The 57,671-nt window shown below is 46.7% G+C and carries 46 protein-coding genes, 7 tRNA genes and 1 pseudogene (2 of these 54 cut by a window edge); 28 read left to right on the top strand and 26 right to left on the bottom strand.

The features are described 5' to 3' along the window. The 3 genes in view from flgL to fliW are tightly spaced (at most 12 nt apart) and all read left to right on the top strand, a layout consistent with a single transcriptional unit that may run on beyond the window. Nucleotides 1-140, top strand: the 3' end of a protein-coding gene (flgL, locus tag HRM2_RS18230; protein WP_015905499.1) for a flagellar hook-associated protein FlgL. It extends 1,939 nt beyond the left edge of the window; the window shows 140 of its 2,079 coding nt (coding positions 1,940-2,079); the start codon falls outside the window, past its left edge; it ends in the stop codon at nt 138-140. Between the two features lie 10 nt (nt 141-150). Beyond that, the gene (csrA, locus tag HRM2_RS18225; protein WP_015905498.1) at nt 151-396 is read left to right on the top strand and encodes a carbon storage regulator CsrA; all 246 of its coding nucleotides are present in this window, start codon (nt 151-153) and stop codon (nt 394-396) included. A gap of 12 nt (nt 397-408) precedes the next feature. Continuing rightward, nucleotides 409-837: a flagellar assembly protein FliW gene (gene fliW, locus HRM2_RS18220; RefSeq protein ID WP_015905497.1), complete on the top strand. Its 429-nt coding sequence runs from the start codon at nt 409-411 to the stop codon at nt 835-837. Nucleotides 838-843: 6 nt separating this feature from the next. Here fliW and HRM2_RS25485 read toward each other — a convergent pair whose 3' ends face one another. The 5 genes from HRM2_RS25485 to HRM2_RS18195 form a co-directional block, all read right to left on the bottom strand. Next, a complete protein-coding gene (locus tag HRM2_RS25485) occupies nt 844-1,245 on the bottom strand; it encodes a flagellar protein FlaG (RefSeq protein ID WP_015905496.1) in 402 nt (133 codons plus the stop codon). Nucleotides 1,246-1,275: 30 nt separating this feature from the next. Then, nucleotides 1,276-1,668: a hypothetical protein gene (locus tag HRM2_RS18210; RefSeq protein WP_015905495.1), complete on the bottom strand. Its 393-nt coding sequence runs from the start codon at nt 1,666-1,668 to the stop codon at nt 1,276-1,278. A 19-nt stretch (nt 1,669-1,687) separates the two neighbouring features. Beyond that, nucleotides 1,688-2,113: a flagellar export chaperone FliS gene (gene fliS, locus HRM2_RS18205; RefSeq protein WP_015905494.1), complete on the bottom strand. Its 426-nt coding sequence runs from the start codon at nt 2,111-2,113 to the stop codon at nt 1,688-1,690. A 13-nt stretch (nt 2,114-2,126) separates the two neighbouring features. After that, on the bottom strand, nt 2,127-3,860 hold the full coding sequence (fliD, locus tag HRM2_RS25480) for a flagellar filament capping protein FliD (protein WP_015905493.1): 1,734 nt from the start codon (nt 3,858-3,860) through the stop codon (nt 2,127-2,129). A 171-nt stretch (nt 3,861-4,031) separates the two neighbouring features. Further along, the gene (locus HRM2_RS18195; RefSeq protein WP_015905492.1) at nt 4,032-6,410 is read right to left on the bottom strand and encodes a flagellin N-terminal helical domain-containing protein; all 2,379 of its coding nucleotides are present in this window, start codon (nt 6,408-6,410) and stop codon (nt 4,032-4,034) included. A gap of 337 nt (nt 6,411-6,747) precedes the next feature. Between HRM2_RS18195 and HRM2_RS18190 the strand changes: the two genes are divergently transcribed. Then, nucleotides 6,748-9,642 carry a 6-hydroxymethylpterin diphosphokinase MptE-like protein gene (locus tag HRM2_RS18190; RefSeq protein ID WP_187149276.1) on the top strand — a complete coding sequence of 965 codons (2,895 nt, stop codon included), beginning with the start codon at nt 6,748-6,750 and terminating at the stop codon, nt 9,640-9,642. A 195-nt stretch (nt 9,643-9,837) separates the two neighbouring features. Here HRM2_RS18190 and HRM2_RS27410 read toward each other — a convergent pair. The 3 genes and pseudogenes from HRM2_RS27410 to HRM2_RS18175 all read right to left on the bottom strand — a co-directional run. Continuing rightward, nucleotides 9,838-10,116 (bottom strand): annotated as a pseudogene (locus tag HRM2_RS27410) (DegT/DnrJ/EryC1/StrS family aminotransferase); the annotation flags it as partial. A 217-nt stretch (nt 10,117-10,333) separates the two neighbouring features. Continuing rightward, nucleotides 10,334-11,029: a pseudaminic acid cytidylyltransferase gene (pseF, locus tag HRM2_RS18180; RefSeq protein ID WP_015905489.1), complete on the bottom strand. Its 696-nt coding sequence runs from the start codon at nt 11,027-11,029 to the stop codon at nt 10,334-10,336. Between the two features lie 196 nt (nt 11,030-11,225). Next, a complete protein-coding gene (locus HRM2_RS18175) occupies nt 11,226-11,951 on the bottom strand; it encodes an imidazole glycerol phosphate synthase cyclase subunit (RefSeq protein ID WP_015905488.1) in 726 nt (241 codons plus the stop codon). Between the two features lie 255 nt (nt 11,952-12,206). Between HRM2_RS18175 and HRM2_RS27775 the strand changes: the two genes are divergently transcribed. The 3 genes from HRM2_RS27775 to HRM2_RS18160 all read left to right on the top strand — a co-directional run bounded on the left by HRM2_RS27775 (nt 12,207) and on the right by HRM2_RS18160 (nt 14,816). Further along, nucleotides 12,207-12,677: a hypothetical protein gene (locus HRM2_RS27775; RefSeq protein ID WP_015905196.1), complete on the top strand. Its 471-nt coding sequence runs from the start codon at nt 12,207-12,209 to the stop codon at nt 12,675-12,677. Between the two features lie 85 nt (nt 12,678-12,762). After that, nucleotides 12,763-13,971: an IS481 family transposase gene (locus tag HRM2_RS18165; RefSeq protein ID WP_015905197.1), complete on the top strand. Its 1,209-nt coding sequence runs from the start codon at nt 12,763-12,765 to the stop codon at nt 13,969-13,971. 2 nt (nt 13,972-13,973) lie between these two features. Then, nucleotides 13,974-14,816, top strand: a complete 843-nt coding sequence (locus HRM2_RS18160) for an ExeA family protein (protein WP_015905198.1) — start codon at nt 13,974-13,976, stop codon at nt 14,814-14,816. Nucleotides 14,817-15,014: 198 nt separating this feature from the next. Here HRM2_RS18160 and hisH read toward each other — a convergent pair whose 3' ends face one another. The 9 genes from hisH to pseB form a co-directional block, all read right to left on the bottom strand. Then, nucleotides 15,015-15,644 carry an imidazole glycerol phosphate synthase subunit HisH gene (hisH, locus tag HRM2_RS18155; RefSeq protein ID WP_015905486.1) on the bottom strand — a complete coding sequence of 210 codons (630 nt, stop codon included), beginning with the start codon at nt 15,642-15,644 and terminating at the stop codon, nt 15,015-15,017. A 198-nt stretch (nt 15,645-15,842) separates the two neighbouring features. After that, nucleotides 15,843-17,363: a hypothetical protein gene (locus tag HRM2_RS18150; RefSeq protein WP_015905485.1), complete on the bottom strand. Its 1,521-nt coding sequence runs from the start codon at nt 17,361-17,363 to the stop codon at nt 15,843-15,845. 298 nt (nt 17,364-17,661) lie between these two features. Next, entirely contained in the window at nt 17,662-18,672 is a 1,011-nt protein-coding gene (locus HRM2_RS18145) for an N-acetyl sugar amidotransferase (RefSeq protein ID WP_015905484.1), read from the bottom strand. Then, nucleotides 18,669-19,625, bottom strand: coding sequence for a class I SAM-dependent methyltransferase (locus tag HRM2_RS18140; protein ID WP_015905483.1), 957 nt, complete (start codon nt 19,623-19,625; stop codon nt 18,669-18,671). The genes HRM2_RS18145 and HRM2_RS18140 overlap by 4 nt, the downstream gene beginning before the upstream one ends. A gap of 50 nt (nt 19,626-19,675) precedes the next feature. Then, complete coding sequence (locus HRM2_RS18135; protein WP_015905482.1) at nt 19,676-20,908, bottom strand: YncE family protein; 1,233 nt, start codon at nt 20,906-20,908, stop codon at nt 19,676-19,678. Between the two features lie 541 nt (nt 20,909-21,449). Beyond that, a complete protein-coding gene (pseI, locus tag HRM2_RS18130) occupies nt 21,450-22,499 on the bottom strand; it encodes a pseudaminic acid synthase (RefSeq protein ID WP_015905481.1) in 1,050 nt (349 codons plus the stop codon). A 4-nt stretch (nt 22,500-22,503) separates the two neighbouring features. Beyond that, complete coding sequence (gene pseG / locus HRM2_RS18125; RefSeq protein ID WP_015905480.1) at nt 22,504-24,033, bottom strand: UDP-2,4-diacetamido-2,4,6-trideoxy-beta-L-altropyranose hydrolase; 1,530 nt, start codon at nt 24,031-24,033, stop codon at nt 22,504-22,506. Next, nucleotides 24,030-25,190: a UDP-4-amino-4,6-dideoxy-N-acetyl-beta-L-altrosamine transaminase gene (gene pseC, locus HRM2_RS18120; RefSeq protein ID WP_015905479.1), complete on the bottom strand. Its 1,161-nt coding sequence runs from the start codon at nt 25,188-25,190 to the stop codon at nt 24,030-24,032. The genes pseG and pseC overlap by 4 nt, the downstream gene beginning before the upstream one ends. Continuing rightward, complete coding sequence (gene pseB / locus HRM2_RS18115) at nt 25,187-26,188, bottom strand: UDP-N-acetylglucosamine 4,6-dehydratase (inverting) (protein WP_015905478.1); 1,002 nt, start codon at nt 26,186-26,188, stop codon at nt 25,187-25,189. The genes pseC and pseB overlap by 4 nt, the downstream gene beginning before the upstream one ends. 768 nt (nt 26,189-26,956) lie before the next feature. Here pseB and HRM2_RS18110 point away from each other — a divergent pair. The 8 genes from HRM2_RS18110 (at nt 26,957) to HRM2_RS18075 (ending at nt 34,770) form a co-directional block, all read left to right on the top strand. Next, complete coding sequence (locus HRM2_RS18110) at nt 26,957-27,775, top strand: OmpA/MotB family protein (protein WP_015905476.1); 819 nt, start codon at nt 26,957-26,959, stop codon at nt 27,773-27,775. After that, on the top strand, nt 27,768-28,664 hold the full coding sequence (locus HRM2_RS18105; RefSeq protein WP_015905475.1) for a motility protein A: 897 nt from the start codon (nt 27,768-27,770) through the stop codon (nt 28,662-28,664). The genes HRM2_RS18110 and HRM2_RS18105 overlap by 8 nt, the downstream gene beginning before the upstream one ends. Before the next feature lie 100 nt (nt 28,665-28,764). Further along, nucleotides 28,765-30,132, top strand: coding sequence for a Trk system potassium transporter TrkA (trkA, locus tag HRM2_RS18100; RefSeq protein WP_015905474.1), 1,368 nt, complete (start codon nt 28,765-28,767; stop codon nt 30,130-30,132). Further along, nucleotides 30,133-31,581 (top strand): TrkH family potassium uptake protein, encoded by a 1,449-nt coding sequence (locus HRM2_RS18095; protein ID WP_015905473.1) that lies wholly within the window; start codon nt 30,133-30,135, stop codon nt 31,579-31,581. Between the two features lie 64 nt (nt 31,582-31,645). Then, a tRNA-Lys gene (locus HRM2_RS18090) sits at nt 31,646-31,721 on the top strand. Nucleotides 31,722-31,739: 18 nt separating this feature from the next. Further along, nucleotides 31,740-31,817 (top strand) — tRNA-Glu (locus HRM2_RS18085). Nucleotides 31,818-31,930: 113 nt separating this feature from the next. Continuing rightward, on the top strand, nt 31,931-33,409 hold the full coding sequence (gene der / locus HRM2_RS18080) for a ribosome biogenesis GTPase Der (RefSeq protein WP_015905472.1): 1,479 nt from the start codon (nt 31,931-31,933) through the stop codon (nt 33,407-33,409). A gap of 11 nt (nt 33,410-33,420) precedes the next feature. Further along, nucleotides 33,421-34,770, top strand: coding sequence for a replication-associated recombination protein A (locus HRM2_RS18075; RefSeq protein WP_041274098.1), 1,350 nt, complete (start codon nt 33,421-33,423; stop codon nt 34,768-34,770). A gap of 805 nt (nt 34,771-35,575) precedes the next feature. Here HRM2_RS18075 and HRM2_RS18070 read toward each other — a convergent pair. Then, the gene (locus HRM2_RS18070) at nt 35,576-36,352 is read right to left on the bottom strand and encodes an NRDE family protein (RefSeq protein WP_015905470.1); all 777 of its coding nucleotides are present in this window, start codon (nt 36,350-36,352) and stop codon (nt 35,576-35,578) included. Nucleotides 36,353-36,482: 130 nt separating this feature from the next. On the opposite strand from HRM2_RS18070, the gene HRM2_RS18065 reads away from it, so the two are divergent. The 8 genes from HRM2_RS18065 to HRM2_RS18035 all read left to right on the top strand — a co-directional run bounded on the left by HRM2_RS18065 (nt 36,483) and on the right by HRM2_RS18035 (nt 45,238). Beyond that, nucleotides 36,483-37,760: a thiolase family protein gene (locus HRM2_RS18065; protein ID WP_015905469.1), complete on the top strand. Its 1,278-nt coding sequence runs from the start codon at nt 36,483-36,485 to the stop codon at nt 37,758-37,760. Between the two features lie 253 nt (nt 37,761-38,013). Then, a complete protein-coding gene (locus HRM2_RS27170) occupies nt 38,014-38,169 on the top strand; it encodes a hypothetical protein (protein ID WP_187149275.1) in 156 nt (51 codons plus the stop codon). A gap of 4 nt (nt 38,170-38,173) precedes the next feature. Then, complete coding sequence (locus tag HRM2_RS18060; protein WP_015905468.1) at nt 38,174-39,334, top strand: AI-2E family transporter; 1,161 nt, start codon at nt 38,174-38,176, stop codon at nt 39,332-39,334. Then, nucleotides 39,328-41,940: a DNA gyrase subunit A gene (gyrA, locus tag HRM2_RS18055; RefSeq protein ID WP_015905467.1), complete on the top strand. Its 2,613-nt coding sequence runs from the start codon at nt 39,328-39,330 to the stop codon at nt 41,938-41,940. The genes HRM2_RS18060 and gyrA overlap by 7 nt, the downstream gene beginning before the upstream one ends. Continuing rightward, complete coding sequence (radC, locus tag HRM2_RS18050; protein ID WP_015905466.1) at nt 41,852-42,691, top strand: RadC family protein; 840 nt, start codon at nt 41,852-41,854, stop codon at nt 42,689-42,691. The genes gyrA and radC overlap by 89 nt, the downstream gene beginning before the upstream one ends. Further along, the gene (locus tag HRM2_RS18045) at nt 42,684-42,941 is read left to right on the top strand and encodes a hypothetical protein (protein WP_041273363.1); all 258 of its coding nucleotides are present in this window, start codon (nt 42,684-42,686) and stop codon (nt 42,939-42,941) included. Before radC ends, HRM2_RS18045 begins: the two co-directional genes overlap by 8 nt. Nucleotides 42,942-42,977: 36 nt before the next feature. After that, nucleotides 42,978-44,153 (top strand): phosphoglycerate kinase, encoded by a 1,176-nt coding sequence (locus tag HRM2_RS18040; protein ID WP_015905464.1) that lies wholly within the window; start codon nt 42,978-42,980, stop codon nt 44,151-44,153. Between the two features lie 17 nt (nt 44,154-44,170). Further along, the gene (locus tag HRM2_RS18035; RefSeq protein ID WP_015905463.1) at nt 44,171-45,238 is read left to right on the top strand and encodes a hypothetical protein; all 1,068 of its coding nucleotides are present in this window, start codon (nt 44,171-44,173) and stop codon (nt 45,236-45,238) included. Here HRM2_RS18035 and HRM2_RS18030 read toward each other — a convergent pair. From HRM2_RS18030 to HRM2_RS17995, 8 genes are all read right to left on the bottom strand, one after another. Beyond that, nucleotides 45,235-46,923 (bottom strand): response regulator, encoded by a 1,689-nt coding sequence (locus tag HRM2_RS18030; protein ID WP_015905462.1) that lies wholly within the window; start codon nt 46,921-46,923, stop codon nt 45,235-45,237. The genes HRM2_RS18035 and HRM2_RS18030 overlap by 4 nt on opposite strands. Nucleotides 46,924-46,948: 25 nt before the next feature. Further along, nucleotides 46,949-47,785 (bottom strand): CheR family methyltransferase, encoded by an 837-nt coding sequence (locus tag HRM2_RS18025; RefSeq protein ID WP_015905461.1) that lies wholly within the window; start codon nt 47,783-47,785, stop codon nt 46,949-46,951. A 13-nt stretch (nt 47,786-47,798) separates the two neighbouring features. Continuing rightward, nucleotides 47,799-48,899 carry a protein-glutamate methylesterase/protein-glutamine glutaminase gene (locus HRM2_RS18020; RefSeq protein ID WP_015905460.1) on the bottom strand — a complete coding sequence of 367 codons (1,101 nt, stop codon included), beginning with the start codon at nt 48,897-48,899 and terminating at the stop codon, nt 47,799-47,801. Continuing rightward, complete coding sequence (locus HRM2_RS18015; RefSeq protein ID WP_015905459.1) at nt 48,900-49,349, bottom strand: chemotaxis protein CheW; 450 nt, start codon at nt 49,347-49,349, stop codon at nt 48,900-48,902. It lies immediately after the preceding gene. A 52-nt stretch (nt 49,350-49,401) separates the two neighbouring features. Beyond that, nucleotides 49,402-52,593 carry a hybrid sensor histidine kinase/response regulator gene (locus HRM2_RS18010; RefSeq protein ID WP_015905458.1) on the bottom strand — a complete coding sequence of 1,064 codons (3,192 nt, stop codon included), beginning with the start codon at nt 52,591-52,593 and terminating at the stop codon, nt 49,402-49,404. 86 nt (nt 52,594-52,679) lie between these two features. Then, nucleotides 52,680-53,927, bottom strand: a complete 1,248-nt coding sequence (locus tag HRM2_RS18005) for a peptidase U32 family protein (RefSeq protein ID WP_015905457.1) — start codon at nt 53,925-53,927, stop codon at nt 52,680-52,682. Between the two features lie 117 nt (nt 53,928-54,044). Further along, nucleotides 54,045-54,119 (bottom strand) — tRNA-Arg (locus HRM2_RS18000). Nucleotides 54,120-54,124: 5 nt separating this feature from the next. Then, nucleotides 54,125-55,864 carry a lytic transglycosylase domain-containing protein gene (locus HRM2_RS17995; RefSeq protein ID WP_232364070.1) on the bottom strand — a complete coding sequence of 580 codons (1,740 nt, stop codon included), beginning with the start codon at nt 55,862-55,864 and terminating at the stop codon, nt 54,125-54,127. 369 nt (nt 55,865-56,233) lie between these two features. Between HRM2_RS17995 and HRM2_RS17990 the strand changes: the two genes are divergently transcribed. The 5 genes from HRM2_RS17990 to tuf form a co-directional block, all read left to right on the top strand. Then, nucleotides 56,234-56,309 (top strand) — tRNA-Thr (locus HRM2_RS17990). Nucleotides 56,310-56,318: 9 nt separating this feature from the next. Beyond that, a tRNA-Tyr gene (locus tag HRM2_RS17985) sits at nt 56,319-56,403 on the top strand. Between the two features lie 109 nt (nt 56,404-56,512). Further along, nucleotides 56,513-56,588 (top strand) — tRNA-Gly (locus HRM2_RS17980). Nucleotides 56,589-56,636: 48 nt separating this feature from the next. After that, nucleotides 56,637-56,713: transfer RNA gene (locus tag HRM2_RS17975), tRNA-Thr, on the top strand. Between the two features lie 27 nt (nt 56,714-56,740). Beyond that, nucleotides 56,741-57,671, top strand: partial view of an elongation factor Tu gene (gene tuf, locus HRM2_RS17970; protein WP_015905455.1) — the 5' portion only. It continues 263 nt past the right edge of the window; the window shows 931 of its 1,194 coding nt (coding positions 1-931); the start codon lies at nt 56,741-56,743; the stop codon falls past the right edge of the window.

Below are 57,671 nucleotides of genomic sequence, written 5' to 3'. Positions count from 1 at the left end.
TTACAGAGAGGCGTTCCATGGTTGAGGACGCTGACATTGTCCAGTCAGTGATGGATCTGAAGGCCATTGAGACAGCCTATGAAGCAGCACTTGCCTCAACTTCCAAGATCATGAGCATCAGTCTGGTTGATTACATGTAATGGAGTGTTTATGCTTGTTCTTACACGGAAGGTTGGGGAGAGTATCAGGATATCCGATGATATCGTTGTCAAAGTCATTGATATCGGCAAAAACAGGATTCGCATCGGCATTGATGCGCCGTCGACCGTTTCCGTGTTAAGGAACGAGGTGTACGAAGAGATTCACCAGGAAAATATCCTTTCGTCACGGGGAAGCGTTACCGACTTGGCTAAGGCTGCCACCCTTTGGGCCAGAAAGAGTAAAAAAGAGGAATAAATAAGGATCAGGATGCTGGAAATTGAGACTCGCAAATTTGGCAGGATAGAGGTTGACGAGGCAAAAATAGTGGTAATGCCCGACGGGATGCTCGGCTTTGAAAGCTACAAACGCTATGTGCTGATCCAGGAAAAAATTATGGAGCCGTTCAAGCTCTACCAGGCAGTGGACAATCCTGACCTGGCTTTTTTTGTCATTGACCCTTTTCTTGTGATAGAAGATTACGCCATTGACCAGCACAGGGTTCTCAAGGCAGCGTCCTGGCGCAGGGATGATGACATTTCCTACCTGGCCGTGGTTACCATTCCCGCCCACAGGCCCGATCAGATGACCGTCAATCTCATGGGGCCCATTGCCATAAACAACGCAAAGAAAGAAAGCTATCAGCTCATCCTCGAAAACAGCGGGTATCCCCTCAAGCATTCACTGTTTCCGGGATAACAGCCCTTACACACTTTCGCTTAAAAGAAGCCCGGTCATTTCATCCATTTTTTCCCTCAGTTTCAGAATGTCTTCGTTGGGAATCTGGCGGATGACCCCATTGTTCTTTTTGTCAATGACCTTGATGACCACAGAGTCACTTTTTTCGTCCACCTGGAAGGTCAGGGAGGTCTGGAGCATGTCTGTAAGTTCGTAAAGGTTCTCGACAATATCGCTGGCCTCTTCCTTGGAGACAACGTCTTTAGCCGTTTTGTCAAACTTGCTGATACTGTTTGATTTTCCAACGATTTTGAGTTGCCCTGATTCGTTGGTCGGCTCAGTGCCGTTACGTTTGACATTGCCCGTGTAGAGGGATGAAGGTGGGGAGATCGTATTGGTATCTGTCGTTGCAGTATTGCTTGTGTTCATTTTGTCCTCTTTTCCAGTGACAGGATTGGTTTATCCGGTATATTCCATGGAAGTTCCAGGTCGGTTTGGTGACCCCTGGTATCCCCTTAATGTCCTTCTGCCCTTCTGAATGGTCGTCATTTTTATTGAAAGTTCATCTCGACGGTCTTTGATCATTTGCGTCAGGATTTTGTCTCTTTCAAGAATTCTTGCAACCTGGTGTCTGCACCCTTCAAATGCCGGGTGCCTCAAGGCTTTGACTTTCCCTGAAATTGCAGATAACTCATTCCTGAGATTTTCAAAGGCCTGGTTCCTTTCAAAGGCTATCTCTTTTATCCGGTTCTTTTCAAGGATGGCCGCACCATTGCCAAGGATAAGCATCTGACGTTCCTGGAGACTTTCTAAGTGGTTTAATCTTTGTTCTAATCTTTTGGGTGCGCTCATCTTACAGACCTTTTATGGGTTATGCATACTCGATATTTTTGACCAGGGCTATCTTTTTTTTAGGTTGCCCACCGCCCATGACGTCATTTTCCCAGATATCCTTTAGCCGCTGGATGTATTTTAATGCCGTATCCAGGGTCGCTGGGTTTTTAGTTATATTCACCTTGGGAAGTTCCATAAGTATTGATGTGTAAAGGCCCTTTAAAAAAAGAATTTCATCGGGCTGGTTGTCCCCAGGAATGCAGGCGTTCAGTTCTGAGATGATGGCTATGGCCCTGCCAAGGTTCTCGCCCCGTTTGGGGATGTCTTTTTCCAAAAGAGCACTCTTTGTCAGGTTGAGCCTTCTGATGGCTTCCTTATAAAGGAGAAGGGTGAGCTGTGCCGGTTCCATACATTCATGTGTCTGGGATTGCTGATAGGTTTGATATGCCATGTTTGCGTTCATTAAAGACCTCCTGTTAACTATCTGTATCTGATTCAAATATTTGTGTTAAATAATCCGATTGTGCTGTCATCTGTTGCATGAAAATATCAAGTTGGACAAACTGATTGGCCATGATCTCATACCGTTTATCAAGCCTTGCTGTATCGTCTGCTATTTCTGTGGTGATTCGATCTATCCGGTCCTGGGCCGCATCTGTCTCAGTTGGGATAAGACCGTCAGAACCTGTATATGCCCTCAGTTTTTCATTTAAAAGGTCTGCAAATCCAGTGGTTTCAGATTCAAGGTCACCGATAAAAAAGGTCTGAACCTCTCGGGCATTTGCTGAAAGCATGGCGTCCAGAACTGTTTCGTCAATACTGAAGACTCCGTCTTCGTCAATTTCAAGCCCAAGGTCAAACAGGTTTGTTATGGAACTTCCCGTGGTAATAGCGTTGCCCATGAATGTTAAAAGCTCGTCATCGATCCGGTTGACGGCATTTTCCCCAAACAATACCCCTTTTGTCTGGGTGTCGCTGTCATAGGTGTTGTTGGAATCTATCTCTGTCTTCAGGGTGTTCAGGGACTCCACCAGTTCCTGGATGGCTGTTTTGACATCTCCAAGATCTTCTGTGGCGCTGATGGTGCTGGTCCCGGTTTCTGTCATGTTAAGGGAAATTCCCTGGATGACATCGGTTATGGCGGTGTTTGACTGCCTCTGGTAGGCGATGGCGTCAACCGTGAACCTTGCATTTAAATTGGAATCATGGAGTCTGTAGGTGTCTGTTTCCTTGTTAAAACCCAGATCCGTGGCAGCTGAAGAGTTTTCCCAATCCATGTTCAGTTCATAAAGGTCTGACCCGTTCGCTTCAATGGTGAATTTTTTTTCAATGGTGTCAAAGGATACCGTGTAGTCAATGGCATTGCCCCCCGATAGGGATGCGGCCTCCATGGCTGTTTCCACAGCAGCGGCAAGATCTTCCGGAGCGTATCCCTCAATTTCGGGAATGGTGGCTGTGAGGGCAGCGCCAAGGGTGCCGTCGACAAGTCTTTCCCTGAAGACGATTTCATTGTTGGCACCTGTAATGTCCATGGTGTCGGCAACGGCTGCGTCGCTTGTGGGGGGTGTATGGAACGCCCCGCCGGATTCGGTGAGTTCAAGGCCTGAAAGCTGGCTGTCAATGAATATTCTGTTATCCTCACCGGTATTGTCACTGGTGAGAACCAGGCGATAGGGCTCATCTCCCACGCCTGTGTCGGCAATGGATGCGGTTACGCCTGGATTGGCATCGCTTTCGTTGATCAGGTCCGCAAGTCCCTGGAGGGTTGTTCCGGCGGGGATTTCAATGGAAACAGATGACCCTGTTTCCCCCATTCTAAAGGAAAAGGTGCCGTCGGCCACAGCCACGGAGTCTGTTTTTTCAGAAATCCCTTCTGAGTTCCACGAACTGTGGGAGGCAAGGGCTGTCACCTCCATCGAGTGGGACATTGTTTTGGCACCCGAAACTGATGTGGCTGTCACGGCGTTACCCGAGGCAGTGATTTCTCTGTTCAGAAAGTTGGACCCCAGGGAGAGATCCAGGGCCGTTGATTTCATGGAGAGAAGGGTTGAATTCAGCTGGTTGAATTCCTGGACTTTCTCTTTAATACCGGTTTGTTCGGTTTCCTGGTTGGTGATGGTCGTTTGATCCACGGCCCTTAAATCGTCAAGAATTCCCTGGAGGTCAAGGCCTGAACCAATACCTAATGTTGATATACTGCCTGAACTCATCTTAAATCCTCCTGGATGCTGAAGTGGTATTTAAATATAAGATACTCTTCGGCAGTTGAACCTGTAAACTTAAACCTGAAATGCCCTGGAGAATAATTTCCAGGGCATTCCGATTGAAAGGTTGCCCTTATTGATTAGAGCGGAGCAACCTTTGGGTTATGGGTTACGGGTTTACTGGAGCAGGCTCATCACCGTCTGGGAGGACGAGTTGGCCTGGGCCATTGCATAGGCCCCGGACTGGGCCAGTATCTGCAGCTTTGAAAAGGTCTGTGACTCTGCTGCAAAATCCACGTCCCGGATGGAGGACTCAGCTGCATTAACATTGATCTGGGTCACGCTGATGTTGGAGATGGTTGATGTGAGCTGGTTCTGGGTGGAACCCAGGTCAGACCGGATTTTGTCATAGTCTTTCAGTGCCGAGTCAGCCACGGCAATGGCAATCTGCGCCCCCTCCTGGCTGGTGACATCGATATCGCTGAGTCGGGTCACCTCGGAGTCTTCAATGGAGATGTCTGAAGCGGTTCCACCTCCGGCATTGGCAATGACGCTAGTGTCCGCCAGTTTTGTGCCCTTGGCAACGGTCATCTCGTTAAAGAGAGTATTCGTACCCTTTGTTGCGATATCTTGCTCAAGGGTGCTGCCTGCCTTAACGGTACCACCTGTTGATGTTGTGATATCATTGGTCAGATAGGTCCCCTTGGCAATGGTTGACCCGGATGCAATGATTGAACCTGCAGCCATTGTGGTGTCGCCAAGCAATTCGGTCTCACCGTCTATGTCGAGATCACCTCCAATTGTTGATCCAACTGCAAGTTCTGATGCTGTTATTAGGGTCGAACCGTTCGCCAGTTCCATGTCCTGGGTGAAATTACCTGACGTAATTGCTGTACCTTCAAAAGTTGTACCTAGGGTTGAACCGGCTTTTAGCGTAGAGCCCGATATGAGTGTTGAATCCTTCTTAAGGACCATATCCTGGGTCAATGTTGAAGTTCCGGAGGTCATAATGTCGTTGCTTAGTGTGGAGCCTTTAGCCATACTCGAACCCGCGTCAAGAATGGAGCCTGTCTTTGCTGTCATATCTCCCAATAGGGTTACGTCCCCAACAAGTTCAGACTCTGATGAGAGGGTGGAACCTGCTGATATTACACCACCACTTGTAGTTATGTTCGTTGAAAGCACGGTGCCTGCAGCTAATTTTGTGCCACTTTTTAAGGTGCTGCCCTTTGCGAGAAGGGAGTCTTCGGTTAAGGTTTCACCGGAGAGAATGTTGATTGTTCCCCCAAAGGTTGTACCTGCCGCTATGGTTGAGCCATCTTTGATTTTAGAACCCGCTTTCAGGGTCGAATCCACTTCCGTTGTCTCACCCGATTTGGTTGTAATATCAAATCCAATTTTGGTTCCAGTGGCAAGTGTACTACCGTCTATGAGAGTAGAGCCTTTTGCAACAACCATCTTAGATGTATTGTTTAAGTCGTCATTCAGTTTAAATTCAGCATTTGTCAATGCGCCGCTGTCGGAATCTGTGATGGATAGAGAATTGGAACCGGACTGTGTGATCTTCAGTTCACCGAAGGTTGACATGTTAGAAGCGTCCTTGCCCATGACAGCACCTAAATCTCCGTCAACCTTGATGGCTCTGCCGTCGGCAGAGTTCAGGGTGAGAATTCCCTGACTTACTGCAGCGCTAACACCTGTCTGATCCGATTTTTGGTTGATGGCTGCTGCAAGCTTTCCATCACTGTCATTGGTTGAAACAGAAATAGAACCCATGTCGATGCCGTTGATCTTAAAGTCATCTCCAATCTCTCCGGCTTGGATTGAACCATTGGAAGTTGACTGCACAACGGCCTGGGCGCTGATTCCCGTTGCATCTGACTGGGTGTTGATAACTTTGGCAAGCGCGCCGATGCCGTTCTCAGCAGAGTTGTTGTATTGCATGTCCACAGCCTGGAGCAAGAAATCTTTGTCCTGCTCGTTACTGTGGATATTAAGCGCAAGGGTTCCAGAATCGTTAACACTTAAATCCGCCGTTGTTACATGGCCGGTTTTTGTAGTTTCAGCTGATCCGATGCTGATACCCACCGTTTCACGGGTGGATGCTCCCACCTGGAAACTCTTGTTTGTAAACTCACCGGAAAGGAGCTTTTTACCGTTAAAAGATGTGGAAGATGCCAGCAGGTCAACCTCTTCCAGCAGTTTATCAATGTCGTTTTGGATGATTTTTCTTGATTCAAAGGTCTGACCATCCTGGGCTGCCTGGATGGATTTGGTCTTGATGGTATTTACGATGTTGATGGCCTCATCAAGTGCGCCATCTGCCGTCTGGACAATGTTTATACCATCATTGGCATTTCTTATGGCCTGGCCAAGGCCTAATCCCTGGGATTTTAACGAGTCAGCAATTGCCATGCCGGAAGCGTCATCAGCTGCCTTGTTGATTCTGAGACCGGTTGAGAGCCTTCCAAGGGATGCGCTCAGTGCGCTATCGGTCTTTTTCATGTTCATGTGTGCTGAAAGTGCTGAAATGTTGGTGTTAATTGTAAGTGCCATTGTTAATTATCCTCCATGAATAGTTTTTGCGGGCCTCAGTGCCCTGTCGGTCTTTCATTTTTTTAGCTTTCTGTTCTGTTTGGTCCTGATTCCTTACTTTAGATATGCGATCTTAATTGTTTGCTTTTTTGTGTTTTCACCTCCCTTGTGTCCGATTAAACATATGCAGCAAAATTAAACTACAGATCGTCATGTCTAAGTCAAACTTTAGGAAATTCTCTGTTTTTTTTAGGCCTGGTTATACCTTTGGTTCTTTGATGGGGTCTACCAGGGGCGGAATCCCGATAGGGGTTGCTTTTTTTTTTGTCCATGTTCTATGATACGATTAATAATCAGCTTGAATAAATTCATTATGGAGAAAGGACCTATGGGAGCGATTGAAAATCTTTGTTTTGAAAAGAACGTAGCCCTTTTGAAAAAAAATCATACGCTTGCATGGGAAAAAGTATGTGAAGCTAAGGATGATGTCCCTGATTCGACAGCGCTTGTTTTTGCTGGTAACAATAAACCTAATTTGAAAATAAAATTGCCTGGGAATAAATCCATATTTATCCATGATAGGAATGATCCAGGCAGGGAATCTGACGCTTTTCTTTCAATGGTTCCTGAAAAATCCACGGGTGTGGTGCTGATACTGGGAATGGGACTTGGATATTTAGCCCGTGCGATTGCCCAGCAGCGCAAAAAAATTCAGCATATTATTATTTTTGAGTTGAACATTGAATTTTTTATCCATGCGTTAAAGAATATGGATCTTGTGGAACTCCTTGAGGATAAACGGGTGGGGTTTTCCCTTGGTGAACCAGAGGATGTTTCAGACATCCTTAAACCTGCAAACCGGGCATTCATGCTTGAAAACATTCACACCTCCAAGCTCATTCCCTGTTTCCAGGTAAACAATTCCTATGACACGTTGGCTACGTCGGTTTTCGAATACGTCAGTGAATACAACATGGAAGGGGCGACCAAGACAAAACATGGGCAGTCGTTTTTTGAGAACAGGATAAAGCATCTGACTTCGATTCACCATGATCGCCTGCTTGAAGATCTGACCGATAAATTCAAGGGGGTTCCGGCTTTGATAATTGCTGCTGGTCCGTCCCTTGATAAAAATATTGACCAGATTGGTAAAGCTGTAGGTAAATCGGTCATTTTCTCAGTGGATACAGCACTTCCTTCTCTTCTTAAGCATGGGATAAAGCCTGATTTTGTAACTTCCATAGATTACAAATCGGCTACCTATGAAAAGATTGCCGGTGTGACATCTGACCCTTTGTGTCAAGGGATCAACCTGATATGCGCGTCCTGGGTCACCCCTGTTGTTCCTAAAACTTTTCCTGGAAAAAATGTTTTCTGGGCCTTTACCAACAGCGCCCTTGAAAATTGGATTAATGTTTCCCTTGGCGGAAAAATAGCGGTTGATGGCGCAGGAACTGTGGCCCACATGAATCTTATCTCAGCAAAGATAATGGGATGTGATCCTGTGATTTTTGTGGGGCAGGACCTGGCCTTTTCAGAAAACAGGGATCATTCTTCTAATGTGGTGCTCACCAATAAAGAATCCATGGAGAGAATGCTCAACGACGGGCAGGATATTTTATGGGTGAAAGGGGTGAATGGCCCTGATGTTCCCACAACAAGAGCATTTCTTTCCTATAAACTTGCCTTTGAACGAATGATAGCACATTTTGACGGTGAAGTTATTAATTCCACAGAAGGTGGCGCCGTGATTGAGGGAACCCAGGAGTTGACCCTTGCCGCTTCCATTGACAGGTTTTGCAACGACCGGGTAGAGGTCGGTGATTCTTATGGTCAGAGGCGCTTTAATTTGGGTCAATCCATTAAATCAATCCTGACTAAACTCATAAAACTTGAAAAGACAATAACTAAAGCAGATAGATTGGCAGTCTCCATTTTAAAGGATTTGGCTGGATTTGAAAAAAATCGGGAAAGCTCGACTTGTTTGTCAACGCTTCCTTTGAAGTTGCAAAAAAAAATAATCGAACTGGATTCATGTCATCACAAAGCGGACAAAAATCCTTTGTGGTCGTTGTTTGATGATATGACCATGGAGGGTATGAGGCAGGATGAACGGGAAAAAAATGAACTTGAAATCCTTGAGGCTATTCCTGGAAAATATTTGGAGTGGCTCTCAAAGAGTATAGTGCGAACTGACAGGGTAAATAAACTCAGGATTAAAAATTTAGGCAAATTTAAAAAGCAGTTAAACGCATTGATCAACTACCACAGTAATGAAAAAGCGCTGTTGGACAGGATGGAGGGAACTAAATTCGAGCGGCCAAAGGTTCTTGAATTGGCGAATCTTTATTATCAGTCTGAAAATTATGTATTGCTGGAAAGGTTGCTGGTAAAATATGATTTTAAGATGGAGGGTGCTGCAGTAAATTATTATTCTGGGATCATTGCATTGTATCGTGGTGAGTATGGGAAAGCTGAGCGTAGTTTTCAATTATCCATTGAATCTGATGAATCCTATGAAATAAAGATTTTTGATAAACGCTACGAGATGGCTGATCATTATGTTGAGATGGCAGGTTTAAAAAAAGGGTCTATTCCTCCAGGGGGCTACAATCAAGTTATCAGATATTTGTTATTAAAGGGTTTGAAGTGTTGTCCCACACATGGAAAACTCCGGGATGCGTTTGGAAAAATGGCTGAAAATGATTTGCAGACAGTCATGCTTAATATCGAAACCTCTGACAAAGCAACACTACAGAAAAACAAGGGACTTCTTGAAAATTGGATTGGAATTGTAACCAGAGAAAAAGAACTTCAAAAATGCATTGGAAAAAATATTTTATCAGAGTTCTATTGGCTTTACGGCAATCTTTTGTTGGAAAGTGGAGATTCGACTCAGGCGTTGGATTGCTATCAAAAGGCATTATCCCTTTTTCCTGATAATCCTGATCTTCATATTGCTGTTACGGATGCCTGTTTTGCACTTGGTGATTTTGATTCTGGTTTGGAATCCCTAAAAAAAGCTGTGGATATAGATAAAAATTGTGCTGTGTATTGGAAGAATATGGGCGATAGTCTTCAGGCTCAAAAAGATTACAATAATGCTATTATGGCATATGAACAGTATTTTATGGCTTTGCCCAAACAAGTTGAAGTCTTGAAAAATATAGGAGATTGTCATAAAAAACTTGGAAACCTTGATGCGGCCTATGAAGCATACCAGCAGTTTAAAAAAATTATTTTGGACAAATAACTTGGGTCTACTCATTTTGTACGCCGATTCCTTTCTTTCGACCTTGAAGGAAAGGTCATTCTTTTTGGGCTTTCTCAATCGATTTTTTGTCTTTTGGGTGTTACATCATCAATGCTTATATTTACAGCTTGACCCGGTTCTTCAAAGATGACTGGATTACTCAGATGATTTGAGTAATTATAGACAAAAGATCTTTCAGAAAGGGCCTCCTGGATCTTTTCCGTGGAGATCGATAGCAGACATAAAGGAACTGTTTATGATATGACGATTTTTTGTTCTTCCAATTATTCTCACCTGATAGATCCAGACCCCGGCAAAGATCGGTATTGCATTATACACAAGTGGTGCCACTGCTGAGGCTGACATGGTGTATGGTGATACAATCATTTCTTCACCGGGCTTGATACCGGTTGCACCCATGGCACAGGATAGACCTGAGGTTGCAGAATTGACGGTGATGGCATATTTTACATTGAAGTACTGCCCACTCTTTTTACAAGGTCAGAGTTTCCGGTCCACCATAAAAATCTTCATAGTGGCAGGCAAGAAATTTTGGCAGAATTCCGGAATCGAGAACATGTTTCACGGCTTTTTTTCTTCATTTCCTATTGTATTGTACCTGAGGAAAGGGTCCTGTCTAACAGGGACTCCGCCATTTATTACAAGTTTCGTTGTCCCCCTCTATTATGATTCATCGTTTGCTCATTTGAAGTGCATTGTACATATGTTCCGCAGTTTCCCAATCTTCTGTCGTGTCAATATCCTGTACCCGATAACGAGGCAGAATAACCGGGAGAGCATCTTCAGTGTAAAGTTCTTTTTGTTTCAGGAATGTTTTGCATTCAAGCCAGTAAAATTGCCCTGCGTCATGGTATGCCTCTGGGAGATCGTTTGACCTTGTCAACTCATGTTCAGGATAAAACATTTGAAGATTGCCGGTCTGGTTAATCTTCAAGGCTCTGAATATGGTAAATGGGAATGTTGTTACTGAAAATACTGACGATACCTTTTTCCCTGATATCAGTTCAAATCCTTCTTTTATATACTCATGGGTGCAAAAGGGGGCTGTGGCATAAATACAACAGATATAATCCGGGATGATATTTTTCTTTGACAGTTTGTTCAAAGCATGGAGAAGGACAGGCGCTGTTGGTGTATGATCGTCGGATATTTCTTCGGGGCGCATGAAAGGAATTTCAGCACCATATTTTTGGGCAACATCGGCAATTCTTTCCGAATCCGTGGACACAATAATTTTGTCAAAAACTCCAGACGCTTTTGCAGCCTCAATGGAATAGGCAATGATTGGTTTGCCTGCAAAGCTTTTAATATTTTTGTCCGGGATGCGTTTGCTGCCACCCCGTGCTGGGATAATTGCTATATTCATATCTTTCCCTCGACCGGGATGTTAGAATTGTGGTTCGTTCCTCACACAATCTATCCTTGTTTGTTAAAAGATAGTGACAAGGTGCGGTTTATAGAGCGCTTACACATCACTGACCAAATATAGACTATGAGTTTACTAAAATTACCGAAGCCTTAAGAAATAAGAAAAAATGATTTACTACCTCACCGCTATTTTTTCATATACATAATCTTACAGGGATGTTAAATTTATATAGTTCCTTTTTTATCTCTGCCGGAGTATATTGTGAAAAATGAAAAATATATGCAGCCGCTAGGGCATCAGCACCGCCCTGAATTGCATCAACTCCATGTTTAGGTTTTCCCATTCCACCATTAATAATTAATGGTATTTGTAATTTTTCTTTGAATAGACTTAAAAGTTCCAAATCATAACCTTTTTGTGTACCTTCATTGTCAACTGATGTTAAAAGAATCTCTCCGGCACCCATTGATTCGTATTCTTTTGCTAACGTCAATGGGTCTATATCTATCAAACCTTTTTTTTTATTATATACGACGTATTGGCCATTAATATTTTTTACATCTATTGAGCAGACAATACATTGAGTACCAAAAATTTTAGCTGCTTCTCTGATAAAATGCTGATTTTCAATTGCCTTTGAATTGATTGATATTTTATCTGCTCCTGCTTTTAAAACTTTATAAATAGCATCTGTATTGTCTATCCCTCCGCCAATAGTCAACGGCATAAAACATTCATCAGCCATATCAGAAATGATTTCAGTATTAATTTCTTCATTTTTAAGGCTAGCATCAATATCTAACACAATTAATTCATCAACATTTCTAGCATTATAGACTCTAACTGTTGTTGTAGGATGCCCGATAGTCCTATATGAATCAAATTGAATGCTTTTAACAAGCTGCCAGTCTTTTAGCAATACACTGTAGATTCTTCCTTTTCAATCCCCCTATAATACCCAAAAATCCCACATACATTTACAAATTATGAGTAAATGAGTGTCCTTCAAAATGAGACTGTTTTTTGTCTGATGACAGGAAGGGGGTAGACAGCAGGATCCGCCCATGCCTTGTGATCCTCCTCCCCCCCTTTTTGGGGGGGATAAGAGGGGGGGATTGTGGTATAAATAAAATTCGCCAAAATAATATAAACCCACAACCCCACCCCCCTGCTTATGGAAAACATAATAGTAAGAAATGACGCATCTGCCAAGAAAAATAATCAAGTTTGCTGTTGCCATTGCTCTGGAACTTTAGTGGTTCGCAATGGAACATATCCCAGAAATCATCCCGTAAATAATGTTGAAATCAGAGTCCAACGGTATCTGTGCAAAACCCCAGAATGCCCGTGGCAAAGTTTTTCGATCCTGCCGGAATTTGTTTTGCCTGTGATCCGCCATGTGTATGGGACCCTGTTATCCTGCCATGCCATGGTTAAAAAAGGTATGCCCCAGGCTGAGATTGCCAGGAAACTGGGTGTTGAAAGAGGCATTGCAAAACGGCTTAAGCTTTTTTGCCGTAAATTTATGGCATGGTTTGTTCGAGAAAAAACAATTACGAACTGGGGAACGAATCCGCTTGGCTTCTGGCCGGATTTCACCAGGGATTTTTCCCAAAGTTTTTACCCTGACAGGTGGGTAAAATAGCCGTCAACACAAAACATACATTTTTTAATTACAGTCGTTTATGTTGATATGGCCACATGATTAACCCTTAATTAAGGAGGTGGCCATGGCGACACCTGATCTTGCTGAACTTGCTGTATGGAGATACGGCATTATCAGCAGACTTCTCCACCGAAATGGAGATGAAGAAACCCTTGAAGAAGCATTAATCCGGCTTTCATCTGTACAATATCGAAAGCTGGACGGGCATTTTGTGTCCTACTCTCCCGATACTTTAAAAAAATGGTTTTATCGTTACCGTAATGGAGGGCTTCCGGCACTGAACAATTCCCCCAGGAAAGATATCGGGACCCATGGAACGATTCCCCAAACAATTGTAGACCGGCTGTTTAAGCTGAGAGAAGAACATCCAAGATGGACCCTTTCTCGTATGCTGGACCAACTGGTTCAGGAAAATCTGTGGGATAAAAAATCTCCAGCCCGTTCAACCCTATACCGGTTTGCGCAAACGGCTAATCTAAAGCGGGATCCCCATCTGGCAGCCCATGTACCTGCACGGCCTTTTGCATATTCGTTCTTTGGTCAACTTTGGATGGCAGATTTCCTACATGGCCCTAAAATCCGTGAGAAAGGCAAAAAACGTAAGACGTATCTGCATGCAATCATAGATGATGCCACCCGGTATATCGTTCATGCCGGTTTTTTTACCGCTGAAAGTACTGAAGTCATGATGGCTGAACTTATGGCCTCAGTCCGCACCCATGGTAAACCTATCAGATTCTATACGGATAACGGGGCCTGCTACGCCAGCAAGCACCTTAAATTCGTCTGTGCCAATCTTGGTATACACCTAATCCATACTCCCCCTGGAAAACCAAGGGGCCGAGGTAAAGTTGAACGTTTTTTTAGATCGGTCCGGGATCAGTTCCTTGACGGGAAAAAAGCCCCGGCCAAAACCCTTGACGGCCTGAACAAAGCATTTAGAGAATGGGTGGCGTCATACCATAAGCGAATCCACAGCTCTCTTGGCATATCTCCACTCCAAAAAAGACTCAGCCATCAAAGTGCCTGCAAGGCGCTTCCGGAAACAGTAGAAATAGAGCCGCTGTTCAGAATGAAACGCCGTTGCAAGGTGTACCTGAACAATACCATCCGCCTTAAAAGGCGGATTTATGAGGTTATCGACGCTTTACCCGGGCAGCGAGTAGACGTGTGGTTCATGCCATGGAACCTTGATATGGTCTGGTACGGGCCTGAACTGAAACCGGCCAAACCGGTTGACCCGATCTCAAATGCCAATAGAATAAGGAGGTAGCCATGCTATCAAAAACAATGGACGTCACAACACCTTTGCCCATGGGCGATTTTTTTGGATGGAAACGACATCCCTTTGCAGATACCTATATTCAACGTCAACTGTGGATGTCTGATGATGACAAGCGAAAATCGGAAACCATCAGGCGCTTGCTTCACCATGGAAAGAGCACTGCTTTATATGGCCCTTCCGGTTCCGGCAAGACAACCCTCATTCATGGATTAATATCAGATCTTGACAAGAATGTTTATTTGCCTGTTCTGCTGCCCTATGCCGGCCATCCAAGAAACGGCCTCACAAAGGTTCTTGCACAGGCCCTGGGCGTTGATATTAAAGGCCGGGGAACACCATTGATCACAAGGATACAGCAGCATATTGAAGCATTATCCGGCAGCACAAATCCACGCCATCCTGTCTTGATCATTGATGATGCACAACGGGTTGAACCTGATTCCTTATGGGATTTGTGTTCACTTTTGTTCAGAACAGCCAAACAGACAGTCGCTGCATCGCTTGTTTTGGTGGGAGATGAAAATCTCGCCAGGCAGCTTGAACTATACGTCATGCTTCCCATCCGGTCCCGCCTTACCGGTATCATGAAGATCAACACAATGAATGAGTACGAAACACGGCTGTTTATCCTCAGCCGTCTGAAAAATGCTGAGGCTCCAGAAGATTTATTTACGGAGGATGCTATTGATTTAATCGCCGCTTATACCAGGGGAAATCGCAGAGGGGTAATGAATACCGCCACCGTCGCTCTGGAAGAAGCATATTACCATAATGAGAAAAACGTAACGGCCGAGATTCTTTACAACTCGGACTGGTTCAACGAATCTGAGTGAAACGGAAGCGCCTGTGAGGGGACTCCAGCGCCAGGGATAGCTCAGTGCGGTAGACTGCTGTCTACATGATAAAAGCCGGAAGGAAACCCCTTCCGGCTTTCCTATTGATGAAAAAGTTCTTTGTAGCAAATCTTGGGATTTTTAAGAGATTAATGCTTAGGAATCTACAACACAAGGTATCAATCTATGTTTTAACATTTATTCATCATTTTTTAAATTTGCAAAATTCTTTAACATCTCGAAACCAAATTTTTGGCTTTTTTCAGGATGGAATTGACATCCATAAATATTATCCCTATTCACTGATGATGTAAAATCAATCCCATAATTTGTTTGGCTTAAAGTATCTTTTATATCAGGTCTAAAATGGTATGAGTGTACAAAATAAAAATCAGTTTGATCTGGAATGTTTTGAAAAAGAAAGTTTTTACGGGTGTAGAATATATTATTCCAACCGACATGGGGAACTTTTAAGTCTTTAACATTAAATTTTACGACATCCCCTTCAATCCAATTCAACCCTGGTGTTTCTTCTGTTTCATAACTTTTAGTTCCAAGGAGTTGCATCCCCAAGCATATTCCAAGAAAAAATTTCTTATTTTCCAGGACAGCTTCTTCTAATGGATCAATTAACTTTAATTCTTTTAATTTCTCCATTCCTTCATTAAAAGCACCAACCCCTGGCAATACAATTTTATCAGCACTTTTAATCTCCCGATGGTCATTTGTAATGATGGCAATTACACCAATTTTTTGGAAAGCCTTTTCAACAGATCTTAAATTACCCATGTGGTAGTTAATAATAGCGATTTTCTTATCTGACGACATATTCTTCTTTCCTGATCAATGAACCATCAATATCTTTTAAAAAGTGCCCTTCATCATCTCTCTTAAAGATTTTTTTATTGGTAAATGAATCAATAATTCCTTGGAACTCTGTTCTTTTAAATCCCGTATATTCTAAATATTTTTTAATCGCCTTTTTAGTTTCTTATCTCTGATTTTCTTGTTTTTATGGCAAAAAAATCATGCTGTTTCATCATAACTCTTTGCTAATTCAGGAATTATTACCATGGTTTTCAATTTCATTCCCATGGTGATTACCTGACTGCCAAATCGTGTCAAATAGTATTTGTAAGTGTGGGCTATTTTTTTAATCATACCGTGAGTATGCAATCTTTTTAAAATTCTTGAAATTTGGCTGCTTGAGTAAGATCCAAGCTTTAATCGAATATTTCTGTTTTGAAATCCACTGATTGTAAATTCTCCAGATATTAATGAGTGTAATATCTTCATGTCATCCTCACTGAAGAAATTGAATCCTCTAAACGGCCGATCATTCTTGACAACGGTCTTTGAAACTTTTTTTAGTTTTTTAATCCCAGCACTTGGATCAACAATATCTGAGATGAATTTAAGGAACCGATTGTTGGCATTAAACAGTATTCTGGTTAAAGGCCCCAGGCTATATAAACCTTTCTTCAGAGGTGCCAATTTCATTGAAGTTGTTCCATCACGATGTTCTACCTCACGGTAGTGTTTAAAGAAAGAGACATTATTTGTGGTCGTTTCTATTCTGAGAATAATGCCGTATTTATCATACATTTTTATCGAATTTGCACCCATTTTGAATTTGACGCATGTTCCCTCTATCCTTGTCGAAAAGTTATTACCCACCTCATCTTGATATAATGGATGGAGCTTTTTTCCAAGAAAAGTAGCTATATTTTCGGGTTTAACAGAGTGAATAGCAGTTCTAGTTAAATTTTCATAAATCAGTTTTAAGTCTTCCTGACGTTTAAAAACAATGTCTGTCGCATACTCGACCTGCATAATACTCCAATGGTAACTCAAGGGGAAATGCTTGACAGCCGGACAATAAAGGCTTGCAAATCCATCGAGTTTCTCATGAATGTGCTTTATGTTTAGATCGTTACTTAATTTTTGAGCAGATTCAAATGACTCCGTTTGAAAAATTGCATTGTCCCGTATTACACTTTGAATACCTTCTTTTCTCATGGCAGAATTGAGGGCATTATGCCCATTGAAATATATTTGTAATCTAAACGGGCACCATGTAGGGACCCGGATATAGCAAAGCCCCAAATCTTCATCGATCAAATAAAAATAATAATGTAAACATTTTCCCTGGGTTCCTTTCAGGTAGGTTTTCCCAGTTTTTTTATTATGCCAGGGTCTATAGGAAGGACAAGCCTCCATAGCGGAAAGGATATGAACAAGGCCAGGATGATCACCACGTTCATTAATGACCTTTTCAATTATTTTTTCTTTGCGAACGTTTCTTTTGCGAACAAATTCAATTTCAAGGCCATTCTTTGAAGCAACGTCTTCAGCATTGTTTCGAATTTCGTCTTTAAAAGGGGCTGCAAATTTTGGATAATCAAAAATTCTGATTTTCTTCATGTAGAGATAACTTGTCATCCCAGCAGCAAAGCAGATTCCAGGAATTGTACCTTGAATAATAATGCGGTCATAACAGTGCAAAACGCCAGATATTTGATCGGAATATCTTTCAGTCAGTAACATAATTAACCTCCTTTAACATCTGCATATTTTGGAAATTATTATACTACGTATTTGGAATCATAGAAACTTTTTGAACCTGCGAGGTTAGTTTTCTGACTGGAACCATAAATTTTAAAATACGACAGCAGAGGTGAACGGAAACAGGTATCTCCCGAAGCGGGTTAAATGGCAGCGGTCAGCATGGACGCTGAAAGAGCTGCCATTTCCCTCGCAGCAGCCCATGGACGGGCTGCGAGAATGAGCGTAGGGTATACCTGTTTTCGTTCACCGGACTTATACTATTTTCATATGAATAAGGTTAACCGCACTGGCCAACCCTTTTTGGTTCTGGCTCGTCCAGGTTAGGAGGTATACCATCATACTTGTTTATTAATCGTACACCTTCTTCTCGACTTATATAACCAAGCCTAATATCCAGGCAAGCATTATCAGTAGCCCTGCCAAAACCAAATTTCAGATACTTTAAATAATCATGCAAATGATTACTGTAACAATCCAAATTTTCAAAGTTCTCATAGGTTGTTTCTACAGGCCTATTAGCCGGTGAAAAACCATGAGCAATAGATTTTTTTAAAATTTTTCTTAAATCCCATTTAAAATAATAACCCAGGAATAATCCGGTCACCCCGACCCTTTTTATATCTTTTTCCTCAGGATAAAAATATAATGATAGATCTCTTTTTGTTATCCCATCAACACCAATCATATCTGAGATCCGATTACCCAGCAGTCCACCAAATTCTTCCAACCATTGTCTGTCTAAAATATTTCGATTTTTACTTGCAGCCGGTCCACCATACTCTATTTGAGGACTTTCTCCCCAGATAATTAGAGGGATATTAAATTTTATAGCAAAATGTGGAACCACTGTAAAAATTCCCAGATGATTTTGCCATTCAGAATCTCCAACTCTTTTTATCGCTTCTTTTGCCAGTTTTTTATATACTACAGGATTCCTTTTTACATGAATTAAATCGATGCCTAATCCATTCAAATTATCCAGATTCTTTCTTCCTATCGTTGTGGGGATGGTTGGCTCAAAACAAATACATAGGGGGTTTAATCCCAATTCTAAAACTTTAATTACGATATATGTTGAATCTTTTCCTCCACTTACACCTATCACACAATCATAATCAGGATGTTTTTTATGTGAGTTAACAATAGATAAAAATTCTTTTTCTCTTTTTCCCCAATCAATTTTATTGTTTTTCATCTCTTGAGACCGACAGGCATCACAAACGCCTTCGTTATCAAAATGAAGATCAGGTTTAGTATCAGGCATTACACATTTTTTACAAAATTTCATTTTAACTCTCCTAAAACTACTTGCAATTTATATCCCAACAACTTTATATTTAATTCATTCTCATCTATTAAATTAGGGATGTTAGTCTTATTCTCTGTATTTCCCAGGTAAGGATCTTCGTAGTTGAGATAATTGTTGATCACTCCAATTTCCGGTATAACTGTTTGTATATCCAGCACACGCAAACCACATCTCTTTGCAAGCAATTTTATCGTATTAACACCATATAAATTAACGTGTTCCAAACCATCAAACATATTGCACTTTTTTTGTAATATCTTGGCAGCTAATGAATCAGAGTTTGGAATTTGTAAAAATATCACTCCATTTTTCATAAGCAGTTTTTTCATCATATTTAGATAAAATTTTCCATTTTTTATATGCTCGAATACATCCCATAAAGTTATTGCATTAAATTTTTTATCAAATTTTGTATTCTCTATAAGACTATTATACACAGAATGTCCTTTCATCTGAGCCATTTTGAATTCCCGGACATTTAACTCAATACCATTGGTTTTCCAACCTCTATTTTTTGATAAATCCAAAAACACACCTGATGAACAACCAATATCAAGAATATTTCCTGGCGGACATATTTTCTCTATACTATTCAATCCATGATTATATATCTTCTCATAAAAAGAGTCACCGCTTTCAACTATCTGGGCTTGAACCGAATGATTCTTTTCATAATAATCATTTAATGCATCATCTGTGAAAACAGGATTAAGATACACCATGGAACAATTCAAACATTTGACATAAGATCCGCCTTCTTTAAAAAAAATATTTAAGTAATTATCTTGACTGCATACCGGGCATTTCCTATATTCAACAAATTCATCCCTGAATAATCCATTTTGATTATCAATATATTTTTTATGATTAGAGATGCTTGCGTCCCACAACTTCATTCTTTTTTTATGCAGTTCTTTCACTGTTTGATTCATATTTTTTCCTAAAACATAGTATGCTTACCATTCATATATAAGTTATGATTCTAAATGACACATAAAGATCTCACTTGTCTTAATTTAGGAATTGAAAAGAATTTTGCAGCTTTTGTGTCTTCATCAAACAGATAAAAACCAGCAGACATACCAATATTTTTTCGAATACCTTTCAGCCTATCGAAATAACGTGTTTCACTTTGACCGATATAATAATACGCACCATCAAAAGCAAGCCCCCTGATGAAACCAAAAAATTCTCCAACAATATTCTTATCGGTCTTGTAAAAATGACCTCTCATACTGTCAAGAACGCAAATATCAGCATCAAAAAAACAGACTGAATGGGGGAGCCAGAGGTCATTCATCAACACATGCCTTTCCTTAGGATTATCAATGGAAATCTGTAACACACCCCCATCAAAAACACCTTCCCGGGATGAACCTGTTTGAGAAAACAAAGACACATACAAATAGTCACCATTTACAAAAATATCATTTATCCAGTGTCCGGGTTTTTTTGCAGCAGTCATTTTTCCGGAAAACAAAATATCAAATTCTATCTTTTTGGTTTTTGCATTAAAAACGGAAATAAAATCTCTTCCGGTTCGTGCCAGAAACACAAGGTCTCGTTTAGGGCAAAAAGCTACTCCATGGGGTTTGTCACCCTTTTCGACGCCAAAAGAATCCTTTAATTCAAAGTCTTTTGAAACTTCACATATTCCTCTTATTTCATCCACTATATAATAGCTCTTTCCGGTATCTACGATTTGATGGAAGGTTCCATCCAAAACTTTCTTGCACTCATGCGATTGTATATCATAGGTAAATAACCCGCCGCCCACATCATTAGAATTATCTAACTGGGAATATATTTTATGGTCCGGTGAACTTAAAAGTATTCTTGCTTTATGTGTATTGATATCCGTGATAACCTTTAAATTGTTTAATGCAGGAGTAATACAAAAATTATCCCCAGGAGTTAAGCCATATTCAATAAGTTGAGGATATATGGACTCATAAGCACTGCTGGATATAATCACATAACGGCTTTTAACGTTTTCTTTTAAAATTTTCGGAGATTTTATTTTCGCACCTATATACTCTGCTCCCTGCCATGTTTTACTATTATCAACAAAAGAAAATTCTTTGATAAGGGTGTTGCGTAGTGTCTTACCTGTCCAATCATCTGATACTCCGAAAAAGACCACTTCTTTACCTTGGATGGCTTTATTTAAACCCTGCCATGTTGTCCAGGCCTTTTCACTAATGTTGATATCCATTCTCTCCTCCTTGCATCCATACTTCTATAAAATTTCGTTAAATTCATTTTTTTATATTAATACTTATGACTATATCTTAATTATTGTCGACAGCTAAATTAAAATTATTAAATTGATCACCTATTGTTAGTTTCATTAGCGCTTCATTTTTTAAAATCCATATCTTTTAACTGTTTAGGCGCTTTTTCGGCGGCTTCAAACTTTCCAAGCTTTCTATGATCGGTTGGTACCCAGTGGAATCACCCGCTCCGGTTGTTAAAATCTTTCGGATATCTCCGCTTTGGCCTTGTTTGCTCAATGGTTCTCACAATGATTTTGCCTATCCTCTCCTCGAAGGTGTCATATGCGGGCAGATCCAGGCTGGTTGAAAACAGGTTCCGTTGCAATTTATCCGGAGAGTATCCGCCGGTAAGGAGAGTTTTGTCGTTGTTGTATATGAATAACCATGGGGAAGGCACTATTTGTTTCTGCCTGATTGGTAGTCGAACCGCCAAGCAATACTCCCAAGGCCTGAAATGGCTGCGCGAAATATTTGCTTCATTTATCTGACAATCTTCCAGGAAAGAGGTGTTCCTTTTGAAATTTCTGATGATGCTGTTCGGCCGAGTATTTTTTCGATATAACGTGTATGAAGGCCAAATCCAGGACGAATTGAGCGTACATTTTCGGGAGTGAATTTGTCACCAGTCTTCATATCCTGAACAACAAAGAGTGATCTCCTAAAGCTTCGGCTCTTTTTCTCTTTTTCGGTTCTTCCATACCGGACATGTCCGATGGCTTTCTCTGTTGTTCTTATGGCGTCAACCATGGTTTTGAATTCATCGGGTTCAAGTGAAAAAGCACTGTCCGGGCCTTGTTCAGAGCGGCTCAGGGTAAGGTGTTTTTCAACAATACAGGCTCCCAAGGCTACTGCTGCCACAGGAACTGCAATTCCCATGGTATGATCTGAAACTCCGCACGGAACACCAAAGGCTCGGCCCAGATGGGGGATTGTCTTTAGATCCATTTCCTCTGGAAGGGCAGGGTAGGCGCTTGTGCATTTTAGAAGGGCAATATTGTCGTTTCCAGCTTCACGAATGGTGTATACTGCCTCGTCTATCTCCGCCAGTGTGGCCATGCCTGTCGACATGATGATTGGTTTTCCTGTTTGTGCTATTTTTCTCAATAGCGGCAGGTCAACAATTTCAAAGGATGCAACTTTAAAGGCCGGAATATCCATATTGGAAAGGAAATCAACCGCAGTTTCATCAAAAGGGGTGGAAAAAAAATCGAGCCCCATATCCTCTGCTATTGCTTTAAGCCTGGGGTGCCACTCCCATGGTGTATATGCTTCTTTATAGAGGTTATAAAGGTTCTTTCCTTTCCAGAGAGAACCCTTTATTTTAAATTCATCCCTGTCGCAATCTATGGTTAGGGTATCTGGAGTATAGGTCTGTAACTTTATGGCATCGGCACCGGTTCTTTCTGCAGCTTTTATTATATTGACTGCCTTATCAAAATTCTGGTTATGGTTTGCCGACATTTCCGCTATAATATAAACAGGTTTTTGGGTGCCGATGTATTTGTCCTTGATTTTGATTAAAGGCTTCATGCTTTTATTCTATCCCTTTAAATGTCATAGTAATGGCTGGAATTTTATTGATTTTAATCTGTTTTTGTTCTTTGAAACCGGCATTTTTGAAAGATGTTATGGAACTCAGGTTATCTATCTTTATCTGGGCAATAATTGAATTTACAGGCCTCAGAAAAAATAGTCTTTTGCATGATTGTTCAATCAAATATGTGCCCAGACCTTGTCCCCTCAATTTTGCATCAATACAAATGGAAATAATGGCTGAATCTTTTTTTATCTCAAAACGTACCTGTCCGGCTGATTCTCCGTTGCTGTGATTTGCAATAAAGTGAATTGTATCAGTGCTTTTGAGCTTTCTGTCAAACCATGCCTTGTGCTCTTCCCAAGAAATCAAGGATGAGCTAAACGAAGCGTTGCGTACTACAGGGTCATTTGACCAAAGAAAAACTTGGTGACAATCATCCAGAGTTACGGATCTTAATTTTAAGCCTAAAAACAGCATTTTGTTCACTACACGAGTTGCTCCTTTCCCGTCAATCAAGTTTGTGGCTTTTAGGGAAATTTCCTCTCTTGTTTTTTTGTTGTCAATTAATTTAAGGATTCCTTTAAAAGCAGTTATGTCCGTTAATTGAGTGGCGTCTCCAAGGTTTATGATAGATAAGATTTTTGAAAAATAATTGAGATTTTTTTTTTGATTTTCCGCTATGCAGACTGCAGCAAAGGGGGTTCCCATAAATGCAAGCTCCCAGCAGGTGCTGCCACCGGCGGTTATTACGATATCCGCCCATTCCATGAGATCTGGCATATTTATTACATCGCTTATCAGCTTAATCGTGTCTGGTAGCTCTAAGGTATCTTTTTCGAATAGTTTTCGGTTTCTATTAATCTGGCCGATAATAACCCGAACTTTCAGATTCTTTCGATTAATCTTTTTCAGGGCATTTATTATGGTCAAGGTTACATTCTGAGGGTCTGCACCACCCATCGTAACCAGAATATGTCTGGCCTTTTCTTTTATTTCTTTTGTTGTTTTAGCTGTTTTCTTGCTTAAGAATTCTTTTCTAAGCAAGGCATATTGTGGACCCAGGAGGATAATGGTGAGAGGGTCATAGTTGTAATTTCTAATTTTTGTATGGAAATTGGGGTTGAGTATTATTTTACAATGATATGAGAGATGATGCGCCATGTCATCGATGATCAGAATTCTGCATCCTGTGTTTTTTATTGCCAGCTGGTATTCAGGGGTAAAATGATAACCGTCAAGGATTATCCAGCTTTTATTGTTGATGTTATGCGCTTTGAAGAAAGCTCCAACGTTTTCAAGATCTTTTGGGTTTGGCCAGGGGGCGTTGATGGAAAATAATTCAAAACCTTGGCTTAATATTCTTTCTTGCAGACTTTTCCCTTCTACATGGCTTAAAAAAACAACTTTTCCACCCCTGTCCTGCCATGCCTGTGCAAGAGCAATGCAACGCATGATATGGCCTGTTCCCATATGGGCGTCTGCATCCGCTCGAATTATTAGCCATTCGTTTTGTGAGCTACTTGTCATCTGTTCTTTTCTATGGCGTTGGTTAACTCTGTGACTATACGCTTTATATCGGTATTGTTGATTTTTGGATGCATGGGCAGGGAAAGAATCCTTTGAAAGGCATCCTCGGCAACGGGACAAAGTCCCTGTGAGGTATTAAATGTTTTTCTATAATAGGGATGCAGATGTACAGGAATGTAATGAACATTGACTCCGATGTTATGTCTATGCATTTCCTTGTAAACAGTATCCCTTAGTTTCCTGTCTGGAAGCTTGATGACATAAAGATGGTATGCATGAACCATCTCTTTCATTACTTTAAGGGGGGAGATGGATTCTTCTTCTGAAAAAGCTTTGTCATATTTTCTTGCAATCCAATTACGGTTTTTAATCCAGCCATCCAGTTTCTTTAACTGGCTGAGCCCCAGGGCGCATTGTATATCGGTTATTCTATAATTATAGCCAAGGCTTTCCATTTCGTAATACCATGTTCCTTCCATGGAGCGTCTGTGTTGATCCGTTGTTATGCCATGGTTCCGAAATGTCTTCATTTTTGCCGCAAGCGTTGAATCGGAGCAGGTTATCATGCCGCCTTCGCCTGTTGTGATATGCTTTACAGGATGAAAGCTGAAGAGTGTAAGATCAGCAAGCGAACCTATTTTTCTGCCTTTATACCTTCCGCCAAGTGCGTGACAGGCATCGGTAATAAGATAGAGTTTGTGTTTGTCGGAGATGAATCTTAGTGCATCGTAATCGCAGGACTGCCCTGCATAGTCCACTGCAATGATTGCCTTTGTCCTGGAGGTGATTTTTTTCTTTACCTCTTCGGGGTTAATTAATAGGGTATCCGGTAAGACATCTGCAAATACAGGGGTCCCTCCCTGGTAGACAACAGCGTTTGCAGTTGCTGCAAAGGTCATTGGAGGAACAATGACTTCGTCTCCAGGTTGGATATTAATTGCATTCATGGCCGCATGGAGTGCTGCTGTTCCGCTCGAAACAGCCACTGCCTCATTTGCGTTTGTAAAAGAGCAAAATGCTTTCTCAAATTTCTCTATTTGCGGGCCGGTTGTCAGCCAGTCAGACTTGAGAATATTAACAACCGCTTGGATATCTTCTTCATCGATTGACTGGCGGCCATATGGAATGTAGTTTTCTGCTGATTTCTGGGAGATCATTGTATCTCCGCCTTGTTATAATCGAGTATTTCAGCTCTTGTTAGAAAATGGGTGTTTGTGCCTGAGTTGTATTCAAAACCCTGTTGAACAAACTCACCTTTTTCACCAAGTTGGTTAATTGCAGGGTCTCCTTGTATACCCCGGAAAGTTATTGCCGGCAGGATAACATAGTGGTCTTTGAATTCAATCGTACGATGGGAGTCATCCCCTGGGCACATTATCTCATGGAGTTTTTCTCCAGGACGGATTCCAACAATCTTCTGGGGAAGGTCAGGAGCCATGGCAGTTGCAAGATCTGTTATTTTTACAGAGGGGATCTTTGGCACATATATTTCCCCTCCTGACATGCGTTGGAAATTTTTTATTACAAAATCCACACCCTGCTGCAGGGTGATCCAGAATCGGGTCATCCTCTGGTCTGTTACTGGGAGGTGATCGCTTTTCTCATCAATCAGCCGCTGAAAGAAAGGAACCACAGATCCCCTGGAACCCACAACATTTCCATATCTTACTGCAGAAAAAATGGTGCGTTTGTTGCCGGCAAAGTTGTTGGCCGCCACAAAAAGTTTGTCCGAACACAGTTTTGTAGCACCATAAAGATTGATGGGATTTGCCGCCTTGTCCGTGGAAAGGGCGATCACCTTTTCAACATCGTTGTCAAGGGCTGCATGGATAACATTTTCAGCCCCCGCAATATTTGTTTTTATGCATTCTGTGGGATTGTATTCGGCAGCAGGAACCTGCTTTAAGGCTGCTGCATGAATGACGTAATCAATGCCATTCATTGCCATTTTCAAGCGGTCCCTGTCCCGGACATCCCCGATAAAGTAGCGCATGCACTCCTGATTGAATATTTGCTGCATTTCAAACTGTTTGAGTTCATCCCTGGAAAAGATGACAATGCGTTTTGGCTTGAAACGGTTGAGAAGGGTTTTTGTATAGTGCTTTCCAAAGGAACCTGTCCCGCCGGTAATTAAGATTGATTTGTTGTTTAACATGGTTTCAAGATCCTTTGCCTGATTCGTTGACTGTTTGTCTTTGAAAGCACCATGCTGTCACCTGTAAATCTATATAACCGGCATGACCGGAGAAGGTTATCAACCCTGGCAACAACGTTATTTGAAATCTCTCCACAGGTGATGCCTCGGTGGGTGTTTCATATAAAGGTGTTTTCTCTGATTTATGGTTTCGGTTTTCTGTCCAATATCCTGAATCTCTTTTGTTGAAAAAAGAGCCTTTTATGTAAGTGAATGTGGTGATTTTTTAAGCCGGTACGCCAATCGGCCTGATGTTGTTTGGGGAGATCCCACCTTTGTTGTCAATAAAATGACAAATGTTAGGCCTGATGTCAAAAAAAGAACGGTTTCTTGAGATCTCCATGGAAAATCCTTTCATGTTGTGGCGTGTTTTGGGAAACACCGGAATTTTTTGCCCCATTTGTTGATATAGTCTCATATAATTGATTTAAAAAAGCAATAAGCATACCGAAAAACTGCGTTGGGTGTTTTTTTGTACAATCTATTTGAATGGAACTATTTCGAGCCTTTCCACGGTTTCATTGTCCTCCCCTTGATTGGAGGGGCAGGTGAAATCAGTATTTTTTTTGTACGAGGCGCATTTGTTGCAAAGTAGTTTTACGGTTGAGTTTTTGTTAGAGACCAGGAGTTCGGTTGTTTGGGCTGATTAAAGAACCTGTTCCATGGTGTCGATGAAAAGATAACTTGTTTTGGCAGTGTAAGTAATTGCAATCATTTTGGAGTAGGTCTATGGACAAGGAATCCAATGGTAATAGTGGGAGCAAAAACAATTTGAATAATACCCCTTTAAATGGGGGGGGGAGAGAAGGGGTGTCTGGCCAGGGATTCGATCCTTTTTCAGAAAATCTCCTTTTTTCCTTTGAGACCCCCCGGCGGGGGGGGTGGTCGGTTTCCTGGTCGGATCTGATGATGACCATGTTTATACTGTTTGTGGTGATGTATGTTTACCAGGCTGGCAGCAGGGAGCTTGAGTTCGGCCCGGGACCTGGTACTAATTTAGTGTCTGATTCAGGTAGCGGAAAGATCGTTGAAAACAGTCTGAATGCCAGCCCGTCTGATGTCTTTACCCAGACACGGCAGGCGGTCCTGGATGAGTTTGTGGATGACAGCGCAAGTGTAGAGTTGGTGGCGGACCGGGCTGTCAGGATTTCCCTTGCAGGGGATCTGTTTTTTGATCTGGGCAAGGCCGACTTAAAGCCCCAGGCCCAGTGGCGGCTCCGACAGATCGGCAGGATTCTCCAGGAGAATTCGTTTGTTGTCAATGTGATCGGCCACACCGACGACATGCCCAACCATTCTGAGCAATACCCGACAAACTGGGAACTTTCAACGGCAAGGGCCTGCCGGGTGGCAAGATTTTTGATTAAAGAGGCGCAATTGCCCGAAGAAAGATTCTTTGTGTCCGGCCATGCCTGGCTCCAACCGCTCCGACCAAACAATACGGCCCACAACAGGTCCCTTAACCGGCGGGTGGAGATCGTTTTAATGAAAGAAAGACCCTATTCAGAAGGGTCGCAATTTAATTCTGAAGGAGACAACAATGGATGATTCCAGCGCACGCTCGTTTCTGGAGCACGGCAAGCAAAATATTTGGGGGTTGATCGTCTGCTTTTCACTTTTTCTGATGGGGTTTGCCATCCACGGCAATACCGGGCTTTACCTTAACCTGTCTGGTTTTGTCATTGTTATGGGGGGGACCTTTGGTGCCACGCTGATCAGTTACAGGATGGAGCGCCTGGTGATTCTTGTCCGGGTGCTGTGGGCTTCCTACACCCGGGAGATGAGAAATCCCGATGACATTGTGGAAATCCTGGTGGATCTGTCGGTCAAGCGAAGACTCAAGGGGCTTTTGTCCCTCCAGCGGGACGAGGGCGAGACCACCATTGTTTTTCTGCGCCAGGCCATCGGGTTCATGGTGGACGGGTTTTCTCCAGCCCAGATCCGGGAATCCTTGAATGCCGAGATGTTTTTTTTCAGGCTCAGAAGGGAAGAAACCAGCCGGGTGCTCCAGACCATGGCCGAGGTGGCCCCGGCCTTTGGACTGGTGGGAAGCGTTGTCGGGCTCATTGGTACGATTGCCGGTGTGGGTGATTCTGCAATGATCATGTCAACGGTTCCTATTGCCCTGACCTCCACCCTCTACGGCATTGTCCTTGCCAATTTTTTCTTCCTGCCCTTTGCCGCCAATATCAGGGAAAGAACGGCCAAGGAGCTCATGCTCCAGAAGATCATCACCGAAGGTGTGGCTGCCATTGCAGGGGATCTCCATCCCCGGATGCTTGAACGAAAGCTGAAGTCTTTTCTCACGCCGTCTGCCCGAAAAGGAGAACTTATCTCCCTTGAAAAGATTCGCCAGCGGTTTGAAATCCGTGGGCAGGAAGATGAAGCCAACGGGGATGAAACGGTTGAGAGCCGGGAGGAGGTCCTTGAAATATAGGGTGACGTGATACATCGTTCATAATCCCCAAGGATTGACACCCGGGATGCCATAGTGTAAATCTTGCCCATTCCATAGACTTTAGAACAGGAGTGAGATTTTGAAAATTATCATCGTTGGGGCAGGGGAGGTGGGATATCACATTGCCAGCCGTCTTGCCTTTGAAGATAAGGATGTGGTGGTCATTGACAAGGATCCTGAGGCCGTTCGAAGGGTGTCTGAGGATCTGGATGTCCAGGTGATTCTGGCTTCGGGCAGTTCCCCCAGGGTTCTGGCCGATGCCGGTATCCGGGATGCCGAGATTCTGCTGGCTGTAACCAACAGCGATGAGGCAAATCTTGTGGCCTGTCTGTCTGCCAACCTTCTTTCCCCGAGCACCAAGAAACTTGCCCGTATCAGGGGGGCAGGTTTTGATGATTTCCACGAGGTGTTTAAAACAGAAGCCCCCCATATTGATACGGTGATCAACCCGGAAATCGAGGTGGTCAAGACCATCCAGAGGCTCATGCGGGTGCCGGGTGCCGTTGATGTGGGTGAATTTGCCGAGGGCCGGGTCAATTTTGTGGGGATACGCCTTGAAAAAGATTCTCCCATGGCTGGGGTTAGACTCCTGGATTTTCCCATGGTTTTTGGGGATGCAAGACCCCTGATTGCGGCGGTGGTCAGGAACGATGAACTCATCGTACCCAGGGGCGATAATGTACTTCGACCCGGGGATCTGGTTTATTTTATCAGTGAAAAAAAGCGGCTTGCCGACACGGTCAAGCTCTTTAACCCCAATGCGAACCAGCCCCTGAAACGGGTGATAATCGTGGGAGGCGGTCGCATTGGCAAGCGCCTTGCCGAGGCCCTTGAGCGAGAATTCATCCACACAAAGATCATCGAATCAAACCTTGAACGGTGCAATGTGCTGTCCCAGAAGATGAACAAAACCGTTGTGCTCCACGGGGACGGGTCGGATCAGAAACTGCTGCTCGAGGAGAATGTGGGGGATACCGATGTGGTGGTGACCCTCACCCATGATGAAGAGACCAATATTTTAACATCACTGCTTGCAAAAAACCTGGGGGCCAAAGCCACCATCACCAAGGTGAGCAAGTTCAGCTATTTTCCCCTCATGTCCGCCATTGGACTGGAAAAAATGGTCAGTCCAAGGCTTTCTGCCATCAGCTCCATTCTTCAGGAGATCAGAAAGGGAAAAATTCTTTCTGCGGTTGCCGTGCTTGGTGAGGATGCTGAGGTGATTGAGGCCGTTGCCCTTGCCACCTCGGATATCACAAGACGACCGCTTAAAAAGCTCTCGTTCCCCAAGGGAGCCCTGCTGGTCTGCATTATCCGCAATGATGAGATCATCATCCCCACCGGCGAGAGTGTTGTGGCACCCGACGACAGAATCATTCTCTTTGCCCAGCGCCAGGCCGTTAAAAAGCTTGAGAAGCTCCTTACCGTCAAGCTGGAGTTCTTTTAAATGCGCTGGCCTTACATTGCCAATGTGATCGGGATTTTGCTGGTTTTCCTGGGTCTCTCCATGGTTTTTACCCTGGTTTGCAGTCTCATTTACGCAGATACCAGCCTTGTTGCCCTGATTGAGTCCATGGGTGTCACCATTGCCGCTGGTCTGCTGCTTTATTTTGGCTCAAGAAGGCCAACCATTGACTATATCAGCCCAAGGGAGGGGATAGCCATTGTTGCCCTTGGCTGGACAGTCATGGGGCTCTTTGGTGCGCTTCCCTTTTATCTGGGCGATGGGCTGCCCCATTTTACCGACGCCTTTTTTGAATCCGTATCCGGGTTTACCACCACAGGCTCGTCCGTGCTGACCAACATCGAGGGGCTTTCCAGGAGCCTTTTGTTCTGGCGAAGCTTTATCCAGTGGCTCGGGGGTATGGGGATCATTGTTTTGAGCCTTGCCATCCTGCCCTTTCTCGGTGTGGGCGGGATGCAGTTGTTCAAGGCAGAGGTGCCAAGCCCCGTTCCAGATAAACTGACCCCCCGACTCAGTGATTCTGCCAAGATCCTCTGGTATCTGTATGCCCTTATTTCAGTTGCAGAGGTGATTTTTCTTCTGGCCGGAGGTATGGATTTTTACGACGCCCTGTGTCACACACTCACCACCATGCCAACGGGCGGGTTCTCGACAAAAAACACCTCCATGGCCCATTATGACAGCGCCTATCTGGACTATGTGGTGGTTGTTTTCATGGTCATTGCCGGAATCAACTTTTCCCTGCACTACCAGATGCTCAGGGGAAGAACCCTTATCTTCTGGCGGGATTCCGAATGCCGTTTTTTTCTCGGGTTGTGCCTGGTCCTATCCCTTGTGATCGCCTTTAACATCCACGGCACGGTGTATGACAGTTTTGGCAAGGCGTTTCAATACGCCTCGTTCCAGGTGGTTTCCATTGTCACCACAACCGGGTTTGCCACGGCCGATTATGAAACCTGGCCGGGGTTGAGCCAGGCCATCATCTTTATCTGCATGTTCATTGGTGCCTCGGCCGGCTCCACCGGCGGTGGTATGAAGTGTGCCAGGGTCATGGTCTGCTTCAAGTATTGCTACAGGGAACTCTTTGTCCTGGTTCATCCCCGGAGTATTGTCCAGGTGAAGCTTAATGCTGCCGTGGTGCCGGATTCTGTGCTGAGGAGTATCATGGGGTTCCTGGCCCTTTACATGGGGCTCTTTGTGTTCAGCAGTCTTTGTCTCGCGGCCCTTGGCATGGACATGGTCTCCTCGTTCGGGGCCGTTGCCGCCTGTATCGGCAATATTGGTCCCGGGTTTGGAACCGTGGGACCGGTGGATAACTTTGCCCATATCTCTGCTGCCGGCAAGTGGATTCTCATATGGTGCATGCTGCTTGGTCGGCTTGAGATCTATACGGTGATCGTTCTTTTTGTGCCGGAATTCTGGAAAAAATAGGGTCTGTTGAAAAAAGGTGTTGACAAAAGTTTCATAAAGCTTTAAAAGTTCTTTGTTTTTGTGAGGGCCGTTAACTCAGTCGGCAGAGTATCTGCCTTTTAAGCAGAGAGTCACTGGTTCGAGCCCAGTACGGCCCACCACAAAAAAAATGATGTTGCGTCCCCATCGTCTAGCCCGGTCCAGGACACCGCCCTTTCACGGCGGCGACAGGGGTTCGAATCCCCTTGGGGACGCCATCTTTTAAAATCAATGTGTTTACCCTATATTAAACAGACGTTTTCAGACCCCCAGGGCACTTTGTCCTGCTAAGGGATGATCGGTCTGTTTTTTTGGTTTGGAGGTTTTACCGATGAAACCCGTTGTTGCCCTCGTGGGCCGGCCCAATGTGGGAAAATCCACCCTTTTTAATCGAATCACCCGGTCGAGAAATGCCCTGGTGGACGATTTCCCCGGGGTTACCAGGGACAGGCATTATGTGGATGCCGTGTGGAACGAGCGCCCGTTTACCCTGGTGGACACGGGCGGTTTTCTTCTGTCCGATGACGACTTCTTTGCCAGGGAGATCAGGGGCCATGTGGAATTGGCCATTGAAGATGCGGATATTGTCGCCCTTGTACTTGACGGCAGGGCAGGTATCTCTCCCTTTGACAGGGACCTTGCCGATATCCTGAGGCGGACATCCAAACCGGTGTTTTTCCTTGTCAACAAGGTCGAGAACCATAAGCAGCGGGAGGAACTTCTTGAATTCTACTCCCTCGGCATTGAAAAGTTTTACCCCATGAGCGCAGAGCACGGCATCGGGGTCGAACCTTTTCTGGATGATATGGTGGCGCTTTTCCCGGCACCTGAGCCCGTGGTTGAACCCCAGGCTGGATCAGAACAGGGGGAGCCGGATGCTTCCGAACAGGAGATCTGCATTGCCGTGGCAGGCAGGCCCAACGTGGGCAAATCTTCCCTTATAAACCGTTTGTTTGGCAAGTCCAGGGTTGTGGTAAGCCATGTCCCGGGAACCACACGGGATTCCGTGGACCTTTCCATTGAGCGCAACGGCAGGCGGTTCCGACTGATTGACACGGCAGGCATTCGGCGCAAGGGAAAGGTGCGGGAGAGGATAGAGAAATATTCGATTCTTAAATCCCTCAAGAGTCTTGACCAGTGTGACGTTGCCCTGATTCTCATTGATGCCGACGAAGGCGTCACGGACCAGGACATCACCATCGCAGGCTATGCCCAGGACCGGGGGTGTGGTGCCTTGTTTCTCATCAATAAATGGGATCTGCTTGACGAGGATCGAAAGGACCAGCGGCGGTTCATGGAGGACCTCAGGACCAAGTCAAAATTTCTTTCGTTTGCCCCTGCCATGACCATCTCGGCCCTTACGGGGTTTCGCACCCACAAAATTCTTGCAATGGTTGAAAAGATCCATGCCCAGTACGCCTACCGGATCAACACCGGGCTGTTGAACCGGATTGTCGAGGATGCCATTTTCCGGTCTGAACCGCCCATGCACAAGGGCAAACGCCTGAAGTTTTTTTATGCCACCCAGGTTGCGGTCAAACCACCGACCATTGTCTGTTTTGTCAACTATCCAGATGCCGTTCATTTTTCCTACCACCGCTATCTTGTCAACCAGATCCGTGAGATGGCTGAACTTGAGCATACGCCCATCCGGCTTTTGTTCCGGGCCAAAACCGGCAAGATCGATTTTTCGGGAAAAAGCAAGCTTGCCGAAAGAATTGTTGAGAAAAAAGAGAAAAAGACCACCCGCAGGAAAAAAGAGCGCAAGGAGCAGAGCCGGCGCAAGCGGGTCAGGGATTTAAAGGGTTAGCCCCCATGGAGATGGATCTGTTCGATGGTGGAGAAGATGAGGAAGGCTCCCCGTTCCGTCCCCTTGCAGACAGGATGCGGCCCCAGCGCCTTGGTGAGGTCGTGGGGCAGGACCATGTGGCAGCACCCGGCAAGATTCTCCACAGCGCCATCACCAATGACAGGGTCTTTTCAACGATTTTATGGGGACCGCCCGGGTGCGGGAAGACCACCCTTGCCGGTATTATTGCAAAAGAGACCAGCTCCCATTTTATGCAGCTCTCAGCCGTGCTCTCCGGGGTCAAGGATATACGGGCCGTTATTGAGACGGCCAAGGAGCAGCGCCGCATCCGGGGTCGAAGAACCCTTGTGTTTGTGGACGAGATCCACCGGTTCAACAAGGCCCAGCAGGATGCCTTTCTTCACCATGTGGAAACAGGGGCCATCGTCCTTGTGGGTGCCACAACGGAAAACCCCTCGTTTGAGGTGATCCCGGCCCTGGTCTCCCGGTGCCGGGTGATTACCCTTAATCGCCTGGGGGAACGGGACATCGTCACCATCCTTGAACGGGCCGCAACAGATCCGGTCCGGGGGCTTGGTTCCCTGGGGATTATTTTTTCTGCCGAGGCTTTGAACTATATTGCCGCCACTGCCGACGGTGATGTGCGGGCAGCCCTTGCCACCCTTGAAACCATCGGTGTCTATGCCTCGGCCAGGAAAGGGGCGGGCGGTAAAACCCCTTCTGCCATTACGCCGGAGGATGTGGCGGCTGCGGTTGAGAAAAAGGCCCTGCGTTATGACAAGTCCGGGGAAGAGCACTTCAATCTTATCTCTGCCTTTCACAAGAGTCTCCGGGGCAGTGACCCGGATGGTGCCATCTACTGGCTTGAACGAATGATGGCAGCAGGCGAGGATCCCCTTTATCTGATCCGCAGAATGGTCCGGTTTGCCACTGAGGATGTGGGGGTTGCAGACCCCGGCGCCCTTGGCGTTGCCCTGAACGCCCTGGAAGCCTACCGTTTCCTGGGATCTCCAGAAGGGGACGATGCCCTGTTCCAGGCTGCGGTTTATCTTGCAACGGCCCCCAAGAGCAACAGCGTTTACATGGCCCATAAACGGGTGAAAAAAAAGGTCGAAGAGACCGGTTCCCTGCCGGTTCCCCTCCATGTCAGAAACGCGCCAACCCGCCTGATGAAGGATATGGGGTATGGCCAGGGGTACCAGTATGCCCACGACCATGTGGGCGGGTACTTTCCCCAGGAATATCTTCCAGAAGGGCTCAGGCAAGAACGGTTCTATCTGCCCACGGACAGGGGATACGAGGCTGTTGTAAAGCAGCGCCTTGAGGCCTGGATAGCCCTTAAAAAAACGAAAAAATCTTAAATTTCTGACCCCTGGGGGTGAATTTTTTTATATGAAACACTCGCCAAAGTATTGTCAATGAAGGTGTTTCAAAATTCGTTGAGGCCGGAGCCATACCTCGCTCCGGCCGTGCCGGTTTATAAGAAACTCTTGTCGAAACATCATTGTGAAAGTCTCGACTTTAGAGCCCTCTTTGGTTACCCTGACTGGAACATTGTAAACCAAAGGGGTTGGGATTTTTGCCCTTCCAGGCGTTAAGAAGCGCAGGCTGTTTGAGGACTTTAGCCCGCAGTTCCTGCGCTTTAGTCTGGAAGGGCAAAAATCCCCCCGACGTTTACCGTTCCGGTCAGGGTAACCAAAGAGGGCGGAATGGTACTATCGCCTGCCCGGTATCATCGTGTTTCATGCTTCGTTGTGTCCGGCAGGACATGTGGGTTATATGAAACACTCGTCGGACCGGTAGACGGGAACGGGTATTACCCTCCGCTCATTCTCGCAGCCCGTCCTGGGCTGCTCCGAGGGAAACGGCAGCTCCATCAGCGTCCATGCTGACCGCTGCCGTTTAATCCGCTGCGGGCAATACCCGTTCCCGCCCACCTCTGGTGTCGAGTTTCTAAATTCGTTGTGGCCAGGGCAGATACCCTGTTCCTGCCGTGTCGGTTTTTATAAGAAACTCCTGTCGAAACATCATTGTGAAAGTCTCGACTTTAGAGCCCTCTTTGGTCGCCCTGACCGGAACATTGTAAACTAAAGGGGGCGAAATGGTACTATCGCCTGCTCTGTATCATCTTGTTTCATGCTTCGTTGTGCCTGCTATCCATGTGGGTTATTCTGGATTCTGATTCCAGGAAAAGCATTTCTGGGTGTATCGGTCCTTCTGGTTTTGATCAAAGGTTCGTTCACAAATGTCTATTTCCCCGGTCTGGGTGATGATGAGGATGGTTGAACATCGGGTTCCGTAGGTCGGGCTCTCAATGAAGATCGGTGCAAGCAGACGTTCCCACGCCATCCCCACCCCGGTATCTGGAAGTTCGTCGTCATGGGGCCGGGTTCTGTCTGCCAGCAGGGGGAAAAGCGCATCCGTGGTGATATCTCCGGTTTTATTCAGGCATTTTTCCAGGGCTTTTTTGCCCCTTGCCACCTTGGGCCATGGCGTGTTCATCAGATGGTTGCTTATCCCATAGAATCCGGGTAAAAGTCTGGTTGGGCTGCCCTTGATGTTGGAAAACCAGTAAAGAGAGTTCTGGTCCCCTGCAAGCAGATTGAATCCATTGAAACGCTGTGCCTGGGTTTTGAATCTGTTCAGGAACGTCGCCGGATCCAGGTTGGATTCAAGGAAATCTGTGACGATGCCTCCCCTTGACGGGGCATCCTGTCGCTGCAGCGATGGTTTTCTAAAATTTGTGATGGCTGCAAACCGGCCTTTTTTCGTGACCCCAAGCCATGTCCCGCCGGCCTTGATATCCTTTCCGGCAATGATCCCGGACCCCTTTGCCCAGCAATGCATGGGCAGGGTGGGCCGGTCCAGGAATTCATCCCGGTTGGCAGCGATGATGAGGCGTTTTCCGGGTGTTTTTTCATAGGCGGCAAGGATGAGGCACATGGTGTTAATTCCTTGTATTTGAAAATTGTATTTGTTATTAGTTATTGGCTGAACCATCCCGTTTGTACGAAGGTTATGGTGTCAGATATAGTTTAAAAACAGCATAAAATCAACGACCAGGAGATTAGACATGAAAGATGTAGTGATCGTAGGGGGTGTGCGAACACCCGTTGGTTCCTTTGGCGGTACGTTAAAGAGTGTGTCTGTTGTTGAACTTGGGGCGATTGTTATGAAGGCCCTGTTAAAACGTTCCGGGGTAAGGCCCGTGGCAGGGGAGAATTTTGGACCAGATTCCCTGGACGGCCAGGGCATGATTGACCTTGAAAAAAAGGGGTATGACTATGATGACTCACTTCAGCCCCTTATCATTGACGAAGTGATCATGGGAAATGTACTTCAGGCTGGTCAGGGCCAGAATACGGCCCGCCAGGCGATGATCGCTGCCGGGATTCCCCGCCAGACCACGGCCTTTACCGTGAACAAAATCTGCGGATCCGGTCTCAAGGCCATTGCCCTGGGGGCCCAGGCCATCATGTCGGGCGAAGCCGAAGTTGTCGTGGCCGGTGGTCAGGAGAGCATGAGCAATGCGCCCATGGCCCTTCCCAAGGCCCGCTGGGGCCACCGCATGGAACTTACCGGCAAGGGTGAGATCCTTGATCTCATGGTCTTTGATGGGCTTTACGAGATATTTTACGGCTACCACATGGGGCTGACCGCTGAAAACATCGCCGCGAAATACGGAATTTCCCGCCAGGAGCAGGATGACCTTGCGCTTCTGAGTCACAACCGGGCCCGTGCTGCCATCAAGAATGGCACCTTTGCCCAGGAGATTGTTCCTGTTCCCGTGATGGTGAAACGCCAGGAAACCCTTGTGGACACGGATGAGCGGCCCATGGAGACAAGTCTTGAAAAACTCGCCAAGCTCAGACCCGCCTTTAAAAAAGACGGCAGCGTTACCGCAGGCAACGCTTCCGGCATCAATGATGGTGCGGCAGCTGTGCTGCTCATGGACCGGGAAAAGGCCAATAGTATGGGGCTTGAAATTTATGCATCGGTAAAAGCCTTTGCCGCAGGCGGTGTTGATCCTGCCTACATGGGCCTTGGTCCTGTTCCTGCTGTCAGAAAACTCTTGAAACGAACCGCCATGACCATTGATGATATTGAAATGGTTGAGCTTAATGAAGCGTTTGCATCCCAGGCCATTGGTTGCATGCGGGAGCTTAAGCTTGATATTGAACGTCCCAATGAGCTTGGAAGTGGTATTTCCCTTGGCCACCCCATCGGGTGCACCGGTGCACGTCAGATGGTGACAGCCATTAATCAGATGAAGAGAAAAGGCTATGGCACAGGATTGATCTCCATGTGTATCGGCGGCGGCATGGGTATGGGCATGATCATTGAACGATAGAGGATTCAGGAATAAATAATCCATATATCTTGCTTGTCTTTCAGCTTGTATTCTGCGTTGCATCAAAGGGTGGATATTTCACTGCTCCCCGTGATGTGCCTTGAATACAAGCTGAAATCCTGTCCCAGATGGGTGGACTTATTTTATCTGCAGCCTTAACCGCTGGTTTTTTCTTTACTTGGGACTGTTCAAGTGGTAAAAAACAGGTTGATTTGTCAACTATGATCTATAAGAATATAAAAAGGCTTTTATTATGGACATTAGCAGAAAACTCAGCATCATGGTCTTCACGGCAGTGCCTGCCATCATCGGGGGCGGAATTGTCTACCATTTTTTCGGCAGCTTTACCCAGGTTATCATTTATGAGGCACTCCTTTTCATTGCAGCATTAGGGTGCCTGGGCCGATAGTTCCATGGAATCAAGGGAGACCGGTGATTCTTTAAACGCCAATGGCGGTCCCAGAGGGCAGACCACCTCGGAAAAGGCGGTTTTTTTCTTTTTTCTGGCGCTGTTCTCCGCCGCCATTATTCTGGTCTGCTGGCTGTTGTCCCCGTTTTTTGCCACCATTGTTATGGGGTTGGTGGTAATGGGTGCTTTTGCTCCGCTCAACAGACTTCTCCAGAGACGGCTCAAGCCAGGTCTGGCTTCCATGATCACCTGCCTGGTGATCTTTTTTGTAGTTCTGGTGCCGGTGCTCTTTTTTGTCGGAGTACTCTCCAAGGAGGCCTATGACCTTTATCAGATGGCAAAGAGTGCGGTGCTTGGTAATCAGGTTAAGCAGGTCCTTGAAAATACCCATGTCCTGGAGCGGGTGAACCACCTGCTGGCCACCATGGGGTTTGACCTTTCTTTTTCCTGGGAGGAGATGGTCAAGCCCGTTTCAGAACTTGGCCGTGTGGTGGGGCTCTATCTGTTTCAGCAGGCAAGCTTTGTCGCGTCCAATGTGTTTAAGATAATTTTTTACTTTTGTCTTATGCTCATTGTTGTTTTTTATCTCTTTATCGATGGGGCAAGGTTTGTCGATTATATCTATGACATCTCACCCCTTGCAGACGAGCACAATGAAAAGCTTTTCTGTAAATTCAAGGAGATGGCAGGGGCCGTGCTTGTGGGCAACGGGCTTGGCGGATTAATCCAGGGTGTTGTGGGTGGGGGCGCTTTTTTTATGCTGGGCCTTGCCTCTCCCTTTCTCTGGGGGGTCATCATGGGCTTTCTGGCTTTTCTGCCCATCCTTGGAATCGGGGTTGTGCTGATTCCAACGGGACTGATCCTCATGCTCAAAGAGCGAATGGCTGCCGGAATTTTTATTCTGGTTCTCTACGCCGTTCTCTCCTGGGGCATTGAATACGTTTTTAAACCAAAGGTCGTTGGGGACAGGGTAAAGATGCACCCCCTGGTGGTGTTTTTTTCAATCATCGGAGGGCTTGAAATTTACGGCATTCTGGGGATTATCTATGGCCCCCTGATAATAACGCTTTTCCTGACCCTGGCCGACATCTATTTTGCAAATTTCCAGGCCATTGTGGAACCTGACAGAGTTAAAGGGAATATTAAGAAGGATAGTTCATGCTAAATCAAGAAGAGATCACCAATACGATCAGCATCGAGACGGAGATGAAGAAATCCTACCTCGAGTACGCCATGAGCGTTATCATTGGAAGGGCGCTTCCCGATGTTCGGGACGGGTTGAAACCGGTTCACCGCCGTGTGCTGTTTGCCATGCGGGAGCTTAGAAACGACTGGAATAAACCCTATAAAAAGTCGGCTCGAATTGTCGGTGATGTCATTGGTAAGTACCACCCCCACGGTGATACGGCCGTGTATGACACCATGGTCCGCATGGCCCAGGACTTTTCTCTTCGCTACACCCTGGTGGACGGCCAGGGTAACTTCGGGTCCGTGGATGGTGATTCTCCGGCCGCCATGAGGTACACAGAGGTCAGGATGAAGAAGATCGCCCACCAGATGCTGGCCGATCTTGAAAAAGAGACCGTGGATTTCATTCCCAACTACGACGAAACCATGGCCGAGCCTTCGGTGCTTCCCACAAAATTTCCAGCCCTGCTGGTCAACGGATCTTCAGGCATTGCCGTGGGCATGACCACCAACATTCCTCCCCACAACATCGGTGAGGTGGTCCAGGGACTCATCGCTCTTCTGGAAAAACCCGACATCACCATCGAAGAACTCATGATCCATATCCCGGGGCCGGATTTTCCTACCTACGGAAAGATTTACGGTCGGAAGGGCATCCATGAGGCTTACACCACAGGGCGTGGCATCATAACGGTCCGGGCAAAGGTCGAGGTTGAGGTCAACTCCAAGACAAAGGCTGAAACCATTGTTGTGACCGAGCTTCCCTACCAGGTGAACAAGGCAAAGCTTGTGGAGAAGATCGCAGAACTCATGCGGGCAAAGGTGATCGAGGGTGCCTCCTATGTAAGGGATGAATCCGACCGCCAGGGCATGCGCATCGCCATTGGTCTCAAGCGGGACCAGTTTCCCGACGTGGTGATCAACCAGCTCTACAAACACACCAACATGCACACAAGCTTTGGTATCATCTTTCTGGCCGTTGTCAACAACCGCCCCGAGCTTTTTACCCTTAAGGAGCTTCTCGAGCAGTTTCTCAACCACAGGCGGTCGGTGATTATCCGGCGGACCCTGTTTGACCAGAAAAAGGCCATGGATCGGGCACACATCCTGGAGGGACTGATCAAGGCCCTGGACAATCTGGATGCGGTGGTGGCTCTGATCCGGGCGTCACAGTCGCCCGAAGAGGCCAAGGCTGGCCTTGTACAGAGCTTTGAACTGACCCAGATCCAGGCCCAGGCCATCCTTGAGATGCGCCTCCAGCGCCTCACAGGACTTGAGCGGGACAAAATCAACGAAGAGTATGCCCAGCTGCTCAAGGATCTTGCCTGGTACCAGGAGATACTGTCAAGTGACCAGGTGGTCAGGGATATCATCAAACAGGAGTTGACCGAGCTTAAAGACGAATACCAGGATGACCGCAGGACCCAGATTGTCGAGGCCACAGGTGAGATCAACATCGAGGATCTCATTGCTGAAGAGGATATGGTGGTAACGGTTACCCGAAGCGGCTACATCAAGCGCAACCCCATTACCCTCTATGCCAGCCAGCACCGGGGAGGCAAGGGCAAGACGGCCATGGGCACAAAGGATGAAGATTTTGTCGAACACCTCTTTGTGGCCTCCACACACCACACCTTTTTGTTCATCACCAACCTTGGCAAGGTCTACCAGTCCAAGGTGTACGAGCTTCCCATGGCTGGCCGGACAAGTCTTGGCAAGGCCATTGTCAACCTGTTGAACTTTGAACAGGGCGAGAAACTGGCAACGGTTCTCACCGTTCCCGAATTTGTGGAGGATCGTTACGTGGTCATGGCCACAAAGCTTGGCAGGGTCAAGAAAACCGACCTTATGGCCTACTCAAGACCCAGATCCGGTGGGCTCATCGGCATCAAATTGGCCGATGATGACGAACTCATTGCCGCAGGTATCACCGACGGGAAGACCGATATTTTCCTTGGCAGTGAGGGCGGCAAGGTGATCCGGTTTGACGAAAACGATGTCCGGACAACGGCCAGGGGCTCCATGGGGGTCAGGGGCATGCGCATTGATCCAGGGTCGTGTGTGGTGGGCATGGAGGTTCTTAACCACGGCCAGACCCTTCTCACCGTTACCGAGAACGGATATGGTAAGCGGACCCTGATCCAGGAGTACCGCTCCCAGACCCGGGGCGGCAAGGGTGTCTTTTCCATCCGGACATCCGAGCGCAACGGAAAGATGGTGGCGCTGCTTCTGGTGGAGGATGAGGATGAACTCATGCTCGTGACCGATGGGGGCAAGCTTATCAGAACCGGTATCCAGGATATTTCCGTCATCAGCCGCAACACCCAGGGGGTCAAGCTCATCAATTTGAGCCCCGGTGAGAAGCTCATTGGCGCTGCAAGGCTTCCGGAGGAGGAAGAGGAGGAAAAAGACGAATCTGAGGCATCGGAACAGTCAGAAGAGGGCCGTGTTGATCCCCATGAGGGTCCAGATGAATTCGATGCCGGGGAGAGCCATGAACCAGATTCCACCGAATCAGAGGACGACAAACCCGACGACAGCGGATCCTGGAAAGACGAATCCGAAGACGACGAATCCGAATAATGCCGGTTTAAATGGGGCCGGTCCGAATGGGGCCGGTCCGGGCAGGAATTCAAACACGGGGCATCGCAGTCGACTCAAACAGCGGTTCCTTGCCAATGGAATATCCGGTTTTCTTGACTATGAGGTGATTGAGCTTCTCCTGACCCTTAATACGCCGAGAAAAGACTGTAAACCCAGTGCAAAGGCCCTTCTGGATCGATTCAAGACGCTCCAGGGGGTGTTTGAGGCAAGTGTGGAGGAGCTCTGCCGGGTGAACGGAGTGGGGCCTTCAAATGTGCTGGGCATCAAACTCATCAAGGCGGTGTCGGATCGCTATCTTGAACAACGGATTCGGTCAAAGACGGTGTTGAAAAATTCCCATGACCTTTGCGCCTTTCTTGGACATGCCATTGGCCATCGACCCAGGGAGGTGTTTGTCGGTATCTTTCTGGATGCCAAAAACCGGGTGCTTGCCAGTGAGATTTTGTTCGAGGGCAGCCTCTCATCGTCTGCTGTTTATCCCAGGGAGGTCATTGCAAAGGCCCTGGAGCACAGGGCTGCGGCCCTTATTTTTGCCCACAACCATCCTTCGGGGGAGACCTCTCCGTCCCCTGAAGACCTTGCCATTACCCGGCGGCTTTTTTTTGCCCTGGCCCATGCCGGGATAACTGTTCACGAGCACCTGATTACCGGGGGGGAGCGTTTTTACAGTTTTGCCGACCAGGGGATTATTGCAGAGTTAAAAAGGGAGTTTGATATTCAGTATGGATAGGGACGAACCAAAAAGACCCGACTGCTTTGGAAATCTTGACAAGGTATTCCCCATGAGCCCCCGGGGATTGCGTGAAACACCCGATGACTGCATGTACCTTTGTCCCTTTAAGACCGCCTGTTTACGGTGTGCCATGGCAGGCACCCAGGGGGTTCCGGTCCATGAGGAGATCATTGAACGAAGTGAACAGGCAGGTATGATCGGTTTTTTTGAGCGGTGGTCAAGGAAAAAGCAGCTGGCCAAAAAATAAGAGACAACGGTTTCAGGAGGGTTTCAGGAGGGTTTCATGAAAACAGTACGCGAGATTGAGTTTAACTCAAAAACGGTTCTCGTACGGGTGGATTACAACCTGCCCATGGATGAAAACGGGAACATTGCCGATGATAACCGGATAAGGGCGACACTTCCCTTGGTTAATTATCTTGTGGACAAAGGGGCAAAGATTGTTCTTGCATCCCACATGGGCCGGCCCAAGGGAAAGCCCGCGGCCTCCCTCTCCCTTGCACCTGCGGCCAAAAGGCTGTCTGAACTTTTGGGTTTCGAGGTGGTGTTTGTCGACGACTGCATCGGTCCAAAGGTGAAAGAACGGGTCGACCAGCTTGAACCGGGTCAGATTATCCTCCTTGAAAATCTCAGGTTTTACAAGGGAGAGGAAGAAAATGATCCGGAATTTGCCCGATCCCTTGCCGAACTCTGCCAGGTTTATGTCAACGATGCCTTTGCCGTAAGCCATAGAACTGCCGCATCCATCGTTGCCATCACCCGGTTTGTTCGTGAAGCCTGTGCCGGGTTTTTGCTTGAAAAAGAGGTGAAATGCTTTCACGATTCCATTGAAAATCCTGTTCATCCCCTTGTGGCCATCATCGGGGGGGCCAAGGTGTCCAGCAAGCTTGGGGCCCTTGAAAATATGCTCAACCATGTGGATGCCCTTGTAATCGGGGGTGCCATGGCCAACACCTTTTTAAAGAGCCAGGGTAACGATGTCGGCGCTTCCATGGTAGAGGAGGATTTGGTTGAAACGGCTGCCCATATTGTTCAAGAGGCCAGGGATCGAAAAATTAACCTGATCCTGCCCGTGGATCTGGTGGTGGCCGACCGATTTGACGCCGATGCCCAGACCCGGGTTGTGGATGTCAAAGCTGTCCCCCAGGGCTGGATGGCCCTTGACATCGGACCTGAAACAGGAGCGATTTTTGCCCGGGCCATCCAGAGGGCTGCAACAATTGTCTGGAACGGCCCCATGGGGGTCTTTGAGATGAAGCCCTTTTGCAACGGGACGAAAATGGTGGCCGCTGCCGTGGCCGCTGCCGATGCTTTTTCCGTTGTGGGCGGCGGAGATACAGGCCTTGCGGTGAATCTGTGCGGGGTGGCCGATAAAATGAGTTATGTCTCCACCGGGGGCGGTGCTTTTCTGCATCTCATGGAGGGAAAGAAACTTCCCGGGGTCACGGCCCTGGACTAGGACTGAAAGGGAGGGGAATGTTCTGCTGCACAAGAAATCGGTTAAGCCGAAAAGATAAGCTCAGGCGGTCCTATTACGAGCTTCTGAGGGATGAAATGGATCAGTTTGTCCTGGGCTATGCCCTGGTTGATTCCTATGATAATTTTCTCCGTCAGAAGATTCCCTATCCCTTTGTTGAGACAAGGGAACTCAAACCCAGGGCCAGGATTCCATCGGTTGAGTTTGAACTCCAGAACTCTTTTTTGATTCTTTTTTCCGAGGCTTTTGTGGACGAAAGTCATAAAAAGTATATCCGTTACTTTGACGCCAACAAGACCACAAAGACCAATCTTTTGAAACACAGGGATTTTCCCGAGGGTGAGGAATATCACCGTAATCTCAAATTCATGGATACCGCTGGGTTCTTTGACTTCATGAAGACCCTGCTTCCGGTGGATTATGCCCTGTTGATCCAGCGGGATATACGGGCTGGAACCGTCGACCGCTATGCCTTGACCCACTTTCATGTCAGAATTGACTGGCCCATTGCCGATGCAGCCGAAGATCTGGCCCGGGACCTTCGATACATCTCCAAGGATCTTTATGAAAAGGGGGACAAGTACGCGGACAATATTCAAAAGAAGTTTTTCGAGTACTACGGCATGCCGGTGCTGGCAGGCGGTAGAAGAACGGCAGCCATTGTGGCGTCCCAGTATTTTCGAAAACTTGAGGGCATTACAACGGTTTATGTGGGCAGCAGCGAGTCAAGGGCCCTTCTGCGGATCGATGAAAACGGGATCTCAAAGTCCATTCTCATGCGGTTTACCCGGGCGGAGGTTGTTGAAATCGCAAAGTCTGCCGGTATCAATCAGGGTAGTTTTACCAAAAATTATGTGGTGGCCAGGGAGGGTAAGTGGCTGATATGCATCTTTAACGTGGTCTATGCCTATACCTCCCACGCCCTTACCTCTGAGGGGGGGCGCCTCAGGGAAGTCAAGTTTGATACCAACTGGCTGACCGTGTCCGAAGAGCAGATTCTTCCCAAACCAACGGTGTGGAAATATCCTCCCATTCCGTTCAAGATTATCTATTCTGGGCCGGCCTAGTTGATGACGGCCTGGATGGCTGTTTCAAGTTGTTCGTCCGTAAAGGGCTTGTGCATGAGTCTGTTGATTCCTGACTGGATGAGATAATCATCGTTGACACTGGCGTGGTGACTGCCTTTTTCCACCTCAATGAAGTCGCTTTGGGTGGTGATCATGATAATGGGCAGCTGTTGACGGGTGTATTTTCGCCGGATTTCCCTTGTCAGCTGGATACCGTTGATTTTCGGCATGTTCAGATCTGTGATGAAAATATCCGGTTTTAACGCTGAAATTGCCGCGATTGCCTTTTCCGGGAATTCAAACACCGTTGGGTGATGTCCGAATTTCAGGAGTTTGTTCTGGTATAGCTTGAGCATCATCCTTGAATCATCCACCACGTAAACTTCAAGGCCTCTCTTCCCGGTCCGGGCATCGTTCGCCTGAATTTTATCCTCCATGTCAGCGGCAAGGGCTTCCCTGTTTTTTGATCGCAAAAGGTCCATGAAGTGGTGCCGGGTGGCCGGGTCTGCCTTGTTTATGACATGGTCAGCGGCAAGCCGGACAAAGGACGCTTCGTCCAGGAGAAAGTTAAATATGCTGTCTGCCTCGGTATCAATAAGGGCTGCAACGGCATCACAGGCTGTTTTGTCCTCCTGGCGCACAATATTCTTTAGACCTGCCACAAGCACCTTGGAAAGGTTTTTGTCAACTGCCCTGGCAGCGCTCATCCTCACTGCTTCCACACTGTCTGAAAGGCCGCCTGTAAGGCAGATGGCCGATTTAACTGACGGGATTTTCGCAAGGGCTTCGTAAAGGGCCTGGCGGATGTTGGCGTCATTCGGCTGGACATTGATCATATCAAGCAGGGTGGGAAGGGCTGACGGATCACCGATGTACCCGAGGGTGGTCACCAGGTGGATCGTATGATCGACACCTGCATTGCGGGTTGCCATGGTCAGTGTGGGTACGGCCTTGTTACCAATGGCAATGAGCTGGTCAATGGCTGCATCCCTTGTGTCGGCATGGGGCGATTCAAGGAGGCGGGCCAGGCAGTCAAGGGCAAGTTGGTTCTGGATTCCGGCCAGGGCTTCGATGGCCACAAGTCTGGATTCATCGGTGTTTTCCGGGTCTGTTATGGTTGAAAAAAGGGTGTCAATTGCTGCTTTATTGCCCATTTCTGCCATGGCAAAAATGGCGGCATTCCTGATTGCAACGTCGGAATTCTTTTGGACCAGGGCAAGGTTCGGCAGGTATTGGTCAAGCCTCAGAGCACCCAGGGCCTTGGTTGCGGCGAGTAGAATTTCCCTGTCTTTTTCCTGGTCAAGTATCCGGGCAAGGTCGGGGGCTGCCTCCTTGAGCATCAGATCCCCTGCTGCCTGGACAAAGAAAAGGCGGCTTTTTTTATGCTCGTGGTTGATATATCTTATAACAAGGTCGGTTCTGCCGTAGGATTTGTCGAGGATGAGTTCGTAAAGTGCCTCGTTTACCCCGGGATTTGAAATTTGAATTTTCAGCAGGTGCTCAAGCAGGGGGAATGCAATGGCGTCGGGGGCTTTGCCAAGGGTAAACAGGGCTTTTTGCTGGATGGAAAAATCCATATCCTGGTCGGATGCAAATTGCAGCAAGGCCTTTGCCTTGATAATGTCCTGTTCGTTGATGCAGAAATGAAGCTCATCCATAAACTCTTTTGGATCAATACCGGCCATGGCATATTATTCCTTTAGCTTCAGGTTATCTGAACTGGTAAAAAACCGATTTCAGGTATCTGTGGGGGGTGAAAAGATCACATTCATTGGCAAGGGATTCGGTGGATCCGATGATCAGATATCCGTCGGGTTCAAGTACCCTGGCAATGTTGGCGTAAATTTTTTTGCGATCTTCCGGGGTAAAGTAGATCATGACATTTCGGCAGAGAATGATATCAAACTTACCAAGCCCGACAAAGGGTTTCATGAGGTTCATTTTCTTGAACTGGGCCATGAAGCGAATTTCGTCTTTGATCCGCCAACCGTCCTTGTCAGCGTTGAAAAACCGGGTGAGGCGATTTGGATCAAGCCCCCTGGCAATCTCAAACTTGTTGTACCAGCCATAGCTTGCCTGGGCCACTGCTGCATCGGAGATGTCTGTTCCAAGCATCCGGATGTTGTAATTGGCAGGTGTTATGCCGATTTCAATCAAGGCCATGGCAATGGAGTAAATCTCCTGGCCGGTGGAGCTTGCCGCACTCCAGAGGCGAAGGCTTGGTTTGAGAGCGGTCTTGGCCTTTGTTCTTTTGTCCATGAGATCGGGTATAATTTTGTACTGGAAAAGTTCAAACGGGGACTTGTCCCTGAAAAAGTAGGTTTCGTTGGTGGAGATTGCATTGATGATTTTTTCGTTTATTTCCCCCCTGTGATCAGCCTTGACTCTTTTGTGGAACTGCGTAAACGAGGTGCAGTCCAGGGCTTGTAAAAGGGGACTGAGCCTTGTCTCCATAAGGTACTCTTTTCCCCTGGATAGGGAAATTCCTGAGATTTCTAAAATATGCCGGGCAAGAACATCAAATTCCGGTGGGGTGATTTTGATCATTGGACCCTGCTGCTCATCTGATTATGGTTCGGGTTATCTCGTGGGCTATTTTATCCAGGGGGACGACAACGTCTGCCAATCCGGATTCAATGGGCTCCTTAGGCATTCCATAAACCGTACAGCTCTCCTTGTTCTGGGCAATAACAATGGCACCGTTTTTTTTCATGAGGCCAAGTCCCCGGGTTCCGTCGGAGCCCATCCCCGTCATGATCACAGCGGTGGCCCTTCCCACATAGTGCTCGGCAATGGATCGGAAAAGATAGTCCACCGAGGGTCTGCAGGAGTTTTCAGGCGGATCATCCGTTATTCTGATGTTTCTGCTCTTGCCGTCCGGTCCCGCGATAATCTTCATCTGCCGTCCACCCGGGGCGATGTAAACGGTGTTGGGCACAAGGGGATCACCGTTTGCGGCTTCCTTGACCGTAAGCCGGCACTTTGCATTCAAACTCTTTGCAAGGGACTGGGTAAACATCGGCGGCATATGCTGAACCACGAGGATGGGGACATTCAGGTCGGGCGAGAGCATGGGCATCATCCGGGCAAGGGCGTTTGGGCCCCCTGTGGAAATACCGATGCCTACAATTTCGGAAAGGGTTGCCCGGTTTCGTGCAAGGGGGGCCCGGGAGGATATTTCAGGGAAAACTGTTTTGGGCCGAGGCTGGACTGCACCTGGAGCCGGTCTTTTTCCTATCATACTTCGAAACTGCTGCTGGCGTCTGAATGCAGCAATGATCGGTGCCAGGGCCGCCCTTATCTTTACCATATTCTCGGCCATGGTTCCTGAGTCTGGCTTGCCGATAAAGTCAAAGGCCCCAAGCTCCAGGGCCTTGATCGTCATGTCACTTCCCCTGTGGGTGAGGGTGCTGAGCATAACAGCCACGGGCGCATCCGGGATGGCCTGAAGGGCCTCCAGCACCTCAATGCCACTCATTTCGGGCATTTCAATGTCCAGGGTAACAAGGCCCGGTTTGAGGGTTTTAATTTTGGACAGGGCAACTTTTCCGTTGTGGGCTGTACCCACAATCTCGACCCCTGGGATCTCCTTTAGTGCATCGCCGATGATTTTTCTGTATACAATGGTGTCATCTACCACAAGAATTCCTAGTCTTTCCATCTATTCCTTTAGTACTTCTTCTATATCAAGAATGCCGATCAGACTTGAATCCGTCTTGAGAACACCCTGGAAGTATTTTCCCTTGACGCCGTTTAAATTGGACGGAGATGGTTCGACTTTGTCCATGTCCACACTGACCACGTCGCTTATGGAATCAACCATCAGGCCGATGTGCTCTTCCTGGGAACGGACAATGATGTTGCGGTTGCCTGCACCATCTTCGATCTGGGAGAGACCCAGCTTTCTGCCAAGATCCAGGATGGTCACAATCCTTCCCCTCAGGTTGAGTACACCCACCACATAGTCTGCCGACTGGGGAACCGTTGTGACATCAAAGTGTTTGTTGATCTCCTGGATATTGAGGATATCAATGCCGCACAGGGCCTTTCCCACATAAAATGTGGCAAGTTCCATGTTGTGGGGTTTTACCGTGTTGTCTGCTTCTTTCATGTTGATTCACTCCTGGACTTCTGCCGATCCTGTACCCGATTCAAGGGGAGAGTTAAAGGGTTAGATAATTGCGTATCACCTTCATGAGATTTTCCCTGTCAAGCTTGATCTCATAGGTGTCTATGCCCACCTTTTCTCCCTTTGCAATGTGTGCGTCACTGGCAAGGGATGTCAGCGCAATAACGGTATAATGGGAGAATTCTGGATGGTTTTTGATCCGTTCAGTAAGTTCAAAACCGTCCATGTTGGGCATTTCCAGATCCGTCACGATGATGTCGATTTCATCCTTGTGCTTGTTCAGCAGATCCCAGGCGATGGCCCCGTCTTCAGCCGTAATTACCTTGTAGCCCTCTTCGTTCATGAACCCTCTGACCTGATTGCGAAAAAAGGCGGAGTCTTCTGCAAAGAGAATTACTTTCTGACCGCCCTTGGTCATTTCATCGGCGGCAGTCTGTTCTTCGACGAACCAGCCTGGATTCAGCTCTTTGACAATTCCGAATATGTCAACAAGGAGGGTGGTGTGGCCGTCAATGATCATGGAGCCGTTGATGCATTTCTGCTTGAGGGTGGAATCGTCAATATCGAGGAATACCTCCAGGGCATCCACGGGTGGGCAGACCATGAGCCCGATTTCACGATCCTTTACCTTGAAGACAATCACCTCCTGCTGATCCCTTTGGGGAAGACTTCCCACCTGGGTCACCTGGGAGAGTTCGTAAAGGGGAAGAGCCCCGCCCCGATACTGAATTACCTTTTTCCCGCCCACATGTTCAATGGCAGAAGAGGCAATTCTCTCAATTCTTTCCACAAGGTTCAATGGGGCTGCAAAATATTCTGTTTCAGCATTTCTGAACAAAAGCAGGGATGCCTTGTCCTGGGCCATGTTCTGGGCTGCACGGGCCTCCCTTGCCGCTTTGGCAACCCGTTCCGTCTCTGCCATTGTGGTCAGTTCTGCCATCTGGGCAAGGTTTGACACATCAAGGATAAGGGCGACCCTGCCGTCACCCATGATGGTGGCGCCGGCATAACCTGCGCACCGTTTCATGTGTCGGCCAAGGGGTTTTACAACGATCTCTTCTGAATCCTTGAGCTCGTCCACCACAAGTCCGTACTTGTAGGAACCTGCTGAAACAACGGCGATGTTGATGGCGCTTGCCGCATGGAACCGCCGATCAACTCCCTGCCGGTCAAGGGGGGGGGACGGGGTGTCCTTGGCCATGGGGAGACCTGATTCGTTAAGACGGGTGCCCCTTCTGTCGGAAATGGTGTTTCGCCGGTCCGGGCGTTCCGTCTTGTCCTGGGGATCGACGAAGGTTTTCTCAATGCCGAGAACCTTAGCCAGGTCCAGGAGGGGCAGAAGATTTCCCCTGAGGCGGACCACATCCGCGTCTCCTACTTTTTCTATCCTTTCCTTGACCTTGGCCGCAGGAATGCGTAGCAGTTCGTCGAGGTTGACCTGGGGAACGGCATATTTTTCCTTGCCCACTGAAATAATCTGGCTTGGAATGATGGCAAGAGTCAGGGGCAGTTTTATCTGTATGACGGTCCCCTTGCCAGGAGTCGAGTCAATTTCAATGATGCCACCGAGTTTTTCAAGGTTGGTGACAACCACATCCATTCCAACCCCACGGCCTGAAACATCCGTGACTTGTTCCGCCGTTGAAAAGCCGGGTAAGAGGATGAGGTCTGTTTTTTCTTTGTCGGACATCTCCATGACCTGCTGTTCGCTCAATAGTCCTTTGGTCACTGCAGCGTGGGCAATTTTGACCGGGTCCAGCCCCTTGCCGTCATCTGTAATTACGATGTTGACCTGGCCTGCATCGTGGAATGCCTTGAGGGTTATGAGGCCTGTCTGGGGCTTGCCGCATGCCGTTCGTTCATCCGGGGTCTCAATGCCGTGGTCCACTGAGTTTCGAACAAGGTGGGTTAAAGGATCATTTATGGATTCCAGGATTGTCTTGTCTAACTCAACCTCTTTTCCCTCGATCACAAGGTCTATGGATTTTTCAAGCTGCCGTGAAAGGTCCCTCACCACCCGGGTGAATTTGGTGAATATACTTGAAATGGGCTGCATCCTCGTCTGCATGATGGTTTCCTGAAGTTCAGAGGTGATCATGTCGATGCGTTGGCTGGCAAGTTCGGTTGCCTTGGCGTTGGATGAGTTGATTCCCTGTACCAACTGGTTGCGGCTAAGTACCAGTTCCCCTGCCAGGGTCATGAGGGTATCTAGAAGATTTACGTTGACCCGGAGGGAACCTGTAACTTTTGACGGAGACTCCCCCGCTGCTGCAACCGTCTGAGCCTGGTCTTTTGGAGCAGAAACAGATTGGTTCTCGATCTTGTTTGAAATTGGCACGACCTTTTTTTTCTGTGCTGTTTTTTGCCGGGATATCATTGCCTGGGGGTCAGAAAGGATCGGTGCGCTTGAATCTGCCAACATGTCGTCGTCAATGATGTGTATGTTGTCAGCAGGTAGATCGAACAGGGTCTCAGCCATGTCAGGTTCTATAATGGACGCATAAAGGATCTGAAGGGGGATTGTGTGAAATGGTGAATCATCAGCAAGGGTACCCACGGCATTGAAATCGATTCTTGATTCAAGAATGGTTCCGGTTTTTATAAGGGTGTCAAGGGTTTTGGAGAGGGCTTTATTCCGATTGTGGATATCGCTGATAAGGTCGTATTCCACAAGAAAGATAAATTGGCCTTCCATCCTTCGCTGTTCCATGTCTGATTGGTCAACTTGGGAAAAAATTCTTCCATCCGGAAGATGGATGTCCACCATGACCGGTGTTATGTCCTGGTTCTCTTTGTCGGAAGAGGGCTGGGCAATTTCGGAAGAGGGCTGGGCAATTTCGGAAGAGGGCTGGGCAATTTCGGACAGGGCCTTGATGTGCTCTGACACATCCTGATCATTGCTTGACTGTATGTTGTTCATGAGGTTTTCGAGTCTGTCAAACCCCTTGAGCAGTACGCTGATTCGTTCAGAATCTGGAACAAGGGCCATGTTTCTGATAAGATCCAGAACATTTTCAAGGCTGTGGGCCAGGTCCTTGACTGTGGTAAGCCCCATGAAGCCGGCACCACCCTTGATGGAATGTGCCGCCCTGAAAACATTGTTTACTATGTCGAGATCTATGTTTTCACCACCCTCTTCAATGGTTAAGAGGTCACTCTCGATATCGGATAGATGTTCAAGGGATTCTTCAATGTACATCTGCAGGGTTTCATCGTCTTCAAACATGATGCGTCTCCTGAATGGTTAAAACGAATTTACTGAGCATACACTAAAAAGGATAAAATTTTCAACTTAAATTGCGGTGTATTGCGTCAAAGGTCTGTCCGGTTATCACTGGGATCTGCCTTTCTGATTATTCCCGTTGACGGGGCATCAATTTGGATTACCAGGGTAGATCGGGTGTTTGGTTGGCCATGGTCAATGGGGGACATGTTTTTGTCAAGAATTTGTGTGATCAAGGTGCTTGGGTTTATTCCCTGGGGGGTGAGGATCTCGATTGTATCTCCGGGGGAAATTTTATTTCTGACATCAACGGTGATTTGCCTTTTCCCAGGAGAATCGACGATTCTGCCGATAAATCCATGGATCATCCCTTTTCGCAGGTTGTCATAATTGGGCAGGGTCTGGTTCGGATCATTAAAGTAAAATCCTGTGCAATAGCCGCGGTGGTAGAGCTGGGATAGTTCCTGGGTCCATTCTGGATCAAGGGAATAATGGGCAGGATCGGCCGAGTAGCTGTCAATGGCCATGCGATAGGCCTTTACCACCGAGGCAAGGTAGTTAACTCCCTTCATTCGACCTTCGATTTTAAGTGAGTCTATACCGGCGTCCATCAACTCAGGGATGTGGTCGAGCATGCACAGATCCTTTGAGTTGAAGAGGTATGACCCCCGTTCGTCTTCCATGAGTGAATGGTAGTGTCCGGGGCGTTGTTCTTCCACCACAGAGTAGTTCCACCGGCAGGGGTGGGTGCATGCCCCCTGATTGCTGTCCCGGCCTGATAGAAAACTGCTCAACAGGCAGCGCCCCGAGTAGGAGATACACATGGCCCCATGGATGAAGGTTTCGATTTCAAGATCAGAACGCTGCTTGATTTCCCGTATTTCTGTAAGGGTCAGTTCCCGGGCAAGGTTGACCCGTTTGACGCCCACCTTCCCCCAGAAATTGACCGCATTGTAGTTGGTCGTATTTGCCTGGGTGCTCAAATGGATGGGGATTTCGGGGATAATAGTTGCTGCCAGATCGATAATGCCGGGATCGGCAATGATTACGGCATCCGGGTTAAGGTGACCGATCCGTTCAAGAAAGCCAACAATGGCTGCCTGTTCAGGGTTACGAGAATAAATGTTGCACGCAAGGTAAACCTTGACTCCGGCGTGGTGGGCAAAGTCAACGGCCTGTGTCAGCTCCTGGTCGGTAAAGTTGCCGGAAAAATTTCTGAGACTGAAGGCTTTACCTGCCAGGTAGACAGCATCTGCACCAAACTCAATGGCAACCTCGAGTTTTTCAAGGTTCCCGGCCGGGGCAAGAAGTTCTGGTTTTTTAGGGGATGTTTTCATCTTACTATATCAGAAGAGTCCTTGGTTAATGTAAAGCCTTTAAAGGCTGTCTGCGTTGGCCTTAAATCCGGCCAAAAAAAAAGGCCTTCAGTTAAAATCTGAAAGCCTCGTATTTACTGGTGCCCCCGGCAAGAATCGAACTTGCGCACATGGATTAGGAATCCAATGCTCTATCCACTGAGCTACGGGGGCATATCTTATTCGACCAGAAGTTTCTGGCCCGGGTAAATCTTGCTTCTCGACGTAAGATGGTTCAACGAGAGCAGACGATGGAGAGTCATATTATATTTTTTAGCTATTGTAAAGGGATTATCTCCAGATTTTACAAAATGGGTTGAAATACGTTGGGTGCTGGTTTTTTTGGCTGGGATCTTAAGTTCCTGTCCAATGGTGAGGGCAGAGCTCCTGAGATTGTTGGCAGCCATGATGGCCTTTGTGGTTGTTTTGTAGCGACCGGCAATGAGCCAGAGGTTATCCCCCTGTCTCACCATGTACTTTACGGTCTGACTTGGGGGGGTAGCGGCAATTCCATGGGCTGTTTTCTGGGTCGGAGTCGTGTCGGAATTAGGAACCTTGAGGACCTTGCCTGAAACAATTACGGTTTTTTTTGAGATTTTGTTGATCAAAGTCAGCTGGTGAATGGAAGTATGGTAGCGTTTTGCAATTCCAGACAGGGTTTCGCCTTTTCTGACCTTGTGGTAGGCGTAGCGTGTGGGCGGAGTAAATGAGGAGTTTATACTGTCTAATTTTGCAAGAAACAGGCCCGCTTTTTCTGCTGGAATCCTTACTTCGTACTCCTCGGGTGGAAGAAGGGCATATCTGAGTTCAGGGTTCAGATCCTTGAGGAGGCTGGGCTCAACTTGAATTTCCCTTGCAATATCTTTAAGTCGAAGCTGCTTGTTGACGGTGCATATTTCAAATTCAAAAGGCTCTGCAGGGCAAGTGGCATCAAATTTGAACTGATCAAGATTTTTGAGGATGTGGATGGTGGCAAGAAAACGCGGTACATATCGGGATGTTTCCCTTGGTAGTTTCTCGTAAAGATCCCAGAAGTTGTCAAGGTAGTTGATGTTCTGCTGCCTGATGATTCTTAGCACCCTTCCTTCACCGCAGTTGTATGCTGCAAGAACGGTTGCCCAGTCTCCGAACATCCCATGGAGCTCCTTGAGGTATGCAATGGCGGCATGGGTTGATTTGACCGGATCGAGTCGTTCATCAACATAGTAGTCCCGCTTGAGACCAAATTTATATCCGGTGGAGGGAATAAACTGCCACAGGCCCAATGCCCTGGCCGGGGAAAGGGCCCGAACCCTGAATCCGCTTTCGATGAGGGGCAGCCATGAGAGCTCTTCGGGGATCCCGGCTTTTTTGAACTCAGAGGCGATAAAGGGCTGATATCTGCCTGACCGCTTCATGGAATGAATGAAAAAATTTCTTTCAGATCCAGTGAGAAGATTGATTTCCTTTTGAACGTACGCATTCAGGGTAATGGGGATTGCATCGTGGCTGCCCGTGACAACGATGTTCCTCGATGCATAGATCTCAAGTATCCGTTTGGAGATCATGTAACGGATATCTTCCTTCTGCTGGGTGAAAAGGGGGTGGGCATTGGTGTCAAGGTCAAGGATAGCAGCATAGGCTGAATCAAGTTCAGTGAGGGCATTTTCAAGCTCACCTTTTTCCCAGAGAGCCTGGGCAGAATTGCACAGTTCTAACGCCTGATCAATTTTCTCCTGGGCAGCAACTGATCTGGGTGATTTTTTCAGGGAGTTGCGGATTGAATCTGTCCGTTTGCCTGCAGTACCCGTGGCAATTATTGGGTCATGGGTATGCCCCCTGCGCGAGGTTGGCGACTCAAACGGTGTTTCCTGCTCAATCATCGTGATTCCAGGATCGGCAACATTAGAATGATTTTGAAGCGCTGATTGGCAGCCCATGATGACAAATGGTATTATGATAAGGGATTGAATTTTTTTCATGGAATATATATAGTCCCGATATAGGGTTGAAGTGGCTGGAACAGTTTAACTTGTCCATGAATATAAAATTAAAATAGGGGTGTCAAGTAAATATCCGTCACATTATTGGTAAAACGCACCTTTGGCGACTGTCCTTTTTTCATAATCGCTGTTAAATGCAGATAATAGTCGAAAACAGACATAAAAAGAGCTTAGATTGGGTTTTTGAAGCGTAATGGCCCATAATTGTTTGTGGGTATGGTTTTTTAGGGCTTGATAAACCAGGGATCCTCTGCTATTATTCGCCGGTCTTGTCGAGAAGGGGTTTAGATCTTCCCGGCAGGTGATGCCGATATAGCTCAGTTGGTAGAGCATCTCACTTGTAATGAGAATGTCCTCCGTTCGATTCGGGGTATCGGCTCCAAAAAATAATGGTGGGGTTCCCGAGTGGTCAAAGGGATCAGACTGTAAATCTGACGGCCAAGCCTTCGGAGGTTCAAATCCTCCCCCCACCACCATAAAAAGTTCATGTAGGAGATTTGTCCTTGCTTGAGGATGGGTCGCGTACTGCATAGAATGGAAGCTTCAGAAAAGGTGTGTGCCGTGCATGGCTCCCCTTTATTTAGAGCGGGAGTAGCTCAGTTGGTAGAGCTTCAGCCTTCCAAGCTGAATGTCGCGAGTTCGAGCCTCGTCTCCCGCTCCATCCTTTCTATGCAAATCAGTTAGGTGATTACAACTGCTAAAAGATCAGGCCCATGTAGCTCAGTAGGTAGAGCGCTTCCTTGGTAAGGAAGAGGTTCAACGGTTCGAATCCGTTCATGGGCTCCATTCTTTCCGGCGGGAGGAAAATTAAAGATGGCAAAAGAAAAATTTGAGCGGACAAAACCCCATGTCAATATCGGAACCATTGGACATATTGATCATGGAAAAACAACGCTTACGGCAGCAATTACCAAACATGCCGCCCTTAGGGGGTTTGGAAAATTTGTCGCCTTTGACGAGATTGATAAGGCCCCTGAAGAGCGAGAGCGGGGTATTACAATTTCCACCGCCCATGTGGAGTACGAGACGGCCAAGCGCCACTATGCCCACGTTGATTGCCCGGGACATGCTGATTACATCAAAAACATGATTACCGGCGCAGCCCAGATGGACGGTGCAATCCTTGTTGTCAGCGCTGATGATGGACCCATGCCCCAGACACGTGAGCATATTCTGCTGGCCCGTCAGGTGGGTGTCCCGAGTATTGTTGTTTTTTTGAACAAGTGTGATATGGTTGATGATGAAGAACTCATTGAGCTTGTTGAAATGGAACTTCAGGAACTACTGACAAAGTATGAATTTCCAGGGGATGATACGCCCATTGTCAGGGGGAGCGCCCTTAAGGCCCTTGAGGCAGATACTTCGGATGATCCTGCGGCTGAGCCCATACTTAAGTTGCTGGACGTACTTGATGAGTATGTAAAAGAACCTGTTCGGGACACTGATAAAGATTTTCTCATGCCCATTGAAGATGTTTTTTCGATTTCTGGACGCGGAACCGTTGTTACAGGAAGAATCGACCGCGGCATCATCAAGACAGGTGAAGAGGTTGAGCTCGTCGGCATCCGCGATACAACAAAGACCATCTGTACCGGCGTTGAGATGTTCAGAAAACTTCTGGATGAGGGCAGGGCCGGTGATAATGTCGGGCTGCTTCTCAGGGGAACCAAACGGGATGCTGTTGAAAGGGGTCAGGTTGTCGCAAAACCCGGTACTATCACTCCTCACACGAAGTTCAAGGCAG

Source organism: Desulforapulum autotrophicum HRM2, from assembly GCF_000020365.1.
Lineage (GTDB): Bacteria > Desulfobacterota > Desulfobacteria > Desulfobacterales > Desulfobacteraceae > Desulforapulum > Desulforapulum autotrophicum.
This window is presented reverse-complemented; position numbering and strand designations above follow the sequence as displayed.

Excerpts from the sequence above, each read along its gene's own strand:
- pseB (WP_015905478.1), bottom strand. The coding sequence starts at position 26,188 with ATGTTAAACAACAAATCAATCTTAATTACCGGCGGGACAGGTTCCTTT.
- HRM2_RS18160 (WP_015905198.1), top strand. The coding sequence starts at position 13,974 with ATGCTATCAAAAACAATGGACGTCACAACACCTTTGCCCATGGGCGAT.
- fliW (WP_015905497.1), top strand. The coding sequence starts at position 409 with ATGCTGGAAATTGAGACTCGCAAATTTGGCAGGATAGAGGTTGACGAG.
- hisH (WP_015905486.1), bottom strand. The coding sequence starts at position 15,644 with ATGTCGTCAGATAAGAAAATCGCTATTATTAACTACCACATGGGTAAT.
- HRM2_RS18145 (WP_015905484.1), bottom strand. The coding sequence starts at position 18,672 with ATGAAATTTTGTAAAAAATGTGTAATGCCTGATACTAAACCTGATCTT.
- HRM2_RS18045 (WP_041273363.1), top strand. The coding sequence starts at position 42,684 with ATGGATAGGGACGAACCAAAAAGACCCGACTGCTTTGGAAATCTTGAC.
- fliD (WP_015905493.1), bottom strand. The coding sequence starts at position 3,860 with ATGAGTTCAGGCAGTATATCAACATTAGGTATTGGTTCAGGCCTTGAC.
- HRM2_RS18005 (WP_015905457.1), bottom strand. The coding sequence starts at position 53,927 with ATGAAAACATCCCCTAAAAAACCAGAACTTCTTGCCCCGGCCGGGAAC.
- pseF (WP_015905489.1), bottom strand. The coding sequence starts at position 11,029 with ATGAATATAGCAATTATCCCAGCACGGGGTGGCAGCAAACGCATCCCG.
- HRM2_RS27170 (WP_187149275.1), top strand. The coding sequence starts at position 38,014 with ATGGACATTAGCAGAAAACTCAGCATCATGGTCTTCACGGCAGTGCCT.
- pseI (WP_015905481.1), bottom strand. The coding sequence starts at position 22,499 with ATGAAGCCTTTAATCAAAATCAAGGACAAATACATCGGCACCCAAAAA.
- pseG (WP_015905480.1), bottom strand. The coding sequence starts at position 24,033 with ATGACAAGTAGCTCACAAAACGAATGGCTAATAATTCGAGCGGATGCA.
- HRM2_RS18075 (WP_041274098.1), top strand. The coding sequence starts at position 33,421 with ATGGATCTGTTCGATGGTGGAGAAGATGAGGAAGGCTCCCCGTTCCGT.
- HRM2_RS17995 (WP_232364070.1), bottom strand. The coding sequence starts at position 55,864 with ATGGGCTGCCAATCAGCGCTTCAAAATCATTCTAATGTTGCCGATCCT.
- HRM2_RS27775 (WP_015905196.1), top strand. The coding sequence starts at position 12,207 with ATGGAAAACATAATAGTAAGAAATGACGCATCTGCCAAGAAAAATAAT.
- radC (WP_015905466.1), top strand. The coding sequence starts at position 41,852 with ATGAACCAGATTCCACCGAATCAGAGGACGACAAACCCGACGACAGCG.
- HRM2_RS18095 (WP_015905473.1), top strand. The coding sequence starts at position 30,133 with ATGCGCTGGCCTTACATTGCCAATGTGATCGGGATTTTGCTGGTTTTC.
- HRM2_RS18040 (WP_015905464.1), top strand. The coding sequence starts at position 42,978 with ATGAAAACAGTACGCGAGATTGAGTTTAACTCAAAAACGGTTCTCGTA.
- HRM2_RS18140 (WP_015905483.1), bottom strand. The coding sequence starts at position 19,625 with ATGAATCAAACAGTGAAAGAACTGCATAAAAAAAGAATGAAGTTGTGG.
- HRM2_RS18110 (WP_015905476.1), top strand. The coding sequence starts at position 26,957 with ATGGACAAGGAATCCAATGGTAATAGTGGGAGCAAAAACAATTTGAAT.
- HRM2_RS18010 (WP_015905458.1), bottom strand. The coding sequence starts at position 52,593 with ATGTTTGAAGACGATGAAACCCTGCAGATGTACATTGAAGAATCCCTT.
- HRM2_RS18165 (WP_015905197.1), top strand. The coding sequence starts at position 12,763 with ATGGCGACACCTGATCTTGCTGAACTTGCTGTATGGAGATACGGCATT.
- HRM2_RS18035 (WP_015905463.1), top strand. The coding sequence starts at position 44,171 with ATGTTCTGCTGCACAAGAAATCGGTTAAGCCGAAAAGATAAGCTCAGG.
- HRM2_RS18015 (WP_015905459.1), bottom strand. The coding sequence starts at position 49,349 with ATGAAAGAAGCAGACAACACGGTAAAACCCCACAACATGGAACTTGCC.
- HRM2_RS18060 (WP_015905468.1), top strand. The coding sequence starts at position 38,174 with ATGGAATCAAGGGAGACCGGTGATTCTTTAAACGCCAATGGCGGTCCC.
- HRM2_RS18105 (WP_015905475.1), top strand. The coding sequence starts at position 27,768 with ATGGATGATTCCAGCGCACGCTCGTTTCTGGAGCACGGCAAGCAAAAT.
- HRM2_RS18070 (WP_015905470.1), bottom strand. The coding sequence starts at position 36,352 with ATGTGCCTCATCCTTGCCGCCTATGAAAAAACACCCGGAAAACGCCTC.
- der (WP_015905472.1), top strand. The coding sequence starts at position 31,931 with ATGAAACCCGTTGTTGCCCTCGTGGGCCGGCCCAATGTGGGAAAATCC.
- HRM2_RS18030 (WP_015905462.1), bottom strand. The coding sequence starts at position 46,923 with ATGGCCGGTATTGATCCAAAAGAGTTTATGGATGAGCTTCATTTCTGC.
- HRM2_RS18025 (WP_015905461.1), bottom strand. The coding sequence starts at position 47,785 with ATGATCAAAATCACCCCACCGGAATTTGATGTTCTTGCCCGGCATATT.
- csrA (WP_015905498.1), top strand. The coding sequence starts at position 151 with ATGCTTGTTCTTACACGGAAGGTTGGGGAGAGTATCAGGATATCCGAT.
- pseC (WP_015905479.1), bottom strand. The coding sequence starts at position 25,190 with ATGATCTCCCAGAAATCAGCAGAAAACTACATTCCATATGGCCGCCAG.
- fliS (WP_015905494.1), bottom strand. The coding sequence starts at position 2,113 with ATGAACGCAAACATGGCATATCAAACCTATCAGCAATCCCAGACACAT.
- HRM2_RS18065 (WP_015905469.1), top strand. The coding sequence starts at position 36,483 with ATGAAAGATGTAGTGATCGTAGGGGGTGTGCGAACACCCGTTGGTTCC.
- gyrA (WP_015905467.1), top strand. The coding sequence starts at position 39,328 with ATGCTAAATCAAGAAGAGATCACCAATACGATCAGCATCGAGACGGAG.
- HRM2_RS18020 (WP_015905460.1), bottom strand. The coding sequence starts at position 48,899 with ATGGAAAGACTAGGAATTCTTGTGGTAGATGACACCATTGTATACAGA.
- HRM2_RS18135 (WP_015905482.1), bottom strand. The coding sequence starts at position 20,908 with ATGGATATCAACATTAGTGAAAAGGCCTGGACAACATGGCAGGGTTTA.
- HRM2_RS18150 (WP_015905485.1), bottom strand. The coding sequence starts at position 17,363 with ATGTTACTGACTGAAAGATATTCCGATCAAATATCTGGCGTTTTGCAC.
- HRM2_RS18195 (WP_015905492.1), bottom strand. The coding sequence starts at position 6,410 with ATGGCACTTACAATTAACACCAACATTTCAGCACTTTCAGCACACATG.
- HRM2_RS18210 (WP_015905495.1), bottom strand. The coding sequence starts at position 1,668 with ATGAGCGCACCCAAAAGATTAGAACAAAGATTAAACCACTTAGAAAGT.
- HRM2_RS25485 (WP_015905496.1), bottom strand. The coding sequence starts at position 1,245 with ATGAACACAAGCAATACTGCAACGACAGATACCAATACGATCTCCCCA.